We start from the raw sequence: 57,671 nt of genomic DNA, 5'->3' as shown, positions 1-57,671 counted from the left end.
CCCATCCTGCTTACGCGCCTGCAATATGAGCGCCGACAATGCATTGCGGCAATCTGATGGCACCGTATTGCAGGAACTGTCCCAACTACTGCGTAATTGCCACTACGCGCACAGTTACCAATATCCGGCGGTCCAGGTCGGGTTGTTGGGGCACGATGTGTCTCAGGCGTTCAACGCGACCTGGGAGCATTTGCACCCCGATACCTACCTGAGCGTGGAGAACGGCATACGCCAACGGCGCATCTGCAAGTTCGAATATCGCCAACGTGAGCGCCAATGGACAACGCTGCAAGACTGCCATTTCTTTCAAGCCCAGGCCCACAACCCGCTGCTGGGCGGCGTCCAGCGCACCTACAGCCGCAGCGAGTCAACGTTTATCGAGTCTCCGGTCCTGCAAACCGTGCTCGCTGCCGACCTGGCGCTGATGGATCTGGCAGTCGGCCCGCGCGACTGGCTGGTGACCTGTCACCAGTTCCGCATCCTTTGCGACCGGCGTAATGCCGGCCTCGCCACACCCGAGGGCCGCCATCGCGATGGACACGATTTTGTCTTTCAACATCTGATTCAACGCCAGGGCGTCATTGGCGGTGAAAGTCGGATATTCAATGAAAGTGGCGACTGTGTATTCAAAGCAACTTTGACGGATTACATGGAAACAGCCGTATTGAATGACCGAATACTTCTGCACGAAGTTTCCCCACTGCAAACATCAAGCATTAATTCGAATCGCGGCAGCCGCGACATGTTGATAATCGATTTCGACCTGGCGGACTACTAATGAACTCTTTGACGCATGTACTTTCAGCCAGCCCACCCGGCGCACATGACTTTATTATTGAGCAATTCCAACAAGCCTGTGCTCGACGAGTTTCAACGTTGTCGTTGACCGCCAACGAAAACATATTGTCCGAGACGGCGCGCACGCTCGGACAGAACCGTTTTTACGAGCGTTATTTATTCAACGCGCAAGCCATCGACGGACAACGCTATGCCGCCCAATTCAACGGCATGCACGTTGAGCACTTCCCGGAAGTCGAAGCCTTGAAGACGCTGGCAACCCAGGCTGTGCAGGCGATGTTCAACGCTCCATTCGTCGAGTACCGGGTGCTGTCCGGCGTGCACTGTACGTTGAGTGTGCTGAGCGCGCTGACCGAGCCGGGCGATGCCATTCTGTCGCTTGCGCCGGAAAGCGGCGGGCATTTTGCGACCGGGCCACTGGTGCAGAAAATCGGCAGGCGCAGCGCATTTTTCACGCTGACGGCGGACGGACAGATCGATCTCGAAGCAGTCGATCAGACACTTCAGGCACTCGGTACAGGGCCGGCAGCCGTGCTGTTCGATCACGGCCTGACCACTCGGGCAATCGCAATCGAGCCATTGCGTACGTTGCTGAACCGCCGCGGGTTGGAGCGGACACTGATTATTTACGATGCCTCGCACACCCTGGGCCTGATCGCCGGACAGGCCTTTCCCAACCCGCTTGACGAAGGCGCGGATATTCTTCAAGGCAATACCCACAAATCCCTGGCAGGTCCGCACCGGGCACTGATCGTCTGCCGAAGCGCCGACCTGGCCTGGCGAATCGAACAGACGCTCAGCAGCGGTCTGGTCTCTTCGCCCAACCTGCCCGGCCTGCTGCAATTGTTCGTCACCCTGGTGGAAACCCGGCACTACGGACAGGCCTATGCCCAGCGCATGTGCGCCAACACCCGCCAACTACATGATGCCCTGAAAGGCTTGCCGGGCTGGACGCTACACCCCACCGACACGCACTTGCTCTTGCTTGAAGGCCCCCTGGCGCGGCAAGCGGCGCAGGAACTCAATGAACTGGGCATCCGGGTCAACAACAAACAAGTCCATGGACGCGATTGCCTGCGCTTCGGCCTTCAGGAAATCACTCGCCTGGGGATCAGCAGCGAGGACCTGGATGCCTTGGCCCACATAATCCGCAATGTCTTGAGCGGCGGTGCGAACGGCGTGGATCGGATCCGTCTGTCGCACATTTGCCAGCGCCTGAACCGAATCCATTACAGCTTCGACCCGGAGGTTTGCCGATGAAAGCAAGCGCCTGCCTGATCATAGGCAACATCCGCGAAGGTGAGTACGAAGGCCTGATTGCCGAGGGCATTACTCCGCTGTTGATCGCCGACAGCCGTAAAACCAGCAAGATTGCTGACGCGACAAGAATTTCGCCAGTGGCACAGTACGATTTTTCCAGAGGACTGACGGCGGATCTGATCGGATTGACGCAACGTCTGCTCGATGAACACGGGTTCACCAGCGTGCTGAATTTCCGCGAAGGCTATGTTGCTGTCACAGCCCGCCTGTGCGCGGCGCTGCCAGCACTGGCTCACTTGCATCGCAACGTGGAAAACACGCTGGACAAGGCGTTGCAGCGCCAACACTTCCAGCAGTCGGACAACCCTGACCTGCACGTGCCGTCCCGCGAAGTACGAATCGACGACCTGCTGGCACACTCCGATGAACTGCCCTACCCGTTTATTCTGAAACCCGCGAACCTCTACAGCAGCCTGTTCGTTCGTTGCATCCACACTCACCACGATCTGCTCGACTATGCTCGCCACGAATGGCCGGCGCTGCAGCGTTATGTGGCCGGTAAAAGCCGCGAAACCGAGCAGTTGCTGTTGGAGGAGTTCCTCCAGGGCTCCAACCACTCCATCGACTGCGCAATTGCTGCGGATGGCTCGATCCACAGTTTTCCGATTGTCGACGTGATTGCCGGTGTCGATATCGGGCGTGGTGACTTCCACCATTTCGCCCGCTACACGCCATCGCTGCTGGAACCCGATGCCGGCCTGAAAGAACGCTGCCACCGACTGGCCCATGACGCCGTCAACGCACTGGGACTCAGAGGCACGTTTGCCCATGTCGAGTTCATTCTCACCGCCAGCGGACCGAAGATTCTCGAAGTCGGCGCGCGCCCCGGCGGCAGCCGGATTCACGTGATTCGCCAAGCCTGGGGCTTGCACCTGGACGTCTGCTACCACCGGACACTGTCCGCTGAAATGCAGCCTCTTTCCGGCCGCCCCCCCGTTGCGTTCGGCATTGCCACACCGTTCGCCCGCACCGACCGGTTCTATGACGGGCTGCACCACGCCGAGCGCATCGAACGCCTTGCGGGATTCCAGCGCCGGTATGCCTACGTCAACCCGGGCGATGCCATCGGACCGGTCAGCAACGGTTTCCAGAACTACCTGTACATCGAGTTCAAGCAACCCGATACCGCCAGCCTGCGCGAATCCTTGCTGGCCGTCGCCGACATCGATGTCTACGGCGAAGTCCCCGGCGCGACGAGCATCCGTCACATTCTGCTCATCGGCGGCCGCGATTCGGGAATGGACTGGGATACACAACGGCAGTTTCGCTTTACCCTCGTGCACCAGCCTGGTGACCTGTCTGACTATCAGCGCAAGCACGCAACACCGGTACTGACGCCGGACATCGCAGAACTGGACACTTACAGCGAAACCATCGAGCGACTGCACCGTCAGCACCCGTTCGATGCCGTGGTGTCATTTTCGGAACTGGGCCTGTTGCCGGCATCCCGGCTGGGTGAACAACTGGGCATCGCCCACAACAGCCTGGGCAGTGTCGAAGTCAGCCGCGACAAGCTGCTGTTTCGTCAATTGTTGCAAGGCAGCCGCTACGAATTGCCGGCCGCCGCCGTCAACAGTCGCGAGGAGGTTCGTGCCTTCGTGCTCCGTCATGGCCCGGCCATTGTCAAACCCGTCAACGGCTCCGGTAGCCAAGGCGTCTACGCCATCGACCGGCCAGAGGATGTCGCGCAACTGCCGCTTGAGGGCCGCAATCTGATCGAGGCCTTCGCCACCGGCGAGGAATACAGTGTCGAATCCTTGAGCCTGGATGGCCGGCACCAGATTCTCGGCATCACCCGCAAACACACCAGCGGTGCGCCGGGGTATGTCGAAACCGGCCACGACTTTCCCGCCGGGCTCGATGATGACAGCCGCGTGCAAATCGAAGAAGCCGTGCTGTGGCTGCTCGAACGCATGGGCAACCGCTGGGGCCCGGCTCACACCGAGATCAAGCTCGACGGTTCACGCCTGCACTTCATCGAGACCCAGACTCGCTTCGGCGGCGACCAGATATGGGAAATGGTCTGGAAAACCACCGGCGTGCATCTGGCGGCCAGCACCATCGCCGCAATGACGGGCTCTGCACTGCCGGAAATCGAGAAACCCTACGTGAAAATGGCGATTCGCTACATTGAAGCGGACCACACCACCGACCCGAAACCGCTGCAGGGGCGTCTGCTGCAACAGCCGTTTGCGCTGCGCGCGATCCTCAACCATGACAAGTTCGGCCGGCCCATCCGCCGCTCTGCAGACCGTCACGGCTACGTGCTGCTGGGCTGTAGCGACGCGGACGACCAGGCAGCCTTCAACGCTGCGATTTCCCACCCACGGTTCACTACCCAAGGACAGGCGCAATGACCACGAATGAAACGCTGTACCGTATCGATGGCCCGATCAGTCAGGATTTTCCGCTGATCTCCTTCTCCACCAATGTCTACGACAACCCGGCGGATATCTTTGGCTCGATCACCGATCTGGCCCGACATTTCAAGGCCGTGGAGTTCGAAATCGGCGAAGACGCCGAACAGGTCTTCTGGTCACTCAGCGCCGAGGAACGTGTCAATCTGGCCCGGCAGATCCGCCGCTTCACTGAGCACAATGGCATCACCCTGACCGTGCATGCCGGCTGGTGGGGACGCCAGTACAACCTGTGCTCCCCGGATCTGGCCGAACGCGCCCAGGCGGTCGACTGCCTGAGCGCCGCCGTGGATTTTTCCCGTGAGGCGGGTGCCACCAGTGTCACCTTCCACCCCGGCTATAAGGATCAGCTGGAAAATGGCGTGTTGCTGGACAACCTGATCGACGCGATCAATCAGGTCAGCACACGCTGCAACACCGATGGCATTGCCCTGTGCCTGGAAAACATGGGCGGACAGCGACCGAAATTTCCGGTATTCACGGTCGAGGAACACCTGCGCTTCCACCAGGAAACCGGATGCTTCGTGACCATCGACGTGACGCACCTGTGTTCGCTGCTGCCGTATGGCGAAAGCCTGTTCGAAGCCATCGCCGGTCTGGCGCCGATCACTCGGCACCTGCACATTGCCGATCTCAACGATACGCACCACCAGCATCTGCCGATCGGCGAAGGCAACCTGCGCCTGAGCGATGTGCTCAATCGTTTCGCGGTCAACGGCTATCGCGGGGTCGCGGTGGTGGAAGAGTTCATTCCGCGCTTCTCCACCGAGTACTACCTGGAGAAGGCCCTGGCCTACAAGAAAGGGGTCGAGGAACTGCTCGCCGGCACGCGGCAAAGCACCCATGCCGGTTGATTCCGCGCTGGCAAAACCGGCGTCGCACAACGAGATTGCGACCGGCATTCGCGATGCGCTGCCGTTCGTGTTCTCGCTGTTGCTGACTTTCACCCTGATCGGCATGCTCGGGCGCCGCCATGGCCTGGACTTGCCGGCCATGGTGGTGTTCAGCGGCACGGTGATGGCCTCGCCATTGCAACTGACGCTGCTGGAAACGCCCGCGCATCTGCTGAACGCCTTTGGTGTGCTGGTCTCTGCGCTGAGCATCAACCTGCGCTTTCTGGTTTTCACGCTGAGCCTGAAATCCAGCCTTGAAGGGCCGATCAAGGCGTTCGTTCCGGCACTGGCGGTAATGGCCAATGCTGCATTCACGCTTATGTCGATCCGCAAGGAACAGCAGCCAATCAGTCGAGCGTACGCCAACACTGTGTGTTTTTTGCTGTACGCCGCCGCCCTGCTCGGCACCATCGCCGGCTATTGCTTTGCGAGCCTGGCCGACAACGCCGTGATGGATCACGTCAGCGTGGTGATCGCCGTCTTCATCAGCGCCTCGCTTGGCAAGATGGCCCGCGAGCGTCACAGCTTCCACGCGCAATGGATCGCCGGCCTGGCCACCGCCGCCAGCTTGCTTTGGCTGGGCGAAGTGAGCCTGCTGCTGGTCCTGGCAGTCACAGTCCTGACGAGTTATGTCTATGACCGAACCTAGTACTTTCTGGTTGTATGTGCTGATCTGCGCACTGGTGTCCGCGATTTGCCGGCTGCTGCCGCTGGCGGTCGATGTCGAGCGGCTGTCCGGCGGTGCCCGCAGCTTCATCGGTCGCCTCGGCAAGTACACGTCGGTGGCGATGCTGGTCAGCCTGCTGGCGGGGTCACTGCTTCCGCTGACCAAGCAGCACGCCGCTGCAATGCAGTGGATTGTGCCGGTAACGCTGGCCTGGCTGCTGAGCCTGACGCCAATCAAGTCCTATTACGCGTTTCTGATCGCCTTGGCGGTGTACGTGGCACTCGCGACGCTTTAGCGCCGTCGATTGACGCGAATCCCCCGCCCATGGTCTCCTACACAACTTGTTACGGGTGCCCTTCACAGGGTGAAACGGGAAACCGGTGAATCATGTGCTTTACTCTAAAGCCATGTCAGTCCGGTGCTGCCCCCGCAACGGTAAGCGAGCGAAGCGTCAGATCCACTGTGCCGATGGCATGGGAAGGTGACGCTTGCAGGTCGGCCTGACGCCAGCCCCTCGTGAGCCCGGAGACCGGCCCGCAACACACAGTGCGCATCCTGCGTTACTGAACATAACAAACCCGCGGTGGGCGGGCGCTGTTCGAACCTCTGCGTGCCTGACTCGCAGGGATTTTCATGCGCTCTGTTCACCCGCTGACACTCCAGAGGGAAGCGCCATGTCGATCATCAGCAGCACCGGCAGCAATTCGGACAAGATCTCCAGCACCACTACCCTGAGCCAACGCCTGACCGCCGCCGTCTGCGCGTCGATCCTGGGTGCGTGCCTCGTGTATTTCGCCGGTTTCTCGCACATCGAAGCGGTACACAACGCCGCCCACGATACCCGTCACAGCGCCGCGTTCCCGTGCCACTGAGACCTGACAACATGATCAAGCGTATTGCGCAGACCGCAGGTTTCACCGGCCTTCTGGCCGCCCTGCTCCTGACGTTGCTGCAAAGCTTCTGGGTTTCGCCACTGATTCTGCAGGCCGAAACCTTCGAGAAAGCCGAACCGGTGGTCGAGGTTCACGAACACGCCGCCGGCACCGCCGCCCACACTCACGATGCCGAAGCCTGGGAGCCGGAGGACGGCTGGCAGCGCGTGCTGTCCACAACCGGCGGCAATCTGGTGGTTGCCGTGGGCTTTGCCCTGATGCTGGCGGGTTTGTACACCCTGCGGGCGCCGACCAAAACTTCCCAAGGCCTGCTCTGGGGCCTGGCCGGTTACGCGACCTTCGTGCTCGCCCCGACCATGGGTCTGCCGCCCGAGCTGCCCGGCACCGCCGCTGCCGACCTGGCCTCGCGTCAGATGTGGTGGATCGGCACTGCCGCCTCCACCGCTGTCGGTCTGGCCTTGATCGCGTTCAGCCGCAGCTGGCTGATGAAGATCCTCGGCGTAGCGATCCTTGCCGTGCCGCATGTGATCGGCGCGCCACAACCGCAAGTGCATTCGATGCTCGCACCGGAAGCTCTGGAAGCGCAGTTCAAAATCGCTTCGCAGTTGACCAACGTCGCGTTCTGGCTGGCCCTGGGCCTGATCAGCGCCTGGTTGTTCCGCCGCAAAAGCGAAGGCCAGTACCACGCATGACCGATGACAGCGCAGCGCCGACCTTCGTGGTCGGCCTGGGCTGCCAGCGCGGCTGCCCGGCCAGCACGCTGCGCGCATTGCTTGATCAGGCGCTACAGGCGCATCGAATTGATCTTGAGAAGGTCAAGGCGCTGGCCAGCATCGACCTCAAGCGCGATGAACCCGGCCTGCAGGAACTCGCCGCACAACTGGCGCTGCCGTTGCTGTATTTCAGCAGCGAAGAGCTGGCCTGTTATCAGCAACGCTTGAGTCATCATTCACAAATCGCCTTCGAACGCACCGGTTGCTACGGCGTGGCGGAAAGTGCCGCCCTGGCACTCGCCGAACAGTTGATCAGTGGCCCGGCAAAACTGCTGATTTCCCGGCAAAAGTACGCGCAGGCAACTCTGGCATTGGCCGGCGCTGCGTAAATTCCCGATAATTCCTGCTTTCGATCATGAGCATTCTTCATCTGAAGGGCTTGTGAAGCACTGCACTGCCCTTTTCTACAGGATCCAGCGATGACCGTTTACTTCATCGGCGCCGGCCCCGGCGACCCGGAATTGATCACCGTCAAAGGCCAGCGGCTGATCCGCAGTTGCCCGGTGATCATCTACGCAGGTTCGCTGGTGCCGACGGCGGTGCTGGAGGGTCATTGCGCTGAAACCGTGGTCAACAGCGCCGAGCTGCACCTGGAACAGATCATCGACCTGATCAAGACCGCCCACGCCAGGGGCCAGGACGTCGCACGAGTACATTCGGGCGATCCGAGTCTGTATGGCGCCATTGGCGAGCAGATCCGTTATTTGCGCGAGCTGGATATTCCGTTCGAGATCATTCCCGGCGTGACCGCCACGGCTGCGTGCGCCGCGCTGCTGGGCGCTGAACTGACCCTGCCGGACATCTCACAAAGCGTGATTCTGACCCGTTACGCGGACAAGACAGCGATGCCCGCCGGTGAAGAACTCGGCAATCTGGCGCAGCACGGGGCGACCATGGCGATTCATCTGGGGGTCAATCATCTGGAGAAGATTCTGGCTGAGTTGCTCCCGCATTACGGCGCGGACTGCCCGATCGCGGTGATTCACCGGGCGACGTGGCCGGATCAGGATTGGGTGGTCGGGACGCTGGAGGACATTGCCGCGAAGGTGGCGGCGAAGGGGTTTCGGCGTACGGCGTTGATTCTGGTTGGGCGGGTGTTGGGTAGCGATCACTTTGGTGAGTCATCGCTGTATCGCGCGGGGCATGCGCACCTTTATCGACCATGAATGGGATGCGGAGCGTCCCGGGCTGCATTCCAACGCAGAGCGTGGGAACGATCAAATTTCACGCAAAAAAAACGGCGCTCACGGGGCGCCGTTTTTCATGCCGCAGCGAACGCCTTAGTAGTAGGCGTTTTCTTTCTGCGTGTGGTCGGTCACGTCGCGAACGCCCTTGAGCTCCGGAATACGCTCGAGCAAGGTGCGCTCGATGCCTTCCTTCAGGGTCACGTCCGCCTGGCCGCAGCCTTGGCAACCGCCGCCGAACTGCAAAACGGCAATGCCGTCTTCAACCACATCGATCAGGCTGACCTGACCGCCGTGGCTCGCCAGCCCCGGGTTGATTTCGGTTTGCAGGTAGTAGTTGATGCGCTCGTTGATCGGGCTGTCGGCGTTGACCATCGGGACTTTGGCGTTTGGCGCCTTGATGGTCAGCTGGCCGCCCATGCGGTCGGTGGCGTAGTCGACGACAGCATCATCGAGAAACGCTTCGCTGAACGAGTCAATGTAAGCGGTGAAGCTTTTCAGCCCCAGCGCCGTGTCTTCAGGTTTTTCTTCGCCCGGCTTGCAGTAGGCAATACACGTTTCGGCGTATTGGGTGCCAGGCTGGGTGATGAAAACGCGGATGCCGATGCCCGGAGTGTTCTGCTTGGAGAGCAGATCGGCCAGGTAATCATGGGCGGCGTCGGTAATGGTAATAGCGGTCATGGAGACTCCTCGCAGGCTTGAGGCGGAGTTTACGCCAATCGGCGCGCGGCACAAAGTCCTAGTATTTACGTAGGAATAGTTCGCAAATCGGCTAAGCGCCACGTTCGCCGTCGATCCGAGCTTTAAGCCACTGATAACTGCGCTTTTCCACCCATTCGTAGCTCAGCCACGAACCGATAGCAATGGCCAGTGCGCAGGCGCCAAACATCAAATACGGGTTGATCCCATAGCGCCGGGCCAGATACCCGCCGGCCGACAGCACCAGCACGTGCATCAGGTACACCGAGTACGAACAGTCGCCCAGCAATTTGAGCAACCTGTTGCGCTCGACATGTCGCTCCAGCGCAATGCTGGCCATGACCAGCACAGCACTGGGCACGCCCCAGTTGAGCAATCGGGGTTCCGGTGGCAGGTGATAGATCGCCAGCAACGCCGCGCCGATCCCCAGTAACGGCAGCCAGAGCGCCGGCCCGATCCAGCCGCGGCGGTAAAGCATGCCGACGCCGATCCCCAGCAGGAACTCATAAACGATGTCCGAGCGATAAAACTCGCTGACCCAGCCAAACCCGGTCCAGGCCTGGCACACCGCAAACAGCAGCGCCGCGACCACCAGCAAGCGCACTTGCAGCCGGAACAACAGCGCCCAGGCGAACAACACGTAGAACAGCATTTCGTAATTCAGGGTCCAGCCGACGTTCAGGGTCGGGTAGATCCCGTAGCCACCGGGGTTTTCGGTCGGGATAAACAGCAGCGACAACAGCAAATGGCTCCAGTCCACTGTCTGATCCGGCAGCAATGGCCGGGCGAACACCACCAGCAACGCCATCAGGACGGTGTAGAGCCAATACGCCGGCACAATCCGAAACAGTCGATACAGCAGAAACCGCGTCGGCGGCAACGCCTTGCCTTCGGTGGACAGGAAAATCACCAGCCCGCTGATCACGAAAAAGATATCGACGCCCACCGCGCCCTTGTCGATGAACAGCTGCCCTATCGGCCCGCGCGCCTTGAAGTCGAAGAAAATCTGCATGAAGTGATGGCAGACCACTGCCCACGCGGCGAGCGCTCGCAGGGCCTGCACTGAAATCAACATTGCCCGCTCCCCTCACTCTTTCCGAACCACCACTTAACCCTGTGGGAGCGGCGGTGCGACGACTCGACTTGCCCGCGATGGCGGAGTGTCAGGCCACTTAAATGCTGGATGGGCCGCCGTCATCGCTGGCAAGCCAGCTCCCACAGGAAATTTGTGTCCAGTCAGAAATTGGGACAGCAGGCTCGTATCAAACGATCAAAGATTCTCGTACCGGTTCATATCCAGCACGCCCTCTTCCACCGGCTCGGTCTCGTGGATGTACTGGCTCAAGTCGTGGAAATAGAACCAGAACTGCGGATGACTGCGGCGGATGCCCCAACGTTCGACGATCTTCTCGAATTGCGGCGCATCCTTCGCGTTTTCCATGGCATCGACAAACGCCGGCACCTGATCAGCCGGGATGTTGAACATGAAGTTCGGGTAGCTGCTGAGCACACCCGGATAGATCGTCAGCGTATCCAGCCCCGGTTGATAGCGCAGCGATTCACCGAGCAGGAACGCCACGTTGCTGTGGGCGCGGTTGCGCATCAGGCTGTAGACCTCGCGTTTGCCGCTGCGGGTTTCAACCCGAAGCATGGTCGCTTCCGGCAATTGATCGATCACTTTCAAGCCAGCCGCCGGGCGTGAAGTCAGGCGGCTCAGCGCCTGTTCGGCGTTTTGCAGGGCCGGGTCGATGTTCGGACGCGAGCAATAGGCGTCTGCGCAGCGGTTGATCGGATCCGGATGCGCGTTGAGGTCGCCATAGCGCGCCAGCAATTGCATGGCGAAATCGTGTTTCGGATCTTTCTCGTCGAGCTTCAGCGCGGTCGGCTTGTCGTCATCGATGGCTTCGTAATCGAGCCACATCTTGAACTGGCCGCTGCTCTGGTACCAATCGTCGAGGTAGCCCTCGCGAGAATCGGCAGGCATCAGACGCAGGAAGTTCTGCTCGGCGCCGTTGCGGATCAGGTCGAAATACAAGCGGGTTTGCGCCTGATGGGAGACGTTGCCGAACACATCGAAATTCACCGCCAACTGGTAATAGGTGCGCTCCAGCAGCGGATAGTCGAACAGCCACATCGTCTGCGGCACTTCGCCGATCAGGCCCTTGGTCACCGAGGCGCTGTCGAAGTGACGGAAGATGCTGAGCAAGGCGTTGTCGTTGCCGGCCCACAGGGTCGACCAGCTCGGTGCCGGCAGGTCGGCGTAGCTGTCACGGCGCAGGGCTTCGTATTTGTTTCGCTTGTTGCGGTAGTTGTGCCACAGGCTCAGCACGCTGCCGACATCGTCGTTCTGCCCCGGCATGGCCAGCAACGGCGTGGCCTGGCCGCGATAGTTCGGGTCGGTGATGTACAGGTCGTGTTCCGGCGCCTGGAACAGCGCCCAGAAGTTGTCGCGGATCACGTCGGTTGCGATCTGCCCGCGGCATACCGGGCCGCGAATGAATGTACGCACGAAGTATTCGGCGTTATCGAGCATGAACTGATAGCGCGCCTGCGCCGGAATCGCCTCAAAGGTCGCGAACGGGTTGGCCCGGCTCTGCGGTCCGTAGCCCGGCAAGGCATTGACCTGCCAGTGGCCGTTGTAGAACAGGCTTTTGACCCGCGCCATCTTCGCCGCGCTCAGCGGATAAGTGATGTGGGTCTTGTGCACGATCACGCCCTGCACCGGCCACAGGCGGTAGTAAACCTGGGTACCCGGATCGTCGTTCGGGCGACGCGTGGCGATCAGATCGATCGGCTTCCCCGTCGGCGTGCGCGAACGCACCCACTGGAAGTAATGCCCCGGCTCGCCGTCCTTGAAATAGATATGCGCCAGGAACCAGTGCTCGAACAACCAGCGCCCGACCAGGCTTTCCCGCGCGCCGGGCTGGTTGAGCAGGTTTTCCCACTGAACGATCTGCAACGCCTCCTTGGCGCTCGGCGCCAGGCCTTGCTCATCGATCGGCGCACCGGACGCCAACCAACGTTGCAACGTCTGATATTGCTGATCGGTCAGGCCGGTCACCGCCAGCGGCATGCCCTCTTTCGGATGGGCGCTGGCATAACCGTCGAACTCGGCGGGCATCGCGCACAGGTTCTCGCGATTGAGCCCCAGCACGATGTCTTCCGGCAGTTTGGCGTTGGGCGTCAGCGGCGTTTTGTGCCCCAGCTCCAGCATGCGCGCCATCAGCGCGGCCTGACTGCCTTGAGCATCGAGTACGGAATAGAAATCTTTCTGCTGCCAGGCACGTTTGCCAAAGGCGTCATAGAACAGCCGCGTGGTCGGTGCCGCCTGGGTGCGTTCGCCATCATAGACCGGCATCTTGCTCGCACCACGGGCAGCGCCCTCGCCGCTGCCCAGATTGAGCTGGCAGGCGGAGTCGTAGCACGCATGGCAGGCCACGCACTTCTCGGTGAAGATCGGCTGGATATCGCGAGTGTAAGAAATAGCGGGAGAAACGGCAGGACTTTGCGCCGCCGCGCCAAAGCTTAAAAACAGCAATGCAATGCTGATGACGCGGTACGACATGTCCCTGATCCTGATCCAGAAGAAAAACGCCGCGATTCTACCGTTATGACGACCGTACCAACATGAGCGATATTCATGCAAAAGCGCCACATGCTCTAAAACCGCACAGGTTTGTTATGATCCCGGCCCTTCGTCATGGTCTTTTTCCGAGTAGTCCCAATGTCCGATCGCAGCGTTCGCCTTCAAGCTCTCAAGCAAGCTCTCAAAGAGCGCATCCTGATTCTCGACGGCGGCATGGGCACGATGATCCAGAGCTACAAGCTCGAAGAACAGGATTATCGCGGCAAACGCTTCGCCGACTGGCCGAGTGACGTCAAGGGCAACAACGACCTGTTGGTACTGACCCGCCCGGACGTGATCGGTGGCATCGAAAAAGCCTACCTGGATGCCGGCGCCGACATCCTCGAAACCAACACCTTCAACGCCACCCGGATTTCCATGGCCGACTACGGCATGGAAGAACTGGTCTACGAACTCAACGTAGAAGGCGCCCGGCTGGCGCGCAAGGTCGCCGATGCGAAAACCCTCGAGACCCCAGACAAGCCGCGTTTCGTCGCCGGCGTGCTCGGTCCTACCAGTCGCACCTGCTCACTGTCACCGGACGTCAACAACCCGGGCTATCGCAACGTCACCTTCGATGAGTTGGTGGAGAACTACACCGAAGCCACCAAGGGTCTGATCGAGGGCGGCGCCGACCTGATCCTGATCGAAACCATCTTCGACACCCTGAACGCCAAGGCTGCGATCTTCGCCGTGCAAGGCGTGTTCGAAGAACTGGGCTTCGAGTTGCCGATCATGATTTCCGGCACCATCACCGATGCCTCCGGCCGTACCCTTTCGGGCCAGACCACCGAAGCGTTCTGGAACTCCGTGGCCCACGCCAAACCGATTTCGGTAGGTCTGAACTGCGCCCTCGGCGCCCGCGAGCTGCGTCCGTACCTGGAAGAGCTGTCGGACAAGGCCAGCACCCACGTATCCGCCCACCCGAACGCCGGCCTGCCGAACGAATTCGGCGAGTACGACGAGCTGCCGGCGGACACTGCCAAGGTCATCGAAGAATTCGCCCAAAGCGGTTTCCTCAACATCGTCGGCGGTTGCTGCGGCACCACACCAGGCCACATCGAAGCCATCGCCAAAGCCGTCGCCGGCTACGCGCCACGGCAGATTCCCGACATTCCCAAGGCATGCCGCCTGTCGGGTCTGGAACCGTTCACGATCGATCGCAGCTCGCTGTTCGTCAACGTCGGCGAGCGGACCAACATCACCGGTTCCGCGAAATTCGCCCGCCTGATCCGTGAGGACAACTACACCGAAGCCCTGGAAGTCGCCCTGCAGCAGGTCGAGGCCGGCGCCCAGGTGATCGACATCAACATGGACGAAGGGATGCTCGATTCGAAGAAGGCCATGGTGACCTTCCTCAATCTGATTGCCGGCGAACCGGACATCTCCCGCGTACCGATCATGATCGACTCCTCGAAATGGGACGTGATCGAAGCCGGCCTCAAATGCATTCAGGGCAAGGGCATCGTCAACTCGATCAGCATGAAAGAAGGCGTCGAGCAGTTCATCCACCACGCCAAGCTGTGCAAACGCTACGGCGCGGCAGTTGTAGTGATGGCGTTCGACGAAGCCGGCCAGGCCGACACCGAAGCGCGCAAGAAAGAAATCTGCAAACGCTCCTACGACATTCTGGTCAACGAAGTCGGCTTCCCGCCGGAAGACATCATCTTCGACCCGAACATCTTCGCCGTAGCCACCGGCATCGAAGAACACAACAACTACGCTGTGGATTTCATTAACGCCTGTGCCTACATCCGTGACGAACTGCCGTATGCCCTGAGCTCCGGCGGCGTGTCCAACGTGTCGTTCTCGTTCCGCGGCAACAACCCGGTGCGCGAGGCGATTCACTCGGTGTTCCTGCTGTACGCGATCCGCGCCGGCCTGACCATGGGCATCGTCAACGCCGGTCAGCTGGAGATATACGACCAGATCCCGCAGGAACTGCGCGACGCCGTCGAAGACGTGATCCTCAACCGCACGCCTGAAGGCACCGATGCCCTCCTCGCCATCGCCGACAAGTACAAGGGCGACGGCAGCGTCAAGGAAGCCGAAACCGAAGAATGGCGCGGCTGGGACGTCAACAAGCGTCTGGAGCATGCGCTGGTCAAAGGCATCACCACCCACATCGTTGAAGACACCGAAGAGTCCCGCCAGTCCTTCGCCCGCCCGATCGAAGTGATCGAGGGCCCGTTGATGGCGGGCATGAACATCGTCGGCGACCTGTTCGGCGCCGGCAAAATGTTCCTGCCGCAGGTGGTGAAGTCCGCCCGCGTGATGAAACAGGCCGTGGCCCACTTGATCCCGTTCATCGAGCTGGAAAAAGGCGACAAGCCGGAAGCCAAGGGCAAGATCCTGATGGCCACGGTAAAAGGCGACGTGCACGACATCGGCAAGAACATCGTCGGCGTGGTGCTGGGTTGCAACGGCTATGACATCGTCGACCTCGGCGTGATGGTGCCGGCCGAGAAGATCCTGCAGGTAGCCCGCGAAGAAAAATGCGACATCATCGGCCTGTCCGGCCTGATCACCCCGTCGCTGGACGAAATGGTCCACGTGGCCCGCGAGATGCAGCGTCAGGACTTCCACCTGCCGTTGATGATCGGCGGCGCGACCACTTCCAAGGCGCACACGGCGGTGAAGATCGAGCCCAAGTACAGCAATGACGCGGTGGTCTACGTGACCGACGCCTCCCGCGCCGTGGGCGTGGCGACGCAGTTGCTGTCCAAGGAACTGAAAGCCGGTTTCGTCGAGAAGACCCGCGAAGAGTACATCGACGTCCGCGAGCGCACCGCCAACCGCAGTGCCCGCACCGAGCGCCTGAGCTACGCGGCCGCGATCGCCAAGAAGCCGCAGTTCGACTGGGCCACGTACACCCCGGTCAAACCGACCTTCACCGGCACCCGCGTGCTGGACAACATCGACCTCAACGTACTGGTCGAATACATCGACTGGACGCCGTTCTTCATCTCCTGGGACCTGGCCGGCAAATTTCCGCGCATCCTTGAAGACGAAGTGGTCGGCGAAGCGGCGACCTCGCTGTACAAGGACGCCCGCGAGATGCTCACCAAGCTGATCGACGAAAAGCTGATCAGCGCCCGTGCGGTATTCGGCTTCTGGCCGGCCAATCAGGTGCATGACGACGATATCGAGCTGTACGGCGATGACGGCAAGCCCATGGCCCGCCTGCATCACCTGCGTCAGCAGATCATCAAGACCGACGGCAAACCGAACTTCTCGCTGGCCGACTTCGTCGCGCCGAAGGACAGCGAGGTGACCGACTATGTCGGTGGTTTCATCACCACCGCCGGGATCGGCGCCGAAGAAGTGGCCAAGGCATATCAGGACGCTGGCGACGATTACAACTCGATCATGGTCAAGGCGCTTGCCGACCGTCTGGCCGAGGCCTGCGCCGAATGGCTGCACCAGCAGGTGCGTAAGGAGCATTGGGGTTACGCCAAGGATGAAGCCCTCGACAACGAGGCGCTGATCAAAGAACAGTACTCAGGCATTCGTCCTGCACCGGGCTACCCGGCGTGCCCGGATCACACCGAAAAAGCCACGCTGTTCGCCCTGCTCGACCCCGAGGCGCAGGAAATGCGCGCCGGCCGCAGCGGCGTGTTCCTCACCGAGCACTACGCGATGTTCCCGGCGGCAGCGGTCAGCGGCTGGTACTTTGCGCATCCGCAGGCGCAGTACTTCGCCGTGGGCAAGATCGACAAGGATCAGGTCCAGAGCTACACCTCGCGCAAGGGCCAGGAACTGAGCCTGACCGAGCGCTGGCTGGCGCCGAACCTGGGTTACGACAACTGAACAATCAGTGCTGATCAGCCCCTCCGGAAGAGGAGGAACCACCGGGTTCCTCCCAGTCCGTGTCTGCCATCCATTGTTCAAGCGTCTCCCGGGTAATGCCCAGTGCCGACTGATAGCCCGTACGATCAAAATAGTCACGGATCCGTTGCAGACTGGCAGTCGACAGTGAGCGATAGTTTCCGGATAAACGGGTGTCGAGCAGCAGCTCGTCATGATTGCCGTCAAAGAGCTGCTCCGGAATATCCCTGATCGAATTGCCCAACAATCTCAGTGTGCGCAAGTGTTCGGCCTGTAAAACTTGTGCCGGCCATTCCCTCAGGTCGTTACCGCTCAAATGCAGCGCTTCGAGCCAGGGCGGGATCGCTTCGTTGAAGTAGCGGATCCGGTTGTGGTTCAACTCCAGCAGTTCCAACCCCTCAAGAGACGCTGCACTGAAGGCTCTGAAATGGTTGAGGTTCAGGCGCAAGCGCTTGAGATGGTTCAGCGAACCTAATAATTGCTCGGCTGCATGAGCGTCATGCAACCGATTGGCGGACAAATCCAGTTGCTCCAGTCGCTCCATATCGCCAATGGCTTGCGGCAGGTCTCGCAGCGCGTTGGCTGCCAGATCCAGGGTTTCCACTTGATTGAATGACGTGAGAAACCCTTGCAGCCCCTGCTCGCTCAGCTCCAGCCCCCTGAGGTTCAGACCCTTTACATGAGGAAAGGCTTCCGGCAGGTCGGGCAACGCCCCCACACCGGGAATACCCTCCAGATCCAGCACATAGTCGGTTACGCCGGCCTCGCCAAACAGGCCCATTTGCCAGCACTCCATGATTCTGTGCGCCGCCTGCGCCCGGCCTTTCGAGGAAATCCGCGGCTGCCTGAAACGCATGTCGACACTGCGTCGCACGAAGATCCAGCCATTGAGCTCGCGCGTCAGCGCTTCGAACCGTTGGTTCCAGTCATTGATACGAGCATTGACTTGCGCGTCGGTAGCCCCGAAGCGCAGGTATTCGACCACGTCAATCGCGTCCTCCTCCGACAGACCGGGAATCACCCGCTGCAAGCGGCTGATGAAGGAAGAAAGACTTTCTTCGGCAGGCGGCGCCGGTGGCAACTGCAACAACCGCGATGCCACACGGGATCCGGTCTCCATGGGTTGCGCGCTCCTGTCGGGCAGGGGTTCAGCGGCAAATCTCGCCAGCGCTCCCTCCGGCAGCCCCAGCGTCGACTCGACTCGGGACCGGGCCGCCTGCAGCTGAAGTTGTGTGTCTGGCCCAAGGGGAGCACCCGTCAGAAGCATGTTGATCAGCAGGTCATCACGGGCCAGAGCCTGCGGTGGCAGCGAGGTAACGCGGGTGTTTCGCAAATCCAGCCAGCGCAACGCCAGAAGGTCCTCGGCGCCCCGTGGCCACTGCTGCAACTGCGTGCCTTCAAGGCTCAGCGCCTTCAAGTTCGGCATGCTCGACATATCCAACCTGTAAATCGGATTGCCGGACAGGTCGAGTTCGACCAGTCTGGCGCGGATATCCGTCGGGATCGGGTTGGTTGTCAGCGCACAGTCACTGAGGTCGAGATATCGAACCTCGGGAAAAGCGCGGAGGAAATTGCGGATCTGACCTGTTTCCGACCGACGCGATTGCACAAGCAGGGACTTGACGTGGGGAAAGCTCGCCGACAGCGACGGCAGCGGATCATCGCAGACCCAGACAAATTGGTCGTAGCCGCGATTGCTCGCAGCCAAGGGGGCTTCACGCCAGCAGCGTTTCAAGTCATGCGCGGCTCTCAAACGTTCTTCAAGGCCGGGGCCGGGGGCGGCCCAGTGATCGAGGGTCGATTCAAGGCGTTCCCATTCCTGAGCACGCTCGTTGAGCCACTGCATGATCTGAACATCACTTTGCCCCTCTCGCATCGCTCGCAGCACAACTCCGTTGGCCTGTCTGAAATCCAGATTCGGATAGAGTTCCAGCACTTGCACCGCGAGTGAAGTGTTGATCCCCGGGCGCCCCAGCGCGCCCTCGCCACTGGCGAGATACCCAAATCGACGATTCTTGAGGCGTATCGGAGGTTGGTACGTACGGTTGCTCGGACTTGAGGGGGCCACGGCCGTACGAACCTGCTCAGGATGCGCCGTTGCATGGTCGATGATTGCCCGCTGCAAGCGAGCGCTGCTTTCACTTCCAGACAGCCCCAGACCTTGACTGGCTTCCTGTGGCAAGGCGCGCATGAGCGAGGGAAAAAAGGTATCGAGCTGGCCGTTCTGCGTCCATCCATGGTCACTGAATGCCTGAAACAGCGGCCCTTGCTTGACCACGTACACCCGGTTCGTGACCGACTCGCCGCCAATCGCCTCCAGCAACGGCCCGTGAATGTGTGAATCACGAAGTTCAAGCCGCACATCGTCCGGCCAGCCCGGCAACTTTTCGAGTAATCGCAAGGCCAGCCGGCAGCTGTCGATGGAGGGATGCTCTTGATGCAGGCCGGCATAGGTTCGGGCCGCCCTTCCCTGTCCGGCGTACCAGCGTGCCTCCTCCAGCAGGCGGCGCGGCACTGAAGTCGACGTTTGCAAAGCCGCCAGTGATTCTGCATCTGCATGGGCAAGAACTTCCCGGCCAGCGTTTTCACCGAGACCCGGACATACCCGTTGCAGTTTGAGGAGCCGTGCATCCGGTGTGGCGGTTTGACGTTGCGCGTCGAACAGTTGCAACGCATCGGCCAGTTCAGGCGGTGGCGGCAGGTTGTCCATGTGCATTCTGCGCAAGCTGTCGTCACTGACTGCGCCTATGTCGGCGATGGCCAGCAATTGCTCGTCGGTCAGCATATCGGTGCTGTGACCGATTCGGCGTAAAAGTGTCAAGCGATCCCAGGACAACGGGCGCTCCAGTGTGGATCGCCAGGCGCCGGCACCGTTGTGGCTCAGTATCGGCTGATAGGCATCAGGATCGCGGGGATGCCTGATACGCCAGCGCAGGGATGCCCTGTCCCAGTTCTTTTCGTAGACCCGGCCCTGCAACCGGATCCAGGCTCGTTCCTGTGCAATGAATTGGCCCTGAGCATTAGGCCCGCCCTGGGGAAGCTGTTCAACAGGGCTTTCATAGACCGTCAGATCCGGGTTCCACAACCGTGTTTGACCGTCAGCCAATGTGACTGGCCGCAGTTTTTCTATGACCGGCGCAGCCGTGGCCGGCTTGAGGCGGGACAGGACTTTACCGGCGCCAGCGAGCAAACCGAACAGAGCCAGGTTCTCCGCAACATCGATCAGGTGCGCCTTGGCGGCCCTGCGATCGCCTTCGCTCCACTCGATGACGCCTTCAATGGATTCCTCCAGCAACTGGCCAACCATCACCGCCGTCATGATCTCACCCAGCACCGGTACAAAACCCGCTGCGGTGGTCAACACCTGCATGCCGATGTTCAGTAATGTCGCGAGTTTCCTGCTGCGTACCTTTTCGTCGACATCTGCCGTGGGCACAGCGTGACTGCGGGCATCGGCAATGGTCCGCTCACGGTGCCGTTCAAAGAGATAGTTCCACAGATCGACATTTTCAGAGGTGGGATTATCGCCCTCCCGTGGAATCACGGTGGGGGCCAGAAAAGGGTCATCCTCGGGGGACTTTGTCTCCACGGTGGGAGGCCTGTTATGAATGCGCCAGAGGCCCCCGAAAGGATTGAGGAGTGCGATGGCATCAGCGGAAAAATGAGCCGTGGACGATGAGTCGTGCAAGAAACGGCTGAAATAGTCCCCACGATCGGCATACGCCACGAAACGACTGAAAAACCGCTGATAGGCCGTCGGCACCGTATCTTCAGACGACAAGCCGTCGCGTTCAGTGAATCTTCGTTTGAACATCGCCTCCATTTGTCTGCGGGTATAACGCTTCAACGGGTGATAAGGGTCATGGGGAATGTAGAGCAGTAGATCATCGGTATAACGCTCGTCTTCACTGATCGAAAAACAGACGCAGCCTGTCATTCGATGCTTCATCAGGCTCAGATCGTGAAACCAGACGTTCTTGCGGCCCAGACGCGGATGAAGGTCTCCATCGATGACCGACAGGATCATCGTGTAATCCTCGGGTTCGATGTCCCCACAGGACAACGCGTACTGCGCAGCAGCGTGCAGATCGGCTTTGGCAGCGCCGATGAATGTCTCACGCAGTGCCGTTGCGGCCTGCGCATCTTTGGAATCAAAAAAGTCCTTGAGATAGGCCTGATACTTCGCACCGATATCCAGCGAACGGCATAAAGCCATGAATCGAGTCACGGTCATCGGCGTTGTCAGGGGCAGCAACTCTCCGGGTTTCCTCCGTTCGACCAGAAAACCGGAAGAACGGTGAAAGGCCCCCGGTTCGCATTCCGAGTCTTCGAAGTTATGCAGGGCCGCCTGCAGTAACGAAAGTGTGGAGACTTCATAAACCCCCACTTCAATCGAGAAAATACCGGCCTCGACAGCTTTGTTCAGGCGCAGATAGATCGTTTTGACATCCATTTCGATGCCGAACTCGTCTCGTAACGCCTTAATCAGCAGAGGCTCGGCAAACGTGTCGATGTCCTGCAGGGATGACAGTTGTCTGTCCAGCCGGGACTGGGCGACAAAGCTGGCGGTAAATCCGTCATTCAGGGCTCGACGCTGCGCCCGGGTGGCTTGCCGATAGCCAGGCGGCAGCGTCGCACGGGCGCTTTTGAGTTCTGCGCGGCGCTGCGCAGTGGCGTCCGTCAACCAATCGGGAATGGCCTGTTCGAGAAAGGCACCGTGGATGCTCTGTGAGGCGGCTGGCTTCATTCCGGTAGCCGGGATCGATGACATAACGCTTCTCCTGTGAAAGTGAAGCATCAGCACACCATTTCGAAGGCGGCCAGCCGTGGTAGATAGTTATGTCGGCGCCAGCGAGGGGTTTCCAATGGTTTCTCGCGCAGCCAGCCGATTGACTATGCTCAATAGGCACACTTTAAGACGAGGGATGTATGGACGATCCAGTCGACAACAAGCCACCGACCTTCTGGCAGATGCTGCACAGCGTCATGGCAGCGGCGTTCGGGGTGCAGAGCGGCAAGAACCGGGCAAGGGACTTCACCCATGGAAAGCCCAGCCACTTCATCTTCCTGGGCATCGCGTTCACGGCGGTGTTCGCCCTGACGCTGTTCGGCATCGTGCAACTGGTGGTGCATCTGGCGGGCGTCTGATCTGCGTCAGTGCATCAGGGTCTGCAGGTTGAATGGATAGCGATACGAAACCGGACGGCCCTTCGCCGACAGTTTGCGAAAGTGCACGCCGTAGTCTGGCGAGGCGCCCATGGCAAGAATTCGGCGGGCATGATCCCTGTCGATCAGTTGTAACAAAGGAATCTGCCGGTCACGACCGCCATATTGGTTCAGATCGACGCCTTGCGCGTGATCGTGCAACTCGACAAGCGCCCAGCCGCCCAGAGTGAAATGGCCGCCGAGCAAGGCGCTCAAGCGCCCATCCACTACCGCCTGCAAAGCTTTGGCCGAGGTATTGACCGCGCTGAACAATACGTCCTTGCCCGGTACTTTGCCGGCCTCGGAAACGGCGCGCATCGCACCGAAGGCCATTTCATCGTTGGCCGCCCACACCAACGAAACGTCGGGATAGCGGACCAGCAACTGTCTGGCCTGCTCGTAGGCCCGTTGCTGCGTCCAGCCACCGTAGACCAGTTGTCGCAAACGCACCTGAGGGTGCTCGGCCAGCGCCCGCTGCATGCCCTTTTCGCGCAGTTGCGCCGAAGGGGTGATTTTCAGACCGGAAAAGGCCAGCAGATCAATGCTTTCACCGGGCGCCACGGGTGGATGCAAGCGAATCAGCTCCTTCATCATCAGATAGCCGCCCTCTTCATCGTTGGGCACCAGGCTGCCGATGTGATCAGCACGATCTGCCATCAGCGCCTTCTGGCTGGGTGTGAGTGCCGAGTTGACAATAAAGAGCTTCACGCCGCTGCCATTGGCCATGCGCAGGATCTGCGGCGCCACGTACTGTTCGTTGACGAACACCAGATAGTCCGGGCGATCTGGCCCTTGCAGGGCCAGGCGCGCCTGGGCCAGGGTCAGTTCGGGATTGCGCTGGGCGTAGAGAATGCGCAAGTCCACACCCAGGTCCCGGGCAGCGGCCTGCATGAACTGCGAGTAGCTGAGCCAGAACGTTTCCTGAGTCGAGCCCGGATTCAGGAACAGCACCGACTCCGCACGCGCGCAGGTAGCGAAAACCGCGCCGAACAGGAGCAGGCTGATGTGGAGAAGCTTGAACATGAAACATCCGGGCCCAGGGAAAAATGGCCGCGCATTATAGCCATTGATCGCCTGGCCTTTGGCGCTTGATCCCGCCTTTTGTCCGACAATCGTCGCAAGCGGGGCCCGGACGAGTCGTTTTACTGATGGCTGACCCAGAACACCGCTGTTCCAACGACCAGAATGATCAGGAACAGAATGGCCCATGCATCGACGCTGCTATCGCTTTTCCTTGCCTTGGTTGGGTTGCTCATTGCATCGCCTCTTGTCGGTTTTGTCGGTGATTGCAGAAAGACTCGACCACAGTTAAGACGATGATTGACCGCACGACAAATGTGGGTTAGTTGACAGTTATTCTCGTTAGGCGATTTGGTTCTTTCCATATACTCAAACATCACTTTTGCGCATAACTGCAAACGGGTATATTGCCCCGGCTCCGTCAAGGAGTGCGCGGCCGTGCGCGCAGAATTGCAGAGGAACCATCGGACTCCAGCAAGCGAAAACGCAGCGTTTTCCGAGTGGCCCAAGCCTGAGAACAGGACTTATATGTACGTATACGACGAGTACGATCAGCGGATCATCGAGGACCGCGTCAAGCAGTTCCGTGATCAGACCCGACGCTATCTGGCAGGTGAGCTGAGCGAAGAAGAATTCCGCCCCCTGCGCCTGCAAAATGGCCTGTATATCCAGCGTTTCGCGCCGATGTTGCGCGTGGCGGTGCCTTACGGCCAGCTGACTTCGCGTCAGATGCGCATGATGGCCAAAATCGCCCGCGACTATGACAAGGGCTACGCCCACATCAGTACGCGCCAGAACGTGCAGTTCAACTGGCCGGCGGTCGAAGACATCCCGGACATCCTCGCCGAGCTGGCCACCGTGCAGATGCACGCGATCCAGACCAGCGGCAACTGCCTGCGCAACGTCACCACCGACCAGTTCGCCGGTGTTGCGGCCGACGAATTGATCGACCCGCGTCCGTGGTGCGAAATCGTTCGTCAATGGACGACCTTCCATCCGGAATTCGCCTACCTGCCGCGCAAATTCAAGATCGCCGTCAACGGTTCGACCTCCGACCGTGCGGCCATCGAAGTCCACGACATCGGCCTTGAGCCAGTGCACAACGCGGCTGGCGAACTCGGTTTCCGCGTGCTGGTGGGCGGCGGTCTGGGTCGTACTCCGGTCGTAGGCGCGTTCATCAACGAGTTCCTGCCATGGCAGGACCTGCTGAGCTATCTCGACGCGATCCTGCGGGTCTACAACCGCTACGGCCGTCGTGACAACAAATACAAGGCGCGGATCAAGATCCTCGTCAAGGCGCTGACTCCGGAAGTCTTCGCCCAGAAAGTCGATGCCGAAATGGAACACCTGCGCGGCGGCCAGACCACTCTGACCGAAGCCGAAGTTCATCGCGTCGCCAAACACTTCGTCGACCCGGACTACAAGGCGCTGAGCAATCAGGACGCCGAACTGGCCGCTCTCGACAAAGAGCATCCGGGCTTCGCCCGCTGGCGCGCCCGCAACACCCTGGCGCACAAGAAGCCGGGCTACGTGGCCGTGACCCTGTCCCTGAAGCCGACCGGCGTTGCACCGGGCGACATCACCGACAAACAGCTCGACGCCGTCGCCGACCTGGCCGACCGCTACAGCTTTGGTCAATTGCGCACCTCCCACGAGCAGAACATCATTCTGGCCGACGTCGAGCAGAGCCAGCTGTTCACCCTGTGGGGCGAGCTGCGTGAAAGCGGCTTCGCCACGCCGAACATCGGCTTGCTGACCGACATCATCTGCTGCCCTGGCGGCGATTTCTGCTCTCTGGCCAACGCCAAGTCGATCCCGATTGCCGAATCGATCCAGCGCCGTTTCGACGACCTGGACTACCTGTTCGACATCGGTGAACTGGACCTGAACATCTCCGGTTGCATGAACGCCTGCGGTCACCACCATGTCGGCCACATCGGCATTCTGGGCGTGGACAAGAAAGGTGAAGAGTTCTACCAGGTTTCGCTCGGCGGCAGCGCCAGCCGTGACGCCAGCCTGGGCAAGATCCTCGGCCCGTCTTTCGCTCAGGAAGACATGCCGGACGTGATCTCCAAACTGATCGACGTGTACGTGGAACAACGCACCGAAGACGAGCGTTTCATCGACACCTACCAGCGTATTGGCATCGACCTCTTCAAGGAACGCGTCTATGCAGCGAATCATTAAGAACAACGAGGTCGTCGACGAGACCTGGCACCTGCTGCCCAAGGATTTCAACATCGACGAAATCAGCAACTGCGACGACCTGATCGTCCCGCTGCAGCTGTGGCGTGAGCACGCCCGCATGCTCAAGGCCCGCGACGGCGGTCTGGGTGTGTGGCTGGATGCCGACGAAGAAGCCGAGGAAATCGGTGACGACGTGAACGAGTTCCAGGTGATTGCCCTGAACTTCCCGGCCTTCACCGACGGTCGCAACTACTCCAACGCCCGCCTGCTGCGTGACCGTTACGGTTTCAAAGGCGAGCTGCGGGCCATCGGCGACGTGCTGCGCGATCAGCTGTTCTATATGCGCCGTTGCGGTTTCGATGCCTTCGCCCTGCGTGCGGACAAAGACCCGTACGACGCCCTTGAAAGCCTCAAGGACTTCTCGGTGACCTATCAGGCCGCCACTGACGAACCGCTGCCGCTGTTCCGTCGCCGTTGACCGTGTACCCGAGCCTGCAATCGCGGGCTCGGGTATTGCTGCTTATCCCTGCGTTTTTACCAATTCGTTCGATCCCGGCGTGACCGGCAAGCTCAGACCCGGATGCCTCGCCAGCGCCGCAATGGTCAACTGTTTACGCAGCTCCAGGCTGTCATTTCTGAAGTTGTCTAGAATCGTCGTCATTTGTTGGCTGGCGGCTTCACGAGACAGTCCGGCTTGCGCTTCCAGTCGCGCAAACGCTTGAGCGCTGCGATCGAACACGCTGGTAAATGCGTCCTGATGCGTCGTCAGCAAATACTCGGTCCAGAATTCCTGGCTGTTGACCCACTCAGAGAGTTGCGTCGTCTGCTCGGCCCTGACGACCTCCAGATACGCGTGATCGATCTGCGCATCGGTCACCTCGACATCCAGTGGCATATTCAGCTCCGTGGGTTGTGCAGGCAATGCCAGGCGCTGCGCCAGTCGTACCCGGTAAACAAGACTGATGTCCAGCGCCTGACGCTGGGTGAAGGTGCCTGCGCGGGAACGCCGCGCACTATCGATCAACGCCTGTTTTTCCACCTGCTGCAAACGAAACAGCCCCCGCAACAGGCGAACCAGATCGCCTTCCAGAGTCTGCGTGCCGGTGCGGGCCGCTGCCGCTGCCCGATAACACAGAACTCTGACTTCCAGATCGCTGAACAGTCCAGCAACGTTGGGCGCACTGAGCCAGCCTGCGCGGGCCATGCGAAACAGCGCACGACGCAACGAGTCGTCCTCGCAGGCAGCCTCCAGCACATTCCACACACGCTGGCCCAGCTGTTCGCGGGTTCGGGCAAAATCGGAGGTTTCACGCAGTTGCATGAGCACTTCAAAAAAATCCCGAGAGTCCGGATCAGCCGACAGTGACAACAGTACTTGCTTCGCCCGCTCAACCTCCACCGTCGGCAAGCCATTTACCCACGCGGTCCCTTCCCGACCTCCGGCCAACCGCGCGGCGCGGGCGTACTCGGTGGTGCTAACGCCCAGACTGATACCTTGTGACTGCTGGTACGCCGCGATGGCTTGCAAACTCTCTGTCGACAGCGGATTGCCGTCGATGGCGGTACCCCGGTTCAGTACAGCGCGAGAGTTGAACACTGATGGCGGGATATCGACGATCTGGTTATTGCGCAGATCGAGTGTTTCCAGATGCGCAAGCGCATCGGTTGCGGGCCATTCGCTAATGCCGGTGTTGCGCAGGTTCAGGTGACGCAGATTGCGCAGCGCCCTGATATCCGGAGTGCGCCCCAGGAGCGGGTTGAAACCCATATCCAGCGTACGCAGGTGCTGCTTGCTGGCCAGCTCCACAATCGTCTGCCCGGTAAGCCGGATGCGGTTGTTGCTCAAGTCCAGCCCCGTCAGCCCCGGCATGTCCCCGATCGCGAGAGGGATGCGTGTCAGTCCGTTCCCCGAAAGATTCAGCACCCGCAATCCGGGAAAGTTGTGCAGAAACCTGTTCAAACCTGCACTGGCGCCCACGCCGCTCATTTCCAGCGCGGTGATGTGGGCAAAGTCACCGACAAGGGTCGGCATCTCCCCTAACGGCACCGGATCGAGGGTCAGACTGTAGGTCGGATGCCCCGGATGCGACGCGTCGCGGGTTTCCTTGCGCCACGCGCGCAAAATGGCTTGCATTGCCCGGGCTTTGCTGTGGACTGGCACCTTGAGCCTGGGCCCTTCTTCATCCTGATAGTACGTATTGCGATGAGTCCAGCGCTCCAGGGTTTCCACCATCGTTCGGTATTGCTCGTGCAACCGCTCAAGCGATCTGATGGCCAGTACTTCATCGGTGCCCAGTGAGGTCACGAAACGTTTGATCTGTGCGGTTGATTGGCTCGGGTACAACTCCTGCGCCCGACGCACGAGCGCGGGCGCGGGGGAAATGCCAGGAGAAGAATGGCTTGAAGGTGCCGATTGCTCGACAGTGACCTGTTCGATCCGGGGATCTGCCAGCCCCATGGGTGAACGATAACTCGATCGCACCGGTGCAATTTCCAGCACCCTGGCGAAGGCTTCGCGCCGCTGCAGCGCCAATGCAGTGATTTTCTGTCGCAAGCCCGTGCCGTCAACTTGCGCGTCAACGCCGATGGCCTTGCGACTGTGGGTTGGAAGGCTTTCCCACAGCGCCTGGAAAAAATTCGCCCGGGTGCGTGCCGGATGACTGGACACGCTATTGTTACGCGGATCCTGGACCTGATAGCGCTCGGCATAGGCTTCGACAAGCACTTTGTGTGGGGCATCGTTCGGGCCAATGACGGCCCGCTGATCGGCGTACACTCCCCAATCCAGAATTTCGACAAATACATCATCAGGCCAGCCCGGCAAGTGGCTCAGGGTATCGAGTACCAGCATGTCTGCATCGCGCCCGCTGGCGGCGTCCAGGTATAACCCCTCGTACGCGCGGTTCAGTCGCTGTACCTGCTGATAGCGCCTGGCTTCCTCGGCCAGACGCAACGGTACGGTGTCGGATTCAAGCTGCGCCCACTCACGCGCATCGGCATGTTGCACCAGTTCGTCGGCAACACTGGCTGAAAGCCCTGGAAACGCCTTGATGATCGTCTCGCCTGCGGAAAGCTCACAGACATCGGTTCGCCGGAACAACCGCTCCAACATCGCCATGCGCATCCGCGGCGCCAGCCCGGCAATATGTTTACCCAATAACGCTATCTGGTTTTTCGACTCCACAGTGGCCGAACCCAGCAAGTGTGTGCGCTCACTGTCGTTGAGTGCCGCCAGAAGAGGCGTATAAAACTGACCGTTGCGCAGTGCATCCTCACTGATGCTCACCTGGCGTTCAGTCTTGTCTGCGCCATAGCGGGCCACTTCGTTTCCAGTAATGTCCTTCACAAGGATGCCCATATCCCGTGGCCAGCGACCTGCCGCTGTCAGCGAATAAAGTTGCAGATCGGCATCCGCCAATGAAGCAGACGCGGGCGTGTCAATTTGCGCCATGAACTCACTGACGTCGGAATCTGCACGAAACCGTCTGACCGAGTCTGTGAGCATCGCCATTGGCTTGCTGCGTTGGACAAATAACTTGCGCATGGCCGCCTGGCTGACTCCGCTGGCCGCAATGACTTGCAGGGCACGGATGTCCGAAATCCTGTCCTCGCGAAAACCCAGACGACGGAACAGGGTCAACGAACTCCAATCATGGGGCAGCTCGGAGTCATGACGCCAGGCGCCAGCTCCATTGGTCTCAAGCAACGGTGAATAACGCCCGGGCAAGTGCGGGTCATGGACCTCCCACAAACCGGTGCCGGTCACCGGACGCACCGCATACGCGTCGGGACCCAGCGGCAAATAGCGGTTGTCTGCACGCCATACCAGCCCTTGCGCATCCGCAGCAAAACTGCGCGGCAATGACTCGCGCTGACGGTAAGCCTTCATGTCCGGATTCCACAGGCGATAAGACATTGGGCCAACCTGAACGCGCCGAAGTCCCTGGATGAAACTCGACGAACGCACGACTTTGTAGGCTTTGCCGACAGCAAGACCGCCTGCGGCAAAACCCGCCATGAGGATCAGGTTTTCAAGCGTATCGAACAGACAATCGGTGGCATGTTCCTGGTCACCGTGGGCCCAACTGTCGATGCCTTCGTAGATCTGACCGAGCAACTGGATCCCGGCGACGGCACAAATGACCTCACCGAGAACCGGCACGAAGGACGCAAAGAACAACAGCGTATTCAGCCCGATGGCTTTATAGGAGTCCTGCCTGGCAAGGCGGGTTTTCTCATCTTCATCATCCGTCGGCACTACCAGCAGGCGAGTATCGGCCCGAACCTGCTCCGCGCGGTGCTGGAACATCGCGAGAAACAGGTTATCTCTTGCGTCCCCCTGGAGATCGATCCCATTCAGCGGAAGAAAGGTCGTGGAAACGGGGAACTGGTTCGGTCGGGCTTTCAACAGACGTACGTCGAGTCCCGTGAGGAAAACCGAGCGATCCTTCATCGGGATGAAGCGCATGAAAAAACTGCGAAACTGCGAGTTGCGTAAACGCCCGCTCAACTCGAGCTCGAACTTCTGGAAACTGGGGTACTCCTTGAGAGGATGATCGGGATCGCCAGGCATATAGATGACACAACGGTAATCGTCATCCGCATGTTCGCTGACCGGACCGATGAACATCGGGCCTTTGAGCTGTACTCCGAGAATTTCAAGGCTTTGATAACCCAGGGTGTTCTTGCCCAGCTTGATTGCAGGATTCGAGTTCCTCACCGATCCAAGCATCTGGTGAACATCGGAACTGATATGCCCGCGCATATAAGCGATGTGCCGTTCGACATCAAACTGATCCCTGGAATATGCAATAGCGGACTCCTGCAAACTTGCGATTTGACTGTCGCTGCCGAAGAACCCCTCAATATGTTTCTGGTATTGCTTGCCCAGATCCAGATACCGGCAAAGCCTGGCAAATTCGTGAGGCTGTATCGACAATACCTTATTGTTCCGTCCGGTTATCCGCTCCGGGATGTACAGCAAGGAACTCTCGTGATACGTGCTGGCCAGGGTTTCCGACAATTCGAAATTCTCGCAAGCCGCGGTCAACAAATCGCGATTGATGGGCAGCACCAGTTTTCTATGCAGCCCCAAGAGGCTCGACGCAGAGCGGACATGCTGAAATATCGCCCCTTCGACCTCAAAGGGTTCGCCCAGTTTCTCGGCCATGGCCTTGGCCAGCAGTGGCGTGCAAAAACTCTGAGGGGATTTCAGTGCGCGCAATTTTTCCCGCGCGGCGTGACGGGATTTGAAACTTTTCTTGAAACTTTCATAGAGATCGTTTCGAGCAGTTTCCGAAGACTCAAGCAACCAGTTCGGGATCTGCTTTTTATACAGGTCAAAAAAAACGCCCTGTTGAGCAGGCGTCATGACAGGCGTATTCGAATTACTTTTTTTAACATCCATGTTTAGCAACTTCATTTCTGAGAAGAGCGCTCAGAGTAAAGTTTCAGCTTCTTTCAATACAGCGCAATTAATTGATGAATCAACCGGCAAAACAACAACAATAGGCAACTATAAAATAACTATGTACCGCACTTTCTTCCGCTGAAAATGCAGCACGCCCGCGAGCCTGACAGCTCACGAGCGTGTGAAGTCTTTACCAGAAGCGTTGCTGAGTCAGACGGCTCCACCAGCTCAGCAACACGCGATCCACCGAACCGCTGGCCGCCATGCCGATACGTTCCTGCAGGCTTTTACGCTCGGCATAGTGCAGGTGATAGACCTCGGACTGTTTGGCACGCTCGGCCAGGTATTCGTCGCTGGTCTTGAGTTCGTCCACCAGTTGCTTGTCCAGCGCCGCGATACCGAGCCAGACTTCACCGGTGGCGACCTCGTCAATGGCCAGTTGCGGGCGATAACGGGCGACGAAGTTCTTGAACAGCTGGTGGGTGATGTCCAGGTCTTCCTGGAATTTCTCCCGGCCCTTCTCGGTGTTTTCGCCGAACACGGTCAGGGTGCGTTTGTATTCCCCGGCGGTCAGCACTTCGAAATCGATGTCATGCTTTTTCAGCAGGCGATTGACGTTGGGCAACTGCGCCACCACACCGATGGAGCCGAGAATCGCGAACGGCGCGCTGATGATCTTCTCGCCGATGCAGGCCATCATGTAACCACCGCTGGCCGCGACCTTGTCGATGCACACGGTCAACGGCACGCCGGCTTCACGGATGCGCGCCAGTTGCGACGACGCCAGACCGTAGCTGTGGACCATGCCGCCGCCGCTTTCCAGACGCAGGACCACTTCGTCCTTCGGTGTAGCCAGGGTCAGCAGCGCGGTGATTTCGTGACGCAGACTTTCGGTGGCCGAGGCCTTGATGTCGCCGTCGAAATCCAGCACGAACACCCGAGGCTTGGCGTCGGGTTTCTTCTTCTGTTTCTTCTCGGTTTTGGCCTGGCCCTTGCGCAAGGCCTTGAGCTGATCCTTGTCGAGCAGGGTCTGCTCCAGCCGCTCACGAAGGCCTTTATAGAAATCGTTGAGCTTGCTGACCTGCAACTGGCCCGCGGATTTACGCCGGCCCTTGCTGCGCAATGCAGCAAAACTCGCCAGCACCACCAGAATGGCGATGACCAGCGTCACGGTCTTGGCCAGGAAACTGGCGTATTCAGTCAAAAACTCCACAGTGACTCCTTCAAACGATGCGCGGTCGTGAAACCTGCGCGGGAATGGGCTCCAGCATACCCATGCACCGGCCCGTCGGCCAGCCGTGAAACCTCCGGCAACAAGGCTGGAACAGGCATTTCAAACAAGCGTATGTTTTTTCATTGACAGCTCACCGCCATCCCCATAACCTCGCCACAACCTTCAACGTACCGGGATGACGCGGACGTGGGCAGCATCTACTTGATTCGACATGGCCAGGCCTCCTTCGGTGCAGACGACTATGACGTCCTGTCGCCGACCGGTGTACGCCAGGCAGAAATCCTCGGCCGTCACCTCGCCGAACTCGGAATCAGCTTCGACCGCTGCCTGTCAGGCGATCTGCGCCGCCAGCAACACACGGCCAACAGCGCGCTGGAACAGTTCGCCGCCGTCGGTTTGCCGGTTCCGGTTCTGGAAATCGATTCGGCTTTCAACGAATTCGACGCCGACGCCGTGATCCGCGCCCTGCTCCCGGCCATGCTGCCCGAAGAGCCTGAAGCCCTGGAGATCCTGCGCAACGCCGCGCAAAACCGTGGCGAGTTCCAGCGCATCTTCGCCCTGATCATCGAACGCTGGCTCGCCGGCACCTACGACACACCGGGCCTGGAAAGCTGGCTGGCGTTCGTAGAGCGGGTACAGGCCGGGCTGCAGCGGATTCTCGAACAGGCCGACAACACCCAGAAAATTGCCGTGTTCACCTCCGGTGGCACGATCACCGCCCTGCTCCATCTCATCACTCAAATGCCTGCACGACAGGCCTTTGAACTGAATTGGCAAATCGTCAACACCTCGCTCAACCAGCTGAAGTTCCGCGGTCGCGAGGTGGCTTTGGCTTCCTTCAACAGTCATGCACACCTGCAACTGCTGAAGGCACCGGAACTCATCACGTTTCGCTGAGTCCGGATTACTGTGACCCTGCTGCAATCAACCAAAAAGGATCGAACCATGACCTCCGTAGCTGATGCCGTAAAAGCAATGCAAGCCAAGTTCAACCCAGCCGCCGCTGCCGGTCTGGATCTGGTCTTCGGTTTCAACATCACTGACGAAGACAAGCAATACGCCCTGATCGTCAAAGATGGCACCTGCGACATCCAGGAAGGCGAAAACCCGAACGCCAACTGCACGCTGGTGCTGGACAGCGAAACCCTCAAAGGTATCGTCAGCGGCGAAACCGACGGCATGCAGGCTTTCATGGGCGGCAAGCTGCGCGTTGAAGGCGACATGATGCTGTCGATGAAACTGTCCGAGCTGTTCCCGGCTTAAGACCGCAGCCCGTCTGCAAACAAATCCCGCCCCTGTGGCGGGATTTGTCGTTTCAGGCACTCAAACCGGCAAACGACGCCGCCAACTCAGTGCCCAAACCATTTAGGACAAGGCAGATCGTCGCCACTGCAACATTGGCTGACACAACGTTGATCTCGATCAGTGGCGCCCGCCACGCCAGTCTCTAACCTTGCGCCTCCATCGATTAGCCACGGACGGCTCACCGGGAGCCTGCGGCTGACCTTTTCAAGGAAGAGCAATCATGCGATCACTCAACATCATTCTTCTGTCATCGGCGTTCAACGGCCTGACTCAGCGTGCCTGGCTGGAACTGCGTCAGGCCGGGCATTCACCCAGCGTGGTGCTGTTCACCGACGAAACCGCCGTGTGCGAGCAGATCGAAAACAGCGGCGCTGATCTGGTGATCTGCCCGTTCCTCAAAGACCGTGTCCCTCACGCGCTGTGGAGCAACACCCAGCGTCCGGTGGTCATCATTCACCCCGGCATCGTCGGCGATCGCGGTGCCAGCGCACTGGACTGGGCGATCATGCGCGAGTTGCCATCCTGGGGCGTGACCGCTTTGCAAGCAGTAGAGGAAATGGACGCCGGCCCGGTCTGGGCCACCTGCGAATTCAACCTGCCGGCGGGCCTGCGCAAATCCGAGCTGTACAACGGCCGGGTCAGTGACGCGGCGATCCTTTGCATCCGCGAGGTGGTGGAAAAATTCATCGATGGCTTTGTGCCGGTGGCGCTGGATTACAACGATCCCAAGGTTCGCGGGCGCTTGCAGCCGAACATGAAACAGGACGACCGCACCTTCAGCTGGCACGACTGCTCGCGATTCATCAAACGCTGCATTGACGCGGCGGACGGCCAGCCTGGCGTGCTCGCCAGTCTCGCCGGCGGTCAGTATTACGTCTACGACGCGCATCTCGATCAGCGCACTGGCATTCCCGGCGAGATTCTCGCCGTGCACGACGACGCGGTATTGGTGGCCACCGGTGATCACAGCCTGTGGATCGGCTCGCTGCGACGCAAACCGCAACCGGGTGAAGAAACCTTCAAGCGTCCGGCGCGGCACGTGTTGGCCGGAAAACTGGCGAACGTGCCGGTGCTGGACTGGTCGGTCGCCAACGCGCCGTTCAGCGACGAAGCCTATCAACCCATCCGTTATCGCGAGTCCGGGCAGGTCGGCGAACTGACGCTGGAGTTCTACAACGGCGCCATGAGCACCGAGCAATGCCGGCGCATGGTCGAGGCGCTGCGCTGGGCCAAATCCCGCGACACTCAGGTGTTGTTGATCAAGGGCGGACGCGGCAGTTTTTCCAACGGCGTGCATTTGAATGTGATTCAGGCCGCCGAGGATCCGGGCGCCGAAGCCTGGGCCAATATCCAGGCCATCGATGATGTCTGCGAAGAATTGCTCAACGCGCGGCAACTGGTGGTCAGCGGGATCACCGGCAATGCTGGCGCCGGTGGTGTGATGCTGGCACTGGCGGCTGACATCGTGTTTGCCCGCGCCGACATCGTGCTCAATCCGCATTACAAGAGCATGGGACTGTATGGCTCGGAATACTGGACTTACAGCCTGCCCCGCGCCGTCGGCCCGGCGATGGCCGAACAACTGACCCAGGCCTGTCTGCCGGTCAGCGCTGCGCAGGCGCTGCAACTGGGCATGGTTCAGGAAATCGGCCCGCGCTGCCCGGACGAGTTTGGTTTGTGGTTGCTGCAACGGGCCAACAGTGTGCTGAGTGATCCGACTTATGCAGCGGTGCGGGAACGCAAGTTGCGGGTCGATCACGTGTTGATTCGTCAGTGTCGCGAAGCGGAGCTGCAAGAGATGCAGGAAGACATGCTGTACAACCGCAATCAGTTCGCCGAGAAGTGCCGGAATTTTGTGTATAAGCGCAAGACCTGCTGCACGCCGGCGCGGTTGGTGGAGGATTGGGCTCGAGTGCGGGAGGCTGAGTTGGCCGGTTAGTCCGCGGCGTCTGCTTTTTCCCTCACCCTGGCCCTCTCCCTCGGGCCGGTCCGGCGTTTCGGGAGGGTCAGGTTGAGGGCGCTTTTGCCTTACAATGCGCGCACCTCAACCACCGGCCCGCCCATGGACATCGACCTCGCCCGCACCTTTCTGGAAATCGTCCGCCACGGCAGCCTCGCCGCGGCGGCTGAAAAGCTGTTCGTCACCCAAACGGCAATCACCGCCCGAGTCCAGAAACTCGAAAGCCAGCTGGGCAGCACGCTGTTCGTGCGCAACCGCGCCGGTGCGCGGCTGACCGCCAACGGCGAGGCCTTCGTGGTCTATGCCAATCAACTGGTGCAGACCTGGGAAGCGGCGCGCCGCGACCTGCCCTTGCCCGAGGGTTATCACAACGTATTGCACATCGGTGGCGAGGTCAGTCTGTGCAACCCGCTGATGCTCAGTTGGGCCGCAGAACTGCGGGAGAAAATCCCCGGCCACGCCTTGCGTATGGATATTCGCGACGGCGAAAACCTGCTGCGTCAGCTCGAACTCGGGGTGCTCGATGCGGCACTGGTCTATCAACCGGAATACTGGCCGGGGCTGCAGGTCGAGCAGGTGCTGGAAGAGAAACTGATTCTGGTGACCACACCCGGCCGCCCTGCTCCCTACGTTTACATCGATTGGGGCCCGGACTTCCGCCGCCAGCACGACGCGGCGCTGCCGGAGAAGGCCAAGGCCGCCCTGAGCTTCAACCTCGGCCCGCTGGCCCTGCAGTACATTCTGGAGAACGGCGGCAGCGGCTATTTCCGCACCCGGGTGGTGCGCACTTATCTGGAAAGCGGCGCACTGGAGCCAGTGACCAAGGCCCCGGAATTCGGCTATCCGACCTACCTCGTCTACTCCCGCGACCGCGACTCGGCGATCCTGCAACAGGCATTCGATCTGCTGCGCGAAGTGATCAGGGCCGATGACGACTGGTCGCAGCGCTGGAACCCGTTGAGCTGACCGCCGCTATGTACCGGAGCATGGCACTTGTGACCTGAAGGTTGCCCCTGCACAAACGGCGGGATCGGCTAATCTGCCGGGATAACAAAAATATCCGCAGGTGACCGCAGTGAGGCAGACCACCGAGGCATTTCGCAGCCGCTACCGTGCGGCGATCCATCCCCGCTACAACCCGTGGCTGCACGGCGCGTTCGTGCTGCTGTTCGGCGTGCTGGCCATCGGCGCGTTCTGGAGCAGCGTGCAGCAGGTACGGCCGCTGGAATGGCTGACCGTGCCGCTGACCCTGCTGTTCTTCAATTTCGGCGTGTACATGGTGCACCGCCACCTCGGCCATCACAAAAAGAGCTTTGCGCGGATGTTCTACGCCCGGCATGCCGGCGATCATCACAGCTTCTTCACCCCCGGGCACATGACCTACGACGGCGCCCGCGACTGGCGGGTGATTCTGTTCCCCGCCTGGCTGATCGTGCTGCACACGCTGGCGATCACCCTGCCCCTGTGGTGGCTGTTCGCGCAGGTCAACAGCAACGTCGCCGGTCTGTTCGGCGGCTGCATGGTGCTCGGGTACCTGACCTATGAAGTGTTTCACGCCTGCGAGCATCTGCCGCCGCAGAACCCGTTGACCCGCCTGCCGTGGATCCGCCAGATGCGCCGCCTGCACGAACTGCATCACCGTCGCGAACGCATGCAGGAACGCAATTTCAATATCGTTTTTCCGCTGATGGATTACTTGTTCGGCACCCTCTACTGGGAGCCGGAAATCGCCCCTCTGACCGATTCGAGAATACCCATGACCCGCATGCAGCACACAGTCGACATCGCCGGCGACCCGATCGCCGTCCTCGCCTACGCCGCCACCGTCAGTCGCTGGCCGGAGTGGCACCCGTCTTCGCTGAAGATCGACGGCCCCAGCGGTGCGCTGCATGCCGGTGCGCGATTCGACGAGGACATCCATGCCGGCGGGCGTGAGGGGCATTTGCGCTGGGAAGTCACCGAGTACCTTCCCGGTCGGCGCTGGTGTGCCCGGGCACAGGGTGATCAGGGGCTGTCGTTGCTGCTGACCTATGAATGCTCGGCGCACAACGATGCCACGCGGTTCGTGCGCACCCTGGATTATCAGTTCGAAGGCATCGGCCTGCGCATTGCCAACCACCTGCTGCTCAAGCGTCGCATCGATCGCGAATCGGCGGCTTCGATGCTCGCCCTGCGTGACATGGCGACCCGGCACCTGTCTCTTGCGGGAGCCCACGTGTGAGATGGCGTTATCTGGTGTTGCTGCTGATTGTCGCGGTTCTGGCCTTTCTGCTGTTGCTGCCGACCAAGGTCGAGCCCGTGGCCTGGACGCCGCAACCGGCCCCCTCGCTGACCGAAGGCCAATACGCTGTCAACCAGCGGCTCAAGGGCGCAGCGCAAGTCGGCCCGAGCGACATCGAAGGCCCGGAAGCGCTGTTGCTGGAAAACAACTTTCTGATTACCGGCCTGCACGACGGTCGCCTGCTGCGCACCAGCCTCGACGGGCAGCAGCGCAAGGTGCTGGCGGATACCGGCGGACGGCCGCTGGGGCTGGCGCGGCATCCCAACGGTTTGCTGGTGATCGCTGACGGGGTCAAGGGTTTGCTGTCGCTCGACGCGCAGGGTCAGCTCGTGGCGCTGACCACCGAAGCCAATGGCCTGCCGTTCGGGTTTACCGATGACGTGGCCATCGACAAGTCCGGGCATTACGCCTATTTCAGTGATGCTTCGAGTCGTTGGGGCTACGGCCACGATGGCGAAGCGATCATCGAGCATGGCGGCGACGGACGCCTGCTGCGTTACGACTTCCAGACCGGCAAGACTGTCGTGCTGCTCGACAGACTGGAGTTCGCCAATGGCGTGACCCTCGGCCCGGATGACGCCTATGTGCTGGTCAACGAAACCGGCGCCTACCGCATCAGCCGCTATTGGCTGACCGGGCCCAAGGCCGGCACCCACGACCTGTTCATCGACAACCTGCCGGGGCTGCCGGACAACCTCGCATTCAATGGCCGCGATCGTTTCTGGGTGGCGCTGTACACGCCGCGCAATCCACTGCTGGATCGCACGGCTGAACACCCGTTCGTGCGCAAGATGATCGTCCGGGCCATGACCGTGCTGCCCAAACCGGTGGAGAAACGCGGGTTTGTCCTGGGGCTGGATCTGGACGGCAAGGTGATCGCCAATCTGCAGGACGCCAGTGCCGGCAATTACTCGCCGATCACCACGGCGCGCGAGTATGGCGAGTGGTTGTATTTCGGCTCGCTGAAGGCCACGCACATGGCGCGATTGCCTCTCGAGGCAGCCTTGAAGTGAGGCGATGGCAGCCGGTCAGTTACTGGATCGATCAAACTTGTCCGGATCTTCATCCTCCGGCATTTCCTCGCTCTTGCGTTCCTCTTCAGGATTACGGACGGTGTGCGCCGGACTATTGGGCTCGGGATGCGTGGGAACCGGGTCGAATGCGCCCTGCTCTTCACTAGGAAATTTTGGATCTTTCATAAGGCACCTCGCTGAGAGTCGCTATGTGAAGACTCTTAACATTCGAGGTGCCCGTCGGGGCTGTTGTTCCAGTCGTTTCACCACCGAGGGCCGGTGGCGCGACTGACGGTCAGGATCGAACCTGTAATTGCTCGACGATCCTGTCTTTGACCTGCAAGCGTTTCTCTTTGAGTTTCTTCAGGGTGTCGTCGCTGGGTGCATCCGAGGTCGCCGTCTCGGCCTTGACGACTTCGGCGTCCGCCAGGAAATACTTGTTGATCAGTGCATCCAGATGTGGATCCGCGGTGCGTCGTTGCTGGATCTCTTCCTTTGTCAGTTTCAAATCCTGTAACAAATCATGGGTCACCGGCATGGAACACCTCCGTCAATTGATCGGCAGCCAACGCGTTCGATTGCGCTGGCCAGGTATCAGAATGGCCTCGGTTGACCGGTTCTGTCGACCTCCTGTCAGACCAGCGGTGCCCGTTCGTCGCCCTTTCGCAAATGCGATAAAACCTTTTGTCGGCGATTTCCCTCCATTGAATAACGCTCACAAAAACCTGCGTGGAGTAATACCAATGGACGGATTCAAACTGCGTCATCTTTTTCTGGCCGTGGCTTTGAGCACCGGCATGGGCTCGGCCTTCGCCGCCACCGATAACGACTTCGTAGATAACGCCGCGGCCGGTGGCATCGCTGAAATCGAAACCAGCCGCCTGGCGCTGGAAAAAAGCCAGTCGGCCGACATCAAGGCCTTCGCCAACATGATGATCACCGACCATGGCAAGGCCAATGATGAGCTGGCGACGATTGCCAAGGCCAACGACATTGAAGTGCCAGACACTACGACGCTGGTCAAGCAGGCCAAGGAAAAGATCCTGGACATGCGCGATGAATCCTTCGATGCGGCGTACGCCAACAATCAGGTCAAGGCCCACGAAGAAACCATCGAGCTTTTCAAGAAACAAGCCAACACCGTGACTGACGACAAGGTCAAAGGCGCCACTGAACTCAAGGCCTTTGCGCAGAAAATGTTGCCGGGTCTGGAGAAACACCTGGCGGCCGCCAAAGAGCTGCAGGCCAAACACCCCAGCAAGTAACCGCCAGATACGCAAAGAGGCCGCCTCCATTGGACGCGGCCTCTTTGCGTTGAGGTCTTGTTGCGCGCAAAATGCCAGCATTCGCCGTCACGCCGACTAAAGTTACCGGTGCGTTCCATGCGGCAGATCTAAAATATCCTCGCGGGTACGAACAACTATTTCGAATGGCCAAGGTCATTCACTTCGCGCCGGTCATTTATCGAAGAGCCGGCCCCCAATTCGCAATGGAGCAACATCTACATGGCAGCACTGCAGAACAGCACACTTGATGCGATGAAAAACAAACAGGCACAACTGCTGGGCGAATGGATCAAAGGGCTGCAAGACAGCGGCGCCACCCGCAATCTCAAGGAACACGACGTGCAGCAGCAGACCAGCGAGTTCCTGCAACTGGTGGTCAGCGGACTGGAAAACGACAACGCCACCAACATCGCCGCACCGGGCTGGGAGGCTACCCGCCAGTTCCTCGAAAAGCTGTCTCACAGTCGTGCCCTGCTCGGTCAGGATTCACAACAGACCGCCAGTTTCATCTTCGCCCTCAAAGGTCCGCTATTCGCTTTGCTGCAAAGCCATTACCGTGAACAGCCGGCGCTGCTCGCCGAACAGCTCTGGGAAATCTCCGAACTGCTCGACGCCTTCGGCCTGCACACCATCCGCACCTTCCAGAAATCCCGTGAAGCGGTAATCAAGCGTCAGCAGGAAGAACTGCTGGAGCTGTCCACCCCGGTGGTCAAGCTGTGGGAAGGCGTGCTCGCGCTGCCGATGATCGGCACCCTCGACTCGCAACGCACCCAGGTCGTGATGGAGTCGCTGCTGCAACGCATCGTCGACACCGGTTCGGAAATCGCCATCATCGACATCACTGGCGTGCCGACCGTCGACACCCTTGTGGCCCAGCACCTGCTGAAAACCGTCACTGCGATCCGCCTGATGGGCGCCGATTGCATCATCAGCGGCGTGCGTCCGCAGATCGCCCAGACCATCGTCCACCTGGGCCTCGACCTGCAAGGCGTGGTGACCAAAGCCAATCTGGCCGATGCCTTGAAACTGGCGCTGACCCGTCTGGGTACCACCCTCACCAAGACGGTTTGATCAATGGAACGTATCCCGATTCTTCAGATGGGCGACTTCCTGCTGGTGACCATTCAGGTCGACATGCATGACCAACTCGCCCTCACCCTGCAGGACGACTTGTCCGAGCGCATCAGCAAAACCTCGGCCCGTGGGGTGCTGATCGATATCTCGGCGCTGGACATGGTCGATTCGTTCATCGGCCGGATGATCGGCACCATTTCCGGCCTGTCGAAAATCATGGACGCCGAAACCATGCTGGTCGGCATGCAACCGGCGGTGGCGATCACCCTGGTCGAGCTCGGCCTGAACCTGCCAGGCGTCAGCACCGCGCTGAACGTCGAGCGCGGAATGAAACTGTTGCAGGAACGAGTACGCCAGCAATGACCGTGCGCAGCAGCGGTACCCAACCGATTCACATCGAGCAGGACGTGGTGCTGGCCCGGCAACAGGCACGCAAACTGGCCACCGAATGCGGCATGCGCCTGATCGACCTGACCAAACTGGTGACCGCGGTCAGCGAGCTGGCGCGCAACACCATGGTCTACGGCGGTGGCGGCGACATGGACTGGCAGATCCTCGACGACAACCACAAGGTCGGCCTGCGTCTGACTTTTCGCGATGAAGGCCCGGGCATTGCCGACATCAAACTGGCGATGACCGACGGCTGGACGTCCGGCAGCGGCCTCGGCCTGGGATTGACCGGAGCCAAGCGACTGGTCGACGAATTCGAACTGGACACCGCGCCCGGTAAAGGCACCCGGATAACAATCACCCGATGGACATGAATTTCAGCGGGAGTCTGACCCGAGTGCTGCTCCTTGAAGACAGCAGCCAGATCGGCCATGCCCGGCGCACGGCGCAGCAACTCGCCGAGCAGCATGGCTTCGATGAGCGCGATGCCGGACGTGTTGCGCTGGTGGCCACGGAACTGGCGAGCAACGTGCTCAAGCATGCGACACACGGTGAATTGCACCTGCGCGTGTTGAAGCGCGTCGAGGGTTTCGGCCTCGAAATGCTCGCGGTCGACCGCGCCGGTGGCTTCGATCTCGATGCGTGCATGGCCGATGGTTTTTCCACGGGCGGCACTCAGGGGATCGGCCTCGGCGCGGTGTCGCGCCAGACCGAAGTGTTTGATGTGTATGCCGACGCTCGGGGCGCCGTATTGCTGGCACGGCTGTATCCACGCAGTGATCGGCAGCCGGATCTGCGCTTCGGCGTCAGTCAGCATTCACTGCACAACGACCCGGCATGTGGAGATGTGTGGCATCTGGCGTTCAACGGGCCGGATATCAGCGCCCTGATCATCGACGGCCTGGGCCATGGCGAAGACGCCGAGCGCGCCGGCCGCGCCGGAGAAAAAGCCTTCGCCCTGAACCCCTTCGGCTCCCCGGTGCCGCTGATGGAGGACCTGCACCGGGAAATGATCGGCACCCGTGGCGGCGCGGTGGCGTTTGCGCAGTTCCATGGCCAGCGCGCCAGCCTGACCTATGCCGGTGTCGGCAACATCGGTGCCAGCCTGGTGACGGCCGACAAGTCCCGCGGACTGGCCTCGCACCCCGGAATCGTCGGCGGCCAGTACCGAAAAGCCCAGCCCTTTGACTATGCTCACGTGAACGGACATCTATTGATCATGTACAGCGATGGCTTGCAGTCCCGTTGGAATCTACAAGACTATCCCGGCCTGGTGCATCGTCATCCTGCCGTGATAGCCACCGTCCTGCACCGCGACTTCTGTCGCGGGCGCGACGATGTAACGGTGCTGGTCATTGCCCTGGAGGCCGCCCATGGCTGAGTCGCCGACCTTGAACAGCGCCGAACAGGCTGCGTTGATCGCCCGGTTGCAGAGCGAAACGGCGGCACTGCGTGACGAACTCGACGAAACCAATCAGGGCGTGCTCGCCCTGTACGCCGAACTCGATACCCAGGCCGAACAACTGCGTCAGGCCTCCGACCTGAAAAGCCGCTTCCTGTCGTACATGAGCCACGAGTTCCGCACCCCGCTGGGTTCGATTCTGAGCATCAACAGCCTGTTGGCCGACGAACTCGACGGCCCACTCAGCCCGGAGCAACACAAGCAGGTGGCGTTTGTCAGCAGCGCCGCCCGGGAACTCAGCGACATGGTCGATGACCTGCTCGATTTGGCCAAGATCGAGGCCGGACGCATCAACATTTCCCCGGCGTGGTTCGACATGTTCGATCTGTTCGCCGCCTTGCGGGGAATGTTCCGGCCGATTGTCGACGCCACGGCGGTGGACCTGATTTTCGAAGAACCCGTGGGCCTGCCGCGACTCTTCACGGATGACAAGAAGCTGGCGCAAATCCTGCGCAACTTCATTTCCAACTCGCTGAAATTCACCACCCGTGGCGAAGTCCGGATCTCGGCGCGCCTCGAAGGCCAGGACAAAGTGCGATTCGCGGTCAGCGACACCGGCATCGGTATCGCCCCTGAATTGCACGGCACCTTGTTCGAAGATTTTTCACAGGTCGACTCACCGCTGCAAAAGCGCCTGCGCGGCACCGGGCTCGGCTTGTCCCTGTGCAAGCGCTTCGCCGAATTGCTCGGTGGTGAGGTCGGTGTCGAGAGTACACCGGGCGTGGGCTCAAGCTTTTTCGTGATCATTCCGTTGGCGATCGCCCAGGAGAACGTCGATGAAACATGACATCCGTCTGTTGATCGTCGATGACAACGTCGCCACTCGCTATGCCTTGCGCCGGCGCCTGGAGCGCCACGGTTACGAAGTGCTCGAAGCCGGCACCGGCGGCGAAGGTCTGGCGTTGATCGCCAGTGAACCGCTCGATGCGCTGATTCTCGACGTCAACCTGCCGGACATGAGCGGTTTCGACATCGTCCGTGAACTGCGCTCCGACTCTCGCACTGCCCTGCTCCCGGTGATCCATGTGTCGGCCGCGTCGATCCAGACCGGCGACATCATCACCGGCCTCGACGCCGGAGCCGATGCCTATCTGATTCACCCGGTCGATCCCGATGTGCTGCTGGCAACGTTGCGCACCCTGCTGCGAGTACGCGACACGGAGAGTGCGTTGCGTGAAAGCGAGGCGCGTTTTCGCGAGATTTTCGTCAATGTCTCGGCTCCGATTGCGGTACTCGATGCCGAACTCAAGGTCCACGAGTGCAATCACGCCTTCTCCCAACTGATCCAGGACAACCTCGACTCCGAGGGACTCAACGAGTGTTTCGCTGACGATCAAGGTGCGATCCTTCGCGAGTTGCGCCTGCGTCTGGTGGACGGCGAGCGCTGGAAAGGCACGCTGAACATGCGCGTGCAGGGCGAGATCCGCGAGACCGAGTGGCAGATTTCACCCTATCGCACCCCGAAGCTGAGCCTGGTGTTCGTCGAAGACGTCACCGAGCACCGTCATCGCGAACGCTCGCACCTGGCTCAGTTGGACGACACCACCACGCAACTGGCCAAGGAAGTCGCCGACCGGGTACGCGCCGAATCGCAACTGCTGCAAGTGCAGAAGATGGATGCGCTGGGCAAACTCACCGGCGGCATCGCCCATGACTTCAACAACCTGCTGACCGGGATCATCACCAGTCTTGAGCTGATCCAGAAACGCGTCGCCGATGCCCGTCCGGACAAGGTCCGGTTCTACGCCGAAGCGGCTCTGAACTCGGCCATGAGTGCGGCCTCGCTCACCCATCGTTTGCTGGCCTTCGCCCGGCAACAGCCGCTCGACACTCGGCCGGTGGACATCAACGAGCACGTTCGTTCGCTCGAAGAATTACTGGTGCGCACCATCGGTGAACGCATCGCCCTCAAGCTGGAGCTGACCACCAAACCGGCGATTGCACTGGTTGACCCGATCCAGCTGGAAAGCGCGGTGCTCAACCTGGTGATCAATGCCCGGGACGCGTTGCCTCAGGGCGGCAATATCTGGGTCAGCACCTACGCGGCGTACTCCCACGGTGATCCGAACCTCACCGACGGTTCCTACGTAGCGCTGTCGGTGCGCGATGACGGCACCGGTATCGAGCACAGTTTGATCGACAAGGTATTCGAGCCGTTTTTCACCACCAAACCGCTGGGCCAGGGCACCGGGCTGGGACTGTCGACGATCTACGGTTTCGCCCGCCAGTCAGGCGGCGATGCGCACATCCGCAGTGTGGCGCGGCGCGGCACCGAAGTGACGATCATGTTGCCAGCCAGCAACGACCCGACCGCCGTCGATGTGCCCATCCCGACGATTGATGCCAGAGGCAGCGGCGAACACGTGCTGATCGTCGAAGACATGCCGGGCGTGCGACTGTTCGTCACCGAGGTACTGGAGGACGCCGGTTACCGCTGCACCCAGGCCGGCGATATCGAAACCGCGCTGGAGTGCTTGCAGAACGATCCATCGATCAATCTGCTGCTGACCGACGTCGGCCTGCCGCGCATGAGCGGCCGCGAACTGGCGGACGTTGCCCGGGGCTGGCGCGAAGGGTTGCCGATCCTGTTCATGACGGGTTACGCGGAAACGGCGATCAACCGCCAGGTGTTCCTCGGGGCTGGCATGGAGATGTTGGTCAAACCGTTCCACATCAGTGAATTGCTGGACAAGGTGCGCCGCACGCTCGACGGCGCCTGATACGCCGCCATCGCGGGCAAGCCCGCTTCCACAGTCTTATTGCCGTACACACATTCGTGAACACATCAGACTCTGTGGGAGCGGGCTTGCCCGCGATGAGGCCGGCCCAGGCGACGCCGTTATCGGCTCAAGGCCCGGGCAAGAAACGGCGCAGTCCGGCTCTTCTTGCTCGCCGCCACTTTCTGCGGCGTCCCGGCCACGACGATCTTGCCGCCCTGATCCCCCGCTCCCGGTCCGATGTCGATCACCCAGTCGCTCTGCGCCACCACGCGCATTTCATGCTCGACCACGATCACCGTATGCCCCGCCGTCACCAGCGTATCCAGCTGCTCGAGCAAGCGGTCGACATCCCGAGGGTGCAAACCGGTGGTGGGTTCATCCAGCACGTACAACGTCGCGCCGCGCTGATTGCGCTGCAGCTCCGTGGCCAGTTTGATCCGCTGGGCTTCGCCGCCGGACAGCTCGGTCGCCGGTTGCCCGAGGCGCAAGTAACCGAGGCCGATATCGCGCAGCACCTCCAGCGAACGGCGGATTGCCGGTTGCTCGGCAAACACCGTCACCGCCTCGTCCACCGTCAGCTGCAATACCTGCGCGATGCTCAATCCCTGCCAGAGGATGGCCAGGGTCTCGGGGTTGTAACGCGCGCCATGACAGGTCGGGCACGGCGCATAAACGCTGGGCATGAACAGCAATTCGACACTGACAAACCCCTCGCCTTCACAGGTCGGGCAGCGCCCCTTGGCGACGTTGAAGGAAAACTGCCCGGCGTCGTATCCCGCCGCTTTCGCCTCGTCGGTCGCGGCGAACAACTTGCGTACGTTGTCGAACAACCCGGTGTAGGTCGCCAGATTCGAACGCGGAGTACGACCGATGGGTTTCTGATCGACCTGCACCAGACGCCTGATCGACTCCATCCCGGCGCTGACCTGGCCGGTGCTGGCAGTCGGGGTCTCATCTTCCAGATTGAGTTCTTCCGGCTCGGCGTCACTGACACTGCGCCCGAGTTGCGCGCCGACCAGTTCCAGCAGCGCTTGACTGACCAGGCTCGACTTGCCGGAACCGGAGACACCGGTGACCGAGGTGAAACAGCCCAGCGGAAATTCGGCGCTGAGGTGATTCAGGTTGTTGCGGGTGACGCCGTCAAGCTTCAGCCAGCCCGACGGTTTGCGCGCGGTGCGGGTCGGCCGTTGCTGTTCGGCAAACAGGTAGGCGCGGGTCTGCGAGTGTTCGACCGCCGCCAGCCCCGGTGGCGGGCCGCTGTAGAGAATCTGCCCGCCCTTTTCGCCCGCTGCCGGGCCGACATCGATCAGCCAGTCGGCCCGGCGCATGGTGTCCAGATCGTGTTCGACCACAAACACACTGTTGCCGTCGGCCTTCAGACGCTGCAAGGCCTCGAACAGCGCCTCGCCGTCAGCCGGGTGCAGGCCGGCGGACGGTTCGTCGAGCACGTAGATCACACCGAACAATTGCGAACCCAGTTGGGTGGCCAGCCGCAGACGTTGCAACTCGCCGGACGACAGCGTCGGCGTGCTGCGCTCCAGGGCCAGATAACCGAGGCCGAGATCGGTCAGGGTGCTGACCCGGTCCAGCAAGTCCTCGGCAATGCGCTGCGCGGCCAGGCGCTTCTCCAGCGACAGGTTCGGCGTATGGCGCACGTCCGGCGCGTTGGCGTGGCCGCTGGCGCCATGGGCCACGCGCTGCTGGCGGGCTTCGCGGGTCTGGCGGTGAGTCAGGGTTTCACCGGTTTCATCGGCGTGCTCCAGCCAGCTCGCATCCGCCACCGGCTTCAAGACTTCGGCGACTTGCAACAGTGGCATCCGCGACAACTCGCCGATGTCATATCCGGCAAACGTCACCGACAGCGCCTCTCGCTTGAGGCGCTTGCCATCGCACAACGGGCACAGGCTGCCGAGCATGAATTGCGACACGCGCTTCTTCATCAACGCGCTTTGTGAATGAGTGAAGGTGTGCAGGATGTAGCGCCGTGCGCCGGTGAAGGTGCCTTGATAACTGGGCTCCATCTTGCGCAGCAGGGCGACGCGGGTTTCTTCCGGTGTCAGCCCGGCGTACACCGGAACCGTCGGTGTTTCCTCGGTGAAAAGGATCCAGTCGCGCTGTTTTTTCGGCAGTTTGCGCCATGGAATATCGACGTCGATGCCCATGGTCACCAGGATGTCGCGCAGGTTCTGTCCCTGCCAGGCCAGCGGCCAGGCGGCCACGGCGCGCTGGCGAATGGTCAGTTCCGGATCGGGCACCATCAGCGCCTCGGTCACCTCGTAAACCCGCCCCAGTCCATGGCACTCGGGGCACGCGCCTTGTGGCGTGTTCGGTGAAAAATCCTCGGCATACAACATCGGCTGATCCGGCGGGTAGCTGCCGGCGCGCGAGTAAAGCATGCGGATCAGGCTCGACAGCGTGGTCACGCTGCCCACTGACGAGCGCGTACTCGGCGTGCCGCGTTGTTGCTGCAGGGCCACGGCCGGCGGCAGGCCTTCGATGGAATCGACGTCCGGCACGCCGACCTGATCGATCAGCCTGCGCGCATAGGGCGCCACCGATTCGAAATAGCGCCGCTGTGCTTCGGCATACAGCGTCGAAAACGCCAGCGACGACTTGCCCGAACCCGACACGCCGGTAAACACCACCAACGCATCACGGGGAATATCGACATCAACGTTCTTCAGGTTGTGTTCACGGGCGCCGCGCACGCGAACCATGCCGGCGGCGGAATTGGAGCTGCGCTTGGAGGTCATTGGCCAGCCTTGATCAAGGGATTCGAAGCTCAGGCACTGAGCACGGTTCGGATCATCTGCAACAGCGCTTCGGGGCCGTAAGGCTTGCCGAGCAGATGGGTATCGGGGCTGAGCTGGTGATTGCGCGAAATAATGTCGCGGGTGTGGCCCGAGGTGAACAGCACCGCCACCGGTGGCATCTGCACCTTGGCCCACGCCGCCAGATCGGAGCTCTTGATCAGGCCGGGCATGACCACGTCGGTGAAGATCAGGTCGACCCGAGCGCCTTCCATCAGCATCTGCATGGCCGCATCGCCATTGCCGGCGATCAGCACGCGGTAGCCTTCTTCACGCAACAGCTCGACGGCGGAGTTGCGTACCGCTTCGTTGTCCTCGACCACCAGGATCGTCTCGTTGCCACCCGTGAGGCGTTTCTCCACGCTGGGCGCCGCATGATCTACCGGTCGCACGCTGCGCGGAAAGTACAACTGCACTCGCGTACCCTGGCCCACCTGGCTGTCGATCTCGACATGGCCGCCGCTCTGTTTGACGAAACCGAACACCATGCTCAAGCCGAGACCGGTGCCCTGGCCGTCGGCCTTGGTGGTGAAAAACGGTTCGAACACCTGCTCGAGCATGTGCGGCGCAATGCCGACGCCGCTGTCACTGACCGAGACCCGGACGAAATCCCCCGGCACGATGCCCTTGCCCGAACAGAACGCCTGATCCAGCGAGAGGTTGGCGGCGCCGAGCACAATTGTGCCCTCGCCCTTCATGGCGTCGCGGGCATTGATCGCCAGATTGAGAATGGCGTTTTCCAGTTGATTGCGATCGACGTTGATGTGCCACGGTTCGTCCGGCAACTGCACGTCGATCTGAATGATTTCGCCCAACGCCCGTTGCAGCAACTCACCGACGCCTTCAAAGATCTGCCGGGGATTGCACACCGCCGGCGACAGTGGCTGGCGGCGGGCGAACGCGAGCAGTTGCGAGGACAGCTTGGCACCGCGCTCGACCGCCGCCAGCGAGGCGCTGACCCGACGCTGCACGTTGGCGTTGTTCGGCTCGTGACGAGCCAGCAGGTGCAAGTTGCCGGCAATCACTTGCAGCAGATTGTTGAAGTCATGGGCCACGCCGCCGGTGAGGCCGCCGATGGCTTCGAGTTTCTGTGACTGTCGCAGTCGCTCTTCGGCGGCGAGGCGCGCTTCGACTTCATTTGCCACACGCTGCTCGAGATTGCGGGTGAACTTGAGCAGGGATTCTTCGGCGATCTTGCGTTCGTGAATATCGATCAGCACGCCGGGAAAACGGAACGGCCGGCCCTGTTCGTCGAACTCGCAGCAGCCACTGGCCAACACCCATAGAAAGCTGCCATCGGCGCGTATTACGCGGTACTCGGCGTTGTAGGGTTCGCCGGTGCGCACCGAATTTTCGATGCACTCCTGCACCCAGGGACGGTCATCGGGATGAATGTGTGCTTCAGCAATGTGCTGCGGCAGGTTGGTGAGGTCTTGATCCGGCGGGAAGGAAAATGTCCGGGCAAAACGCTCGTCGGCCGACAGCACATTGTTTTTCACGTCCCAGACAAAGGAGCCGATCAATGCGCCGGCATTGAGGGCCAGTCGCACCCGCTCGTTATCGGCACGATAGGCATCTTCAGCGGCCTGGCGCAGACGCTCGGACAACACCAGTTCAGTGGTTTCCACCACCATCGCCATGACACCCGAAGGCACGCCGGCATCGTTGGCCACCGGGCTGTAATAAAGGTCGAGCCAGACGTCCTCGGGCACGCCATCGCGCAACAACACCAATACCTTGTTGCGGTACTCCAGGGTGCCGCCCGCCAGGCAGGTGTCGACCACATGCCGATTGAAATCGGCGACTTCCGGCCAACCCAGTTCCACCGGCACACCGAGCAGGTACGGATGACGCCCGCCGGCAAACCGCGAATAGGCATCGTTGTAGATCATGTAACCGGCGTGGCCCCAGAGCATGACCATCGGCAACGGCGAGGCCAGCATCAACTGGACCGTGCTGCACAGGCTGGCCGGCCAGGTTTCGAGCGGGCCAAGATCCGTGCCGCTCCAGTCGAACTCACGGATTCGCCCGGCCATCTCGCCTTGCCAGCCGTCACACCCATGGCTATCGGATAAAAACTGCATCGGCTGCTTTAACGCCTTGTGGTGGGTCCGGTTCAATCGCTGCGCGGTCAAGCGTCGCGCCCGTCTATTTCGAGCGCGCTGGGCAGCGATGGTTTCATTAGAGGTATAGCCGATTTCACCCCTGCTCGACGTTCAGACTTCGATCAGGTGTTTGAGCGGATGGTAGCCGGTCTTCATCTTTGCAGCGACATCGAGGATGGCCTTCTGGATGCCGTCCAGGTGCATACAGGTCAGCTCAATGGCGGCGTTCTGATTGCCGGCCTCGATGTATTCGATCAGCCGCAGATGTTCGTCGTCGCGACAGGCTTCGTGGCTGTCGTCGTCCAGCGCGGCGGCATACAGCGAGGCGCGGGAAATCAGCTTCTGGAACCAGTCGAGCAACACCGGGTTGTTCAGGCTGCGGGCCAGTTTGATGTGGAACTCGCCGAGCAGGTGAATCAGCCGCTCGTGATCGCCGGCTGCGTGAGCCTCGTCTTCCAGCAGCAAGTGATCGCGCAGGTCCTGCATCGCGGCAGAGTCCTTGCGCCGACACAGTTCAGTGACGATGCCGATCTCGATCAAGCGCCGGGTTTCAAACAGCGAACGGATCTCTTCATCGCTGGGCAGCGAGACCGACGCACCTTTATTGGGCTCGGTGGTGACCAGTCCGTCGGCCTCCAGTTGCTTGAGCGCGGCTCGAACCGACGTGCGGCTGACATTGAACAACTCCGCCAGCGACGCCTCGCCCAGCTTCATCCCCGGACGCAGCGAACGCTTGCTGATCGCCTCGTAAACCCCTTGGTAGACGCGGTCGACCGTGGTTTCCGTTTTTTTCTCGGTCATTTGAAAACTCCTTCAATGCTGGCAACGCTGCCCGACGAACGACTCAGTCGGGGAAATGGGGGTTGCGCCAGCAGATTAATCCGGGTATTTCTAAATTGCATTCAGATATTGCATACAATAATTAGAGGATTGCACCATTATGGGTCAGCCAATAGCCATTGAAGTGCGTAACGTATCCAAGCGGTATTCTGATGATCCTGGCCTGGCGCCAGCCCTCGATAACGTGTCGGTGAACATCGCCGACAACGAGTTCTTCACCCTCCTCGGCCCCTCGGGCTGCGGCAAGACCACCTTGCTGCGCACCATCGCCGGTTTCGAACACGTCAGCGACGGCGAGATCCGTCTGGCGGGCGAAACGGTCAATCACCTGCCGCCGTTCAAGCGTCGGGTCAACACGGTATTCCAGAGTTACGCGCTGTTTCCGCACATGAGTGTCGCGCAGAATATCGCCTTCGGCCTCGAGATGCAGGGTCTTGAGCGCAAGACCATTCCAGGACGGGTCGACGAAATGCTCGCGCTGGTGCAGATGGAGCACCTGGCCGGGCGCAAACCGGCGGAACTGTCCGGCGGCCAGCAGCAACGCGTCGCTCTGGCCCGGGCCCTGGCGCCGAAACCGAAAGTGCTGTTGCTCGACGAGCCGCTGTCGGCGCTGGACCTGAAGCTGCGCAAGGAAATGCAGGTCGAACTCAAGCGCGTGCAGCAGGAAGCCGGCATCACCTTCATCTTCGTCACCCACGATCAGGAAGAAGCCCTGACCCTGTCCGACCGGATCGCGGTGATGTCCGCCGGCAAGATCCTGCAGATCGGCACCCCGACCGACATCTACGAGCGCCCGCAGCACCGCTTCGTCGCCCAGTTCATCGGCGACATCAATTTCCTCCCCGGCCAGCTCAAGCGTGGCGAGCACAACCAGAACCTCTTCGTGCCCAGCGGCATGCCGGTGGAAATTCCCTGCCCGCCGCAAGGCGTCAATGGCAGCAACGTACAACTGGCGTTTCGGCCCGAGCGCTCGCAACTGGTCGCGGCGGACCAGCCGCATCATTTGCGCGGGGTGATCGAAGCCGTGCTGTATGTCGGCACCGCGACGCTGTACCAGTGCCGTTTGAACAACGACATCAAAGTCATGCTGCGGGAAAACAACGAAGGTTTGAGCGCCTGTCGCACAGTCGGTGAGCCCGTGGCGGTGCATCTGCCACCCCAGGCCTGCCTGTTGATGGAGGCCTGAGATGAGCGTCAGCAGCACTTCCCCCTCCCTCAACCGCGCGCTGTTGCTCAGCCCGGTGGTGTTGACCCTGCTCGCCCTGATCGCCATTCCGCTGGGGATCATGGGTTACATCAGCCTGCTGCCGCGCAACACCTACGGCGGCGTCGACTGGCAGGCGCAATGGCAGTTGCAGAGTTACGTGCAGCTGTTTTTCCAGGAAGGTTTCGACGGCGAACTGGAGCTGAACTGGGTCTACGCCCAGGCACTGTTGCGCTCGGTGTTCCAGGCCGGCGGCACCACTGTGTTGTGCTTTTTGTTCGGGTTTCCGGTGGCGTTGTGGATGTCGAGCCTGACCCCGCGCCGACGCAACCTGATGGTGTTGCTCATCACCATTCCGTTCTGGACCAACCTGCTGATCCGCAACTACGCGTGGCTGATCATCCTGCGCGAACAGGGCTGGGTCGCCCAGAGCCTTAACGCGCTGTTCCCGAATGCCGGCGGCATCACCCTGCTCTACAACGACTTCGCGGTCAGCGTCGGTCTGGTCTACAGCTTCCTGCCGTTCATGATCCTGCCGATCTACTCGACCCTGGAAAAACTCGACTGGCGTCTGGTGGAAGCCGCTTATGACCTGGGCGCCAACCGCTGGCACGCACTGCGCCGGATCATCCTGCCGCTGTCGATGCCCGGCGTGATTGCCGGCGCGTTGCTGGTGTTCGTGCCGAGCCTCGGCGCCTTCATCACCCCGGCGATTCTCGGCGGGGGCAAGACCCTGATGATCGGCAACCTGATCCAGCAGCAATTCGGCACCGCGCGCAACTGGCCGCTGGGCAGTTCGCTGTCGTTCCTGCTGCTGGGGATTCTGCTGTTGTCCCTGGTGCTCTACGCCCTCTACAGCCGCAGCGCGGCGAAAACCCTGAACCGGGGAGCGAAAGCATGATTTCTCTGCACCTGAAAAAACTCCCGGCGACCCGGGAAATCAGCCTGCTGATCCTCGCCTATCTGTACGTGCCGATCCTGGTGTTGATCGTCTACAGCTTCAACGCCAACCGCTCGGCAACGGTGTGGACCGAGTTCTCGTTCGCCTGGTACGGGCGGATCCTGGCCAACCCGTCGATCCAGACCGCGGCGCTGAATTCGATCATCGTCGCGACCATCGCCACGGTGTGCGCGACGGCGATTGCACTGCTGGCGGCGCTGGCGACTTATCGGCCGTTCTACGGGCAGAAAATGGTCGAGGGCGGGATCAACCTGCCGCTGATCCTGCCGGAGATCGTCACTGCCGTGGCCACCCTGCTGCTGTTCATGGCACTGGGGATCAAGCTCGGGCTGATGACAGTGATCGTCGCGCACATCGGCTTCTGCATTCCGTTCGCCTACCTGCCGATCCGCGCACGGCTCAACGATCTGGACAAGAGCCTGCTGGAAGCCGCCAACGACCTGTACGCCAATCCGTGGCAGGTGTTCCGCCGCGTGACCCTGCCACTGCTGTGGCCGGCGGTGTTGTCCGGTTCGGTGCTGGCATTCGTGGTCAGCCTCGACGATTTCATCATGACCTTCTTCGTCGCCGGGCCCGGTTCAACCACCTTGCCGGTGTACATCTTCTCGGCGATCAAGGCCGGCGTAACGCCGGAGATCAACGCGATCTCGACCCTGATGCTGGTGATTTCCATCGTGCTCGTAGTGCTGGCCTTCTGGCTTGGCCAACGTGGCAAACAACAATAAACCTGGAGCGCTCTCATGAAATTGAAAAACATGCGTCTGGCAGTATCCGGTCTGGCCCTGAGTTGTTTCACCGCGTTCAGCGCCCACGCCGCCGAGCCCAAGGAGTTGTTCTTCTACAACTGGACCGATTACTACCCGGTGGACCTGCTGGCCAAGTTCGAAAAGGAGACCGGGATCAAAGTCACCATGGACGGCTACGACAGCAACGAAACCCTGCTCGCCAAGTTGCAGGCCGGCGGCGCGGCGTATGACGTGATCGTGCCGTCGCAGTCGATCATGCAGACGCTGATCAAACAGGATCTGCTGCTGGAAATCGACGCTCCGACCCTGAACAACTTCCAGTACGTCAAAGGGCCGTTCCGCGATCCGAGCTTCGATCCGGGCCGCAAATATTCGGCGCCGTATCTGTGGGGCACCACCGGTTTCTCCTATGACAGCGCCCGGGTGCCGGGCGGCAAGCTCGACGACTCGTGGAAAGAGTTCTTCGAACCGCGCAAGGAACTGCAAGGCCAACTCGCCGCCCTCGACACCTCCAGCAGCGTGATCAATGCCGCCAGCCATTACCTGAACGTCGACGAATGCACGGAAAACCCGCAGGACGCCAAGCGCATCCTCGAACTGCTGCAAAAGCAGAAACCGTTTTTGAAGATGTACAGCTCCGACAACACCGTCGACCGCATGGCCTCGGGCGAAGTGATCATGATGCAGAACTGGAACGGCTCGACCGCCCGCGCCACCTTGCAAAAGAGCACGATCAAATACGTGTACCCGAAAGAAGGCCTGGCGATGTTCCAGGACAACTTCGCCGTACCGAAAAGCGCGCCGCATCCGGGCAACGCGAAGATCTTTATCGACTGGATGATGAAGCCCGAGAACGCGGCGGCCGTGTCCAACGCGATTGCCTATGCCAACGGGATTCAGAGCGATCAGTTGCTGGATGCGAAATGGAAGGTCATGGACGCGATCAACATGCCCGAGGAATACGCCTCGCGGCTGCGGCCGGAGAAGGAATGCAGCAACAAGGCGCGGGAGCTGCAGGATCGGATCTGGTCGAAGCTCAAAGGCTGATCGCCTGACTCAAGACCCAGTTGCGGCCATCGCGAGCAAGCTCGCTCCCACAAGGATCGGTGGCGCTCACAGTTCCAATGTGGGAGCTGGCTTGCCAGCGATGAGGCCCGCCCAGACAACATAGAAACAGAGGTATGCAATGTCCCATCCCCGCTGGCTCAGAAACATCCGCCCCTACGGCGCCCCCGCCGAAGACCTGCTGATCGAAAACGGCAAGTTCACCCAGCGCCGCCCGGCCTCCAATGCTCCATTGGCTGCCACCGACATCGACGGCCAGAACCAGCTCCTGACCGCCCCGCTGGTGGAAAGCCACGTCCACCTCGACAAGACCCTGTATGGCCAGCCCTGGCGCCCGAACAGCGCGGGCCCGACGCTCAAGGATTACATCAGCAACGAACGCCGCGTGTTGCGCGAAGTGAAAGCGCCGATTGCCGAACGGGCCGGTGCGCTGTTGGAAAACTGCATCGCCCGGGGTTCGCTGACGATGCGTTGCCACGTCGACATCGACCCGGAATTCGGCCTGCGTCACGTCGAGGCCATGCAACAACTGCGCGAAACCTACAACGACCTGATCGACCTGCAACTGGTGGTCTTCCCGCAAACCGGCCTGATCAGCCGCCCCGGCACCGCCGAACTGATGCGCGAAGCCATGGCCCTGGGCGTGGAAAACGTCGGCGGACTCGACCCCTGCGGCATCGACAACGACCCGATTGCACAACTGGACTTCGTGTTCAACCTGGCCCGCGACTTTCAGCGTGGCGTCGACATTCACCTGCACGACAAAGGCGAACTGGGTCTGTGGCAGATCGCCCGGATCGCCGATTACACCGAGCGCTTCAACCTGCAGAACCGGGTGATGATCAGCCATGCCTATTGCCTGGGCATGTTGCCTTGGAGCCAGGTCAAACCCGTTGCCGAACGCCTCGCGGCGCTGGGGATTTCGCTGATGAGTTCGGCGCCGGCCGATTGCGCGGTGCCGCCGTTTCTGGCGCTGCGTGAAACCGGTGTCAACGTGTGCCTCGGCTCCGACGGCATCCGCGATGCGTGGTCGCCGATGGGCAATGGCGACATGCTCGAACGAGCGATGTTGCTGGCGTTCCGTTTCGACCTGGGCAAGGACGATGAACTGGCGGCGGCATTCGACGCGGCAACGGTGAACGGAGCGCGCGCATTGGGGATCGAGGGTTACGGCTTCGCCATCGGCAAGCCTGCGGACTTTCTGCTGATGCCGGTCGAAACCCTCGGCGAGGCTGTCGTCGCGCGGCCAGTGCGTCAGGTGTATCGCGGCGGCGAACTGATCGCCAGCGGCGGTCGCTTGCTGGGCAGCCCTCTGTGAAACGGATCGGCCTCAAGGCCGCTTGCGTGGTCGGTTTCGACGGCACGCAGCATGTGCTGTGGCGTGACGGCGAAGTGGTGTTCGCCGGCTCGCGCATCGAATTTGTCGGGCGCGGTTATCAAGAGCCGGTAGATCAGTGGATCGATTACGGCAATGCGCTGATCGGGCCCGGGTTCATTGACCTCGATGCCCTCGGCGATCTCGATTCCACGGTGCTGACCCTGGACAACGGCGACGAACGCGCCATGGGCCGCATGTGGTCGGCGGAGTACCTGGCGAGCGGCCCGCGTGAGTCGTTCAGCCCGGAAGAAGAAGTCTTCAAGTACCGCTACGCCTTTACGCAGTTGATCCGCAACGGCATCACCACGGCGATGCCAATCACCTCGATGTACTACCGCGAATGGGCGGAGACCTACGACGAGTTTGCCGCTGTCGCCGACGTGGCGGGCGAACTGGGGCTGCGCACGTACCTCGGCCCCTGCTACATGAGCGGCATGAGTTACTGGCGTGCCGACGGCAGCCTCGCCCACCACTGGGATGAGGCTCGGGGGCTGGCCGGGCTGGACGCGGCCGAACGGTTCTTCAAGGATTTCGATGGTGCGCATGCGGGGTTGATTCGCGGTACGTTGCTGCCGGATCGCATCCAGACCTGCACCCCGGCACTGCTGCAACGTACGTCTGCATTGAGCCGCGAGCTGAATGCACCGATGCGTCTGCATTGTTGTCAGGCGCCTGGCGAAGTGGCGATGGTCGAACAGTTGCGCGGCACCACGCCGCTGGGCTGGTTGCAGCAACTCGACCTGCTCACTCCGCGCAGTCTGTTACCCCACGGCATCTACACCTCGGGCGATGACGATCTGCAACGGGTCATCGACGGCGGCGCGAGTCTGGTGCACTGCCCGCTGGTGTTCGCCCGTGACGGCGAGGCACTGAACTCGTTCGGCCGCTATCGCGCCAAGGGCATCAACTTTGCCCTTG

General features: G+C 60.7%; 45 protein-coding genes and 1 riboswitch (1 of these 46 only partly in view). Of the genes, 33 read left to right on the top strand and 12 right to left on the bottom strand.

Going from position 1 to position 57,671, the window contains the following annotated elements; all coding sequences use genetic code 11:
- Nucleotides 1-25: 25 nt before the first annotated feature.
- The 10 genes from CAF79_RS00450 (at nucleotide 26) to cobM (ending at nucleotide 8,927) form a co-directional block, all read left to right on the top strand.
- Complete coding sequence (locus CAF79_RS00450; protein ID WP_085695936.1) at nucleotides 26-778, top strand: 2OG-Fe dioxygenase family protein; 753 nt, start codon at nucleotides 26-28, stop codon at nucleotides 776-778.
- Complete coding sequence (locus CAF79_RS00445) at nucleotides 778-2,058, top strand: hypothetical protein (RefSeq protein ID WP_085695935.1); 1,281 nt, start codon at nucleotides 778-780, stop codon at nucleotides 2,056-2,058. The genes CAF79_RS00450 and CAF79_RS00445 overlap by 1 nt, the downstream gene beginning before the upstream one ends.
- Nucleotides 2,055-4,475, top strand: coding sequence for an acetyl-CoA carboxylase biotin carboxylase subunit family protein (locus tag CAF79_RS00440; protein WP_085695934.1), 2,421 nt, complete (start codon nucleotides 2,055-2,057; stop codon nucleotides 4,473-4,475). Before CAF79_RS00445 ends, CAF79_RS00440 begins: the two co-directional genes overlap by 4 nt.
- Nucleotides 4,472-5,389, top strand: a complete 918-nt coding sequence (locus tag CAF79_RS00435) for a sugar phosphate isomerase/epimerase family protein (RefSeq protein ID WP_085695933.1) — start codon at nucleotides 4,472-4,474, stop codon at nucleotides 5,387-5,389. Before CAF79_RS00440 ends, CAF79_RS00435 begins: the two co-directional genes overlap by 4 nt.
- Nucleotides 5,379-6,077: an AzlC family ABC transporter permease gene (locus CAF79_RS00430; protein ID WP_170929675.1), complete on the top strand. Its 699-nt coding sequence runs from the start codon at nucleotides 5,379-5,381 to the stop codon at nucleotides 6,075-6,077. The genes CAF79_RS00435 and CAF79_RS00430 overlap by 11 nt, the downstream gene beginning before the upstream one ends.
- Nucleotides 6,064-6,390, top strand: coding sequence for a hypothetical protein (locus CAF79_RS00425; protein ID WP_085695931.1), 327 nt, complete (start codon nucleotides 6,064-6,066; stop codon nucleotides 6,388-6,390). Before CAF79_RS00430 ends, CAF79_RS00425 begins: the two co-directional genes overlap by 14 nt.
- Before the next feature lie 36 nt (nucleotides 6,391-6,426).
- Nucleotides 6,427-6,648, top strand: a riboswitch (cobalamin riboswitch).
- A 121-nt stretch (nucleotides 6,649-6,769) separates the two neighbouring features.
- A complete protein-coding gene (locus CAF79_RS00420) occupies nucleotides 6,770-6,967 on the top strand; it encodes a CbtB domain-containing protein (RefSeq protein WP_007959524.1) in 198 nt (65 codons plus the stop codon).
- A gap of 11 nt (nucleotides 6,968-6,978) precedes the next feature.
- On the top strand, nucleotides 6,979-7,680 hold the full coding sequence (locus tag CAF79_RS00415) for a CbtA family protein (protein ID WP_085695930.1): 702 nt from the start codon (nucleotides 6,979-6,981) through the stop codon (nucleotides 7,678-7,680).
- A complete protein-coding gene (locus CAF79_RS00410; RefSeq protein WP_085695929.1) occupies nucleotides 7,677-8,090 on the top strand; it encodes a cobalamin biosynthesis protein in 414 nt (137 codons plus the stop codon). Before CAF79_RS00415 ends, CAF79_RS00410 begins: the two co-directional genes overlap by 4 nt.
- A gap of 90 nt (nucleotides 8,091-8,180) precedes the next feature.
- Complete coding sequence (cobM, locus tag CAF79_RS00405; protein ID WP_085695928.1) at nucleotides 8,181-8,927, top strand: precorrin-4 C(11)-methyltransferase; 747 nt, start codon at nucleotides 8,181-8,183, stop codon at nucleotides 8,925-8,927.
- 114 nt (nucleotides 8,928-9,041) lie between these two features.
- Here the strand turns inward: cobM and nfuA are convergent, their stop codons facing one another.
- From nfuA to CAF79_RS00390, 3 genes are all read right to left on the bottom strand, one after another.
- Nucleotides 9,042-9,626, bottom strand: coding sequence for a Fe-S biogenesis protein NfuA (gene nfuA / locus CAF79_RS00400; RefSeq protein ID WP_007959519.1), 585 nt, complete (start codon nucleotides 9,624-9,626; stop codon nucleotides 9,042-9,044).
- Between the two features lie 91 nt (nucleotides 9,627-9,717).
- A complete protein-coding gene (locus tag CAF79_RS00395) occupies nucleotides 9,718-10,719 on the bottom strand; it encodes an acyltransferase (RefSeq protein WP_085695927.1) in 1,002 nt (333 codons plus the stop codon).
- Between the two features lie 195 nt (nucleotides 10,720-10,914).
- Nucleotides 10,915-13,209 carry a fatty acid cis/trans isomerase gene (locus tag CAF79_RS00390; protein ID WP_085695926.1) on the bottom strand — a complete coding sequence of 765 codons (2,295 nt, stop codon included), beginning with the start codon at nucleotides 13,207-13,209 and terminating at the stop codon, nucleotides 10,915-10,917.
- 159 nt (nucleotides 13,210-13,368) lie between these two features.
- Here CAF79_RS00390 and metH point away from each other — a divergent pair, with 159 nt between their 5' ends.
- Nucleotides 13,369-17,079 carry a methionine synthase gene (gene metH / locus CAF79_RS00385; RefSeq protein ID WP_085695925.1) on the top strand — a complete coding sequence of 1,237 codons (3,711 nt, stop codon included), beginning with the start codon at nucleotides 13,369-13,371 and terminating at the stop codon, nucleotides 17,077-17,079.
- Nucleotides 17,080-17,083: 4 nt separating this feature from the next.
- Here the strand turns inward: metH and CAF79_RS00380 are convergent, their stop codons facing one another.
- Nucleotides 17,084-21,868 (bottom strand): dermonecrotic toxin domain-containing protein, encoded by a 4,785-nt coding sequence (locus CAF79_RS00380; protein ID WP_139832538.1) that lies wholly within the window; start codon nucleotides 21,866-21,868, stop codon nucleotides 17,084-17,086.
- 158 nt (nucleotides 21,869-22,026) lie between these two features.
- Between CAF79_RS00380 and CAF79_RS00375 the strand changes: the two genes are divergently transcribed.
- Entirely contained in the window at nucleotides 22,027-22,245 is a 219-nt protein-coding gene (locus CAF79_RS00375) for a DUF2970 domain-containing protein (protein ID WP_007959515.1), read from the top strand.
- Nucleotides 22,246-22,251: 6 nt separating this feature from the next.
- Here the strand turns inward: CAF79_RS00375 and CAF79_RS00370 are convergent, their stop codons facing one another.
- Nucleotides 22,252-23,325 carry an ABC transporter substrate-binding protein gene (locus CAF79_RS00370; RefSeq protein ID WP_085695923.1) on the bottom strand — a complete coding sequence of 358 codons (1,074 nt, stop codon included), beginning with the start codon at nucleotides 23,323-23,325 and terminating at the stop codon, nucleotides 22,252-22,254.
- Between the two features lie 525 nt (nucleotides 23,326-23,850).
- On the opposite strand from CAF79_RS00370, the gene CAF79_RS00365 reads away from it, so the two are divergent.
- Complete coding sequence (locus tag CAF79_RS00365; protein ID WP_085695922.1) at nucleotides 23,851-25,509, top strand: nitrite/sulfite reductase; 1,659 nt, start codon at nucleotides 23,851-23,853, stop codon at nucleotides 25,507-25,509.
- The gene (locus CAF79_RS00360; RefSeq protein ID WP_007959510.1) at nucleotides 25,493-25,987 is read left to right on the top strand and encodes a DUF934 domain-containing protein; all 495 of its coding nucleotides are present in this window, start codon (nucleotides 25,493-25,495) and stop codon (nucleotides 25,985-25,987) included. Before CAF79_RS00365 ends, CAF79_RS00360 begins: the two co-directional genes overlap by 17 nt.
- 42 nt (nucleotides 25,988-26,029) lie before the next feature.
- On the opposite strand, the gene CAF79_RS00355 is transcribed toward CAF79_RS00360, so the two are convergent.
- Nucleotides 26,030-30,916, bottom strand: coding sequence for a dermonecrotic toxin domain-containing protein (locus CAF79_RS00355; protein ID WP_170929674.1), 4,887 nt, complete (start codon nucleotides 30,914-30,916; stop codon nucleotides 26,030-26,032).
- A gap of 193 nt (nucleotides 30,917-31,109) precedes the next feature.
- Nucleotides 31,110-32,132 (bottom strand): protease SohB, encoded by a 1,023-nt coding sequence (gene sohB / locus CAF79_RS00350; protein ID WP_085695920.1) that lies wholly within the window; start codon nucleotides 32,130-32,132, stop codon nucleotides 31,110-31,112.
- Between the two features lie 207 nt (nucleotides 32,133-32,339).
- Here sohB and CAF79_RS00345 point away from each other — a divergent pair, with 207 nt between their 5' ends.
- The 6 genes from CAF79_RS00345 to CAF79_RS00320 all read left to right on the top strand — a co-directional run bounded on the left by CAF79_RS00345 (nucleotide 32,340) and on the right by CAF79_RS00320 (nucleotide 38,712).
- Nucleotides 32,340-33,050, top strand: coding sequence for a histidine phosphatase family protein (locus CAF79_RS00345; protein ID WP_085695919.1), 711 nt, complete (start codon nucleotides 32,340-32,342; stop codon nucleotides 33,048-33,050).
- A gap of 48 nt (nucleotides 33,051-33,098) precedes the next feature.
- Nucleotides 33,099-33,416, top strand: coding sequence for an SCP2 sterol-binding domain-containing protein (locus tag CAF79_RS00340; RefSeq protein WP_085695918.1), 318 nt, complete (start codon nucleotides 33,099-33,101; stop codon nucleotides 33,414-33,416).
- A gap of 262 nt (nucleotides 33,417-33,678) precedes the next feature.
- Nucleotides 33,679-35,397 (top strand): hydrogenase maturation protein, encoded by a 1,719-nt coding sequence (locus tag CAF79_RS00335; protein ID WP_085695917.1) that lies wholly within the window; start codon nucleotides 33,679-33,681, stop codon nucleotides 35,395-35,397.
- Nucleotides 35,398-35,520: 123 nt separating this feature from the next.
- The gene (locus CAF79_RS00330) at nucleotides 35,521-36,384 is read left to right on the top strand and encodes a LysR family transcriptional regulator (protein WP_085610473.1); all 864 of its coding nucleotides are present in this window, start codon (nucleotides 35,521-35,523) and stop codon (nucleotides 36,382-36,384) included.
- A gap of 109 nt (nucleotides 36,385-36,493) precedes the next feature.
- Entirely contained in the window at nucleotides 36,494-37,639 is a 1,146-nt protein-coding gene (locus tag CAF79_RS00325; protein ID WP_085695916.1) for a sterol desaturase family protein, read from the top strand.
- Nucleotides 37,636-38,712, top strand: coding sequence for an SMP-30/gluconolactonase/LRE family protein (locus CAF79_RS00320; RefSeq protein WP_085695915.1), 1,077 nt, complete (start codon nucleotides 37,636-37,638; stop codon nucleotides 38,710-38,712). The genes CAF79_RS00325 and CAF79_RS00320 overlap by 4 nt, the downstream gene beginning before the upstream one ends.
- Before the next feature lie 15 nt (nucleotides 38,713-38,727).
- Here CAF79_RS00320 and CAF79_RS29050 read toward each other — a convergent pair whose 3' ends face one another.
- Together CAF79_RS29050 and CAF79_RS00315 are read right to left on the bottom strand one after the other, a co-directional pair.
- The gene (locus tag CAF79_RS29050; protein WP_170929673.1) at nucleotides 38,728-38,898 is read right to left on the bottom strand and encodes a hypothetical protein; all 171 of its coding nucleotides are present in this window, start codon (nucleotides 38,896-38,898) and stop codon (nucleotides 38,728-38,730) included.
- A gap of 109 nt (nucleotides 38,899-39,007) precedes the next feature.
- A complete protein-coding gene (locus CAF79_RS00315) occupies nucleotides 39,008-39,250 on the bottom strand; it encodes a DUF465 domain-containing protein (protein ID WP_085695914.1) in 243 nt (80 codons plus the stop codon).
- Nucleotides 39,251-39,455: 205 nt separating this feature from the next.
- Here CAF79_RS00315 and CAF79_RS00310 point away from each other — a divergent pair, with 205 nt between their 5' ends.
- From CAF79_RS00310 to CAF79_RS00280, 7 genes are all read left to right on the top strand, one after another.
- On the top strand, nucleotides 39,456-39,977 hold the full coding sequence (locus CAF79_RS00310; protein WP_085695913.1) for a DUF4142 domain-containing protein: 522 nt from the start codon (nucleotides 39,456-39,458) through the stop codon (nucleotides 39,975-39,977).
- Between the two features lie 240 nt (nucleotides 39,978-40,217).
- The gene (locus tag CAF79_RS00305; RefSeq protein WP_085695912.1) at nucleotides 40,218-41,069 is read left to right on the top strand and encodes an STAS domain-containing protein; all 852 of its coding nucleotides are present in this window, start codon (nucleotides 40,218-40,220) and stop codon (nucleotides 41,067-41,069) included.
- Nucleotides 41,070-41,072: 3 nt separating this feature from the next.
- Entirely contained in the window at nucleotides 41,073-41,435 is a 363-nt protein-coding gene (locus CAF79_RS00300; RefSeq protein WP_007959463.1) for an STAS domain-containing protein, read from the top strand.
- A complete protein-coding gene (locus tag CAF79_RS00295) occupies nucleotides 41,432-41,836 on the top strand; it encodes an anti-sigma regulatory factor (protein WP_085695911.1) in 405 nt (134 codons plus the stop codon). Before CAF79_RS00300 ends, CAF79_RS00295 begins: the two co-directional genes overlap by 4 nt.
- Nucleotides 41,833-42,843 (top strand): ATP-binding protein, encoded by a 1,011-nt coding sequence (locus tag CAF79_RS00290; protein WP_085696435.1) that lies wholly within the window; start codon nucleotides 41,833-41,835, stop codon nucleotides 42,841-42,843. The genes CAF79_RS00295 and CAF79_RS00290 overlap by 4 nt, the downstream gene beginning before the upstream one ends.
- A complete protein-coding gene (locus tag CAF79_RS00285; protein ID WP_085695910.1) occupies nucleotides 42,836-43,711 on the top strand; it encodes a sensor histidine kinase KdpD in 876 nt (291 codons plus the stop codon). Before CAF79_RS00290 ends, CAF79_RS00285 begins: the two co-directional genes overlap by 8 nt.
- Nucleotides 43,701-45,644: a response regulator gene (locus CAF79_RS00280; RefSeq protein WP_085695909.1), complete on the top strand. Its 1,944-nt coding sequence runs from the start codon at nucleotides 43,701-43,703 to the stop codon at nucleotides 45,642-45,644. The genes CAF79_RS00285 and CAF79_RS00280 overlap by 11 nt, the downstream gene beginning before the upstream one ends.
- Nucleotides 45,645-45,763: 119 nt before the next feature.
- Here CAF79_RS00280 and CAF79_RS00275 read toward each other — a convergent pair whose 3' ends face one another.
- From CAF79_RS00275 to CAF79_RS00265, 3 genes are all read right to left on the bottom strand, one after another.
- Nucleotides 45,764-48,397: an excinuclease ABC subunit UvrA gene (locus CAF79_RS00275; protein WP_085695908.1), complete on the bottom strand. Its 2,634-nt coding sequence runs from the start codon at nucleotides 48,395-48,397 to the stop codon at nucleotides 45,764-45,766.
- A 29-nt stretch (nucleotides 48,398-48,426) separates the two neighbouring features.
- Complete coding sequence (locus CAF79_RS00270; protein ID WP_085695907.1) at nucleotides 48,427-50,538, bottom strand: PAS domain-containing hybrid sensor histidine kinase/response regulator; 2,112 nt, start codon at nucleotides 50,536-50,538, stop codon at nucleotides 48,427-48,429.
- Nucleotides 50,539-50,670: 132 nt separating this feature from the next.
- Nucleotides 50,671-51,360: a GntR family transcriptional regulator gene (locus CAF79_RS00265; protein ID WP_085695906.1), complete on the bottom strand. Its 690-nt coding sequence runs from the start codon at nucleotides 51,358-51,360 to the stop codon at nucleotides 50,671-50,673.
- Nucleotides 51,361-51,499: 139 nt separating this feature from the next.
- Here CAF79_RS00265 and CAF79_RS00260 point away from each other — a divergent pair, with 139 nt between their 5' ends.
- From CAF79_RS00260 to CAF79_RS00235, 6 genes are all read left to right on the top strand, one after another.
- Nucleotides 51,500-52,585, top strand: a complete 1,086-nt coding sequence (locus tag CAF79_RS00260) for an ABC transporter ATP-binding protein (protein WP_085695905.1) — start codon at nucleotides 51,500-51,502, stop codon at nucleotides 52,583-52,585.
- A gap of 1 nt (nucleotide 52,586) precedes the next feature.
- The gene (locus CAF79_RS00255; RefSeq protein ID WP_085695904.1) at nucleotides 52,587-53,504 is read left to right on the top strand and encodes an ABC transporter permease; all 918 of its coding nucleotides are present in this window, start codon (nucleotides 52,587-52,589) and stop codon (nucleotides 53,502-53,504) included.
- Complete coding sequence (locus CAF79_RS00250; protein WP_085695903.1) at nucleotides 53,501-54,289, top strand: ABC transporter permease; 789 nt, start codon at nucleotides 53,501-53,503, stop codon at nucleotides 54,287-54,289. Before CAF79_RS00255 ends, CAF79_RS00250 begins: the two co-directional genes overlap by 4 nt.
- Before the next feature lie 15 nt (nucleotides 54,290-54,304).
- Complete coding sequence (locus tag CAF79_RS00245) at nucleotides 54,305-55,357, top strand: extracellular solute-binding protein (protein WP_085695902.1); 1,053 nt, start codon at nucleotides 54,305-54,307, stop codon at nucleotides 55,355-55,357.
- Between the two features lie 139 nt (nucleotides 55,358-55,496).
- Entirely contained in the window at nucleotides 55,497-56,693 is a 1,197-nt protein-coding gene (locus CAF79_RS00240; RefSeq protein ID WP_085695901.1) for an amidohydrolase family protein, read from the top strand.
- Nucleotides 56,690-57,671, top strand: the 5' portion of a protein-coding gene (locus tag CAF79_RS00235; protein WP_085695900.1) for an amidohydrolase family protein. The gene runs 506 nt beyond the window's last position; 982 of the gene's 1,488 nt are visible here — the first part of the coding sequence; its start codon is at nucleotides 56,690-56,692; the stop codon falls past the right edge of the window. Before CAF79_RS00240 ends, CAF79_RS00235 begins: the two co-directional genes overlap by 4 nt.

The sequence above is a fragment of the Pseudomonas sp. B26(2017) genome, from assembly GCF_002113045.1.
In the GTDB taxonomy this organism is placed as follows: domain Bacteria; phylum Pseudomonadota; class Gammaproteobacteria; order Pseudomonadales; family Pseudomonadaceae; genus Aquipseudomonas.
Note: the sequence above shows the minus strand (reverse complement) of the source record. Positions and strands in the feature narration are given on the sequence as shown.

Coding starts and splice junctions, on each gene's coding strand:
- CAF79_RS00280 (WP_085695909.1), top strand. CDS start 43,701: ATGAAACATGACATCCGTCTGTTGATCGTCGATGACAACGTCGCCACT.
- CAF79_RS00265 (WP_085695906.1), bottom strand. CDS start 51,360: ATGACCGAGAAAAAAACGGAAACCACGGTCGACCGCGTCTACCAAGGG.
- nfuA (WP_007959519.1), bottom strand. CDS start 9,626: ATGACCGCTATTACCATTACCGACGCCGCCCATGATTACCTGGCCGAT.
- CAF79_RS00335 (WP_085695917.1), top strand. CDS start 33,679: ATGCGATCACTCAACATCATTCTTCTGTCATCGGCGTTCAACGGCCTG.
- CAF79_RS00435 (WP_085695933.1), top strand. CDS start 4,472: ATGACCACGAATGAAACGCTGTACCGTATCGATGGCCCGATCAGTCAG.
- CAF79_RS00275 (WP_085695908.1), bottom strand. CDS start 48,397: ATGACCTCCAAGCGCAGCTCCAATTCCGCCGCCGGCATGGTTCGCGTG.
- CAF79_RS00390 (WP_085695926.1), bottom strand. CDS start 13,209: ATGTCGTACCGCGTCATCAGCATTGCATTGCTGTTTTTAAGCTTTGGC.
- CAF79_RS00290 (WP_085696435.1), top strand. CDS start 41,833: ATGAATTTCAGCGGGAGTCTGACCCGAGTGCTGCTCCTTGAAGACAGC.
- cobM (WP_085695928.1), top strand. CDS start 8,181: ATGACCGTTTACTTCATCGGCGCCGGCCCCGGCGACCCGGAATTGATC.
- CAF79_RS00425 (WP_085695931.1), top strand. CDS start 6,064: ATGACCGAACCTAGTACTTTCTGGTTGTATGTGCTGATCTGCGCACTG.
- CAF79_RS00430 (WP_170929675.1), top strand. CDS start 5,379: ATGCCGGTTGATTCCGCGCTGGCAAAACCGGCGTCGCACAACGAGATT.
- CAF79_RS00420 (WP_007959524.1), top strand. CDS start 6,770: ATGTCGATCATCAGCAGCACCGGCAGCAATTCGGACAAGATCTCCAGC.
- CAF79_RS00370 (WP_085695923.1), bottom strand. CDS start 23,325: ATGTTCAAGCTTCTCCACATCAGCCTGCTCCTGTTCGGCGCGGTTTTC.
- CAF79_RS00380 (WP_139832538.1), bottom strand. CDS start 21,868: ATGTCATCGATCCCGGCTACCGGAATGAAGCCAGCCGCCTCACAGAGC.
- metH (WP_085695925.1), top strand. CDS start 13,369: ATGTCCGATCGCAGCGTTCGCCTTCAAGCTCTCAAGCAAGCTCTCAAA.
- CAF79_RS00245 (WP_085695902.1), top strand. CDS start 54,305: ATGAAATTGAAAAACATGCGTCTGGCAGTATCCGGTCTGGCCCTGAGT.
- CAF79_RS00415 (WP_085695930.1), top strand. CDS start 6,979: ATGATCAAGCGTATTGCGCAGACCGCAGGTTTCACCGGCCTTCTGGCC.
- CAF79_RS00395 (WP_085695927.1), bottom strand. CDS start 10,719: ATGTTGATTTCAGTGCAGGCCCTGCGAGCGCTCGCCGCGTGGGCAGTG.
- CAF79_RS00410 (WP_085695929.1), top strand. CDS start 7,677: ATGACCGATGACAGCGCAGCGCCGACCTTCGTGGTCGGCCTGGGCTGC.
- CAF79_RS00270 (WP_085695907.1), bottom strand. CDS start 50,538: ATGCAGTTTTTATCCGATAGCCATGGGTGTGACGGCTGGCAAGGCGAG.
- CAF79_RS29050 (WP_170929673.1), bottom strand. CDS start 38,898: ATGAAAGATCCAAAATTTCCTAGTGAAGAGCAGGGCGCATTCGACCCG.
- CAF79_RS00240 (WP_085695901.1), top strand. CDS start 55,497: ATGTCCCATCCCCGCTGGCTCAGAAACATCCGCCCCTACGGCGCCCCC.
- CAF79_RS00255 (WP_085695904.1), top strand. CDS start 52,587: ATGAGCGTCAGCAGCACTTCCCCCTCCCTCAACCGCGCGCTGTTGCTC.
- CAF79_RS00450 (WP_085695936.1), top strand. CDS start 26: ATGAGCGCCGACAATGCATTGCGGCAATCTGATGGCACCGTATTGCAG.
- CAF79_RS00305 (WP_085695912.1), top strand. CDS start 40,218: ATGGCAGCACTGCAGAACAGCACACTTGATGCGATGAAAAACAAACAG.
- CAF79_RS00355 (WP_170929674.1), bottom strand. CDS start 30,916: ATGGATGTTAAAAAAAGTAATTCGAATACGCCTGTCATGACGCCTGCT.
- CAF79_RS00285 (WP_085695910.1), top strand. CDS start 42,836: ATGGCTGAGTCGCCGACCTTGAACAGCGCCGAACAGGCTGCGTTGATC.
- CAF79_RS00360 (WP_007959510.1), top strand. CDS start 25,493: ATGCAGCGAATCATTAAGAACAACGAGGTCGTCGACGAGACCTGGCAC.
- CAF79_RS00295 (WP_085695911.1), top strand. CDS start 41,432: ATGACCGTGCGCAGCAGCGGTACCCAACCGATTCACATCGAGCAGGAC.
- CAF79_RS00340 (WP_085695918.1), top strand. CDS start 33,099: ATGACCTCCGTAGCTGATGCCGTAAAAGCAATGCAAGCCAAGTTCAAC.
- CAF79_RS00315 (WP_085695914.1), bottom strand. CDS start 39,250: ATGCCGGTGACCCATGATTTGTTACAGGATTTGAAACTGACAAAGGAA.
- CAF79_RS00250 (WP_085695903.1), top strand. CDS start 53,501: ATGATTTCTCTGCACCTGAAAAAACTCCCGGCGACCCGGGAAATCAGC.
- CAF79_RS00300 (WP_007959463.1), top strand. CDS start 41,073: ATGGAACGTATCCCGATTCTTCAGATGGGCGACTTCCTGCTGGTGACC.
- CAF79_RS00260 (WP_085695905.1), top strand. CDS start 51,500: ATGGGTCAGCCAATAGCCATTGAAGTGCGTAACGTATCCAAGCGGTAT.
- CAF79_RS00310 (WP_085695913.1), top strand. CDS start 39,456: ATGGACGGATTCAAACTGCGTCATCTTTTTCTGGCCGTGGCTTTGAGC.
- CAF79_RS00440 (WP_085695934.1), top strand. CDS start 2,055: ATGAAAGCAAGCGCCTGCCTGATCATAGGCAACATCCGCGAAGGTGAG.
- CAF79_RS00375 (WP_007959515.1), top strand. CDS start 22,027: ATGGACGATCCAGTCGACAACAAGCCACCGACCTTCTGGCAGATGCTG.
- CAF79_RS00365 (WP_085695922.1), top strand. CDS start 23,851: ATGTACGTATACGACGAGTACGATCAGCGGATCATCGAGGACCGCGTC.
- CAF79_RS00330 (WP_085610473.1), top strand. CDS start 35,521: ATGGACATCGACCTCGCCCGCACCTTTCTGGAAATCGTCCGCCACGGC.
- CAF79_RS00445 (WP_085695935.1), top strand. CDS start 778: ATGAACTCTTTGACGCATGTACTTTCAGCCAGCCCACCCGGCGCACAT.